Origin of the sequence: Lysinibacillus sphaericus OT4b.31 (assembly GCF_000392615.1) — a bacterium.
Lineage (GTDB): Bacteria > Bacillota > Bacilli > Bacillales_A > Planococcaceae > Lysinibacillus > Lysinibacillus sphaericus_B.
On record NZ_KB933398.1, the window covers coordinates 3,881,851 to 3,939,521 of the forward strand.

Annotated in this window: 63 protein-coding genes, 3 tRNA genes, 1 rRNA gene and 2 pseudogenes (1 of these 69 running past the window's edge); 9 read left to right on the plus strand and 60 right to left on the minus strand. The window is 36.3% G+C overall.

The window, feature by feature from the left end; all coding sequences use genetic code 11:
- Positions 1-155: 155 nt before the first annotated feature.
- The gene (locus H131_RS23195; protein ID WP_329600456.1) at positions 156-671 is read right to left on the minus strand and encodes a hypothetical protein; all 516 of its coding nucleotides are present in this window, start codon (positions 669-671) and stop codon (positions 156-158) included.
- Positions 672-2,457: 1,786 nt separating this feature from the next.
- On the opposite strand from H131_RS23195, the gene H131_RS17930 reads away from it, so the two are divergent.
- The 3 genes and pseudogenes from H131_RS17930 to H131_RS23915 form a co-directional block, all read left to right on the plus strand.
- On the plus strand, positions 2,458-3,276 hold the full coding sequence (locus H131_RS17930) for a C39 family peptidase (RefSeq protein WP_010860552.1): 819 nt from the start codon (positions 2,458-2,460) through the stop codon (positions 3,274-3,276).
- Between the two features lie 44 nt (positions 3,277-3,320).
- Entirely contained in the window at positions 3,321-4,433 is a 1,113-nt protein-coding gene (locus H131_RS17935; RefSeq protein ID WP_010860553.1) for a hypothetical protein, read from the plus strand.
- A gap of 162 nt (positions 4,434-4,595) precedes the next feature.
- Positions 4,596-4,730: pseudogene (locus tag H131_RS23915) on the plus strand (ATP-binding protein); the annotation flags it as partial.
- A 321-nt stretch (positions 4,731-5,051) separates the two neighbouring features.
- On the opposite strand, the gene H131_RS17940 reads toward H131_RS23915, so the two are convergent.
- A complete protein-coding gene (locus H131_RS17940) occupies positions 5,052-5,285 on the minus strand; it encodes a TIR domain-containing protein (RefSeq protein ID WP_010860555.1) in 234 nt (77 codons plus the stop codon).
- A gap of 343 nt (positions 5,286-5,628) precedes the next feature.
- Positions 5,629-6,099 carry a hypothetical protein gene (locus tag H131_RS17945; RefSeq protein WP_010860556.1) on the minus strand — a complete coding sequence of 157 codons (471 nt, stop codon included), beginning with the start codon at positions 6,097-6,099 and terminating at the stop codon, positions 5,629-5,631.
- 141 nt (positions 6,100-6,240) lie between these two features.
- Between H131_RS17945 and H131_RS17950 the strand changes: the two genes are divergently transcribed.
- Positions 6,241-6,876, plus strand: a complete 636-nt coding sequence (locus tag H131_RS17950; protein ID WP_010860557.1) for a hypothetical protein — start codon at positions 6,241-6,243, stop codon at positions 6,874-6,876.
- A gap of 899 nt (positions 6,877-7,775) precedes the next feature.
- Positions 7,776-8,444 carry a hypothetical protein gene (locus H131_RS17955; protein ID WP_010860558.1) on the plus strand — a complete coding sequence of 223 codons (669 nt, stop codon included), beginning with the start codon at positions 7,776-7,778 and terminating at the stop codon, positions 8,442-8,444.
- 72 nt (positions 8,445-8,516) lie between these two features.
- On the opposite strand, the gene H131_RS17960 is transcribed toward H131_RS17955, so the two are convergent.
- Both H131_RS17960 and H131_RS17965 read right to left on the minus strand, forming a co-directional pair.
- Positions 8,517-8,696 carry a hypothetical protein gene (locus H131_RS17960; RefSeq protein ID WP_036130786.1) on the minus strand — a complete coding sequence of 60 codons (180 nt, stop codon included), beginning with the start codon at positions 8,694-8,696 and terminating at the stop codon, positions 8,517-8,519.
- A gap of 5 nt (positions 8,697-8,701) precedes the next feature.
- Positions 8,702-9,796: a GAF domain-containing protein gene (locus H131_RS17965; protein ID WP_010860559.1), complete on the minus strand. Its 1,095-nt coding sequence runs from the start codon at positions 9,794-9,796 to the stop codon at positions 8,702-8,704.
- 630 nt (positions 9,797-10,426) lie between these two features.
- On the opposite strand from H131_RS17965, the gene H131_RS17970 reads away from it, so the two are divergent.
- Positions 10,427-10,711 (plus strand): hypothetical protein, encoded by a 285-nt coding sequence (locus H131_RS17970; protein ID WP_010860560.1) that lies wholly within the window; start codon positions 10,427-10,429, stop codon positions 10,709-10,711.
- A 54-nt stretch (positions 10,712-10,765) separates the two neighbouring features.
- Here H131_RS17970 and H131_RS17975 read toward each other — a convergent pair whose 3' ends face one another.
- The 19 genes from H131_RS17975 to H131_RS18065 all read right to left on the minus strand — a co-directional run bounded on the left by H131_RS17975 (position 10,766) and on the right by H131_RS18065 (position 33,616).
- Positions 10,766-13,063 (minus strand): S8 family peptidase, encoded by a 2,298-nt coding sequence (locus H131_RS17975; RefSeq protein ID WP_010860561.1) that lies wholly within the window; start codon positions 13,061-13,063, stop codon positions 10,766-10,768.
- 13 nt (positions 13,064-13,076) lie between these two features.
- The gene (locus H131_RS17980; RefSeq protein WP_010860562.1) at positions 13,077-14,258 is read right to left on the minus strand and encodes an AAA family ATPase; all 1,182 of its coding nucleotides are present in this window, start codon (positions 14,256-14,258) and stop codon (positions 13,077-13,079) included.
- A 430-nt stretch (positions 14,259-14,688) separates the two neighbouring features.
- Complete coding sequence (locus H131_RS17985) at positions 14,689-16,215, minus strand: Tn7-like element transposition protein TnsE (protein ID WP_010860563.1); 1,527 nt, start codon at positions 16,213-16,215, stop codon at positions 14,689-14,691.
- Positions 16,196-18,043 (minus strand): TnsD family Tn7-like transposition protein, encoded by a 1,848-nt coding sequence (locus tag H131_RS17990; protein WP_010860564.1) that lies wholly within the window; start codon positions 18,041-18,043, stop codon positions 16,196-16,198. Before H131_RS17990 ends, H131_RS17985 begins: the two co-directional genes overlap by 20 nt.
- A 102-nt stretch (positions 18,044-18,145) precedes the next feature.
- Positions 18,146-19,837, minus strand: coding sequence for an ATP-binding protein (locus H131_RS17995; protein ID WP_010860565.1), 1,692 nt, complete (start codon positions 19,835-19,837; stop codon positions 18,146-18,148).
- Complete coding sequence (locus H131_RS18000; RefSeq protein ID WP_010860566.1) at positions 19,812-21,956, minus strand: Mu transposase C-terminal domain-containing protein; 2,145 nt, start codon at positions 21,954-21,956, stop codon at positions 19,812-19,814. The genes H131_RS17995 and H131_RS18000 overlap by 26 nt, the downstream gene beginning before the upstream one ends.
- Positions 21,953-22,792 (minus strand): heteromeric transposase endonuclease subunit TnsA, encoded by an 840-nt coding sequence (locus H131_RS18005; RefSeq protein ID WP_010860567.1) that lies wholly within the window; start codon positions 22,790-22,792, stop codon positions 21,953-21,955. Before H131_RS18005 ends, H131_RS18000 begins: the two co-directional genes overlap by 4 nt.
- Before the next feature lie 13 nt (positions 22,793-22,805).
- Positions 22,806-23,576 (minus strand): hypothetical protein, encoded by a 771-nt coding sequence (locus tag H131_RS18010; RefSeq protein ID WP_010860568.1) that lies wholly within the window; start codon positions 23,574-23,576, stop codon positions 22,806-22,808.
- 182 nt (positions 23,577-23,758) lie between these two features.
- Positions 23,759-25,561 carry a glutamine--fructose-6-phosphate transaminase (isomerizing) gene (gene glmS, locus H131_RS18015; RefSeq protein ID WP_010860569.1) on the minus strand — a complete coding sequence of 601 codons (1,803 nt, stop codon included), beginning with the start codon at positions 25,559-25,561 and terminating at the stop codon, positions 23,759-23,761.
- Positions 25,562-26,317: 756 nt separating this feature from the next.
- Complete coding sequence (locus tag H131_RS18020; protein WP_036131667.1) at positions 26,318-26,839, minus strand: type 1 glutamine amidotransferase domain-containing protein; 522 nt, start codon at positions 26,837-26,839, stop codon at positions 26,318-26,320.
- A gap of 166 nt (positions 26,840-27,005) precedes the next feature.
- Entirely contained in the window at positions 27,006-28,358 is a 1,353-nt protein-coding gene (gene glmM / locus H131_RS18025) for a phosphoglucosamine mutase (protein ID WP_010860571.1), read from the minus strand.
- Between the two features lie 338 nt (positions 28,359-28,696).
- Positions 28,697-29,773, minus strand: coding sequence for a CdaR family protein (locus tag H131_RS18030; RefSeq protein WP_010860572.1), 1,077 nt, complete (start codon positions 29,771-29,773; stop codon positions 28,697-28,699).
- Positions 29,766-30,602 (minus strand): diadenylate cyclase CdaA, encoded by an 837-nt coding sequence (gene cdaA / locus H131_RS18035; RefSeq protein ID WP_010860573.1) that lies wholly within the window; start codon positions 30,600-30,602, stop codon positions 29,766-29,768. The genes H131_RS18030 and cdaA overlap by 8 nt, the downstream gene beginning before the upstream one ends.
- A 150-nt stretch (positions 30,603-30,752) precedes the next feature.
- Positions 30,753-31,376, minus strand: a complete 624-nt coding sequence (locus tag H131_RS18040) for an anti-sigma factor family protein (RefSeq protein WP_010860574.1) — start codon at positions 31,374-31,376, stop codon at positions 30,753-30,755.
- Between the two features lie 13 nt (positions 31,377-31,389).
- Positions 31,390-31,953, minus strand: a complete 564-nt coding sequence (gene sigW / locus H131_RS18045) for an RNA polymerase sigma factor SigW (RefSeq protein WP_010860575.1) — start codon at positions 31,951-31,953, stop codon at positions 31,390-31,392.
- Positions 31,954-32,085: 132 nt separating this feature from the next.
- Positions 32,086-32,991: an arginase gene (rocF, locus tag H131_RS18050; protein ID WP_010860576.1), complete on the minus strand. Its 906-nt coding sequence runs from the start codon at positions 32,989-32,991 to the stop codon at positions 32,086-32,088.
- Between the two features lie 180 nt (positions 32,992-33,171).
- A tRNA-Lys gene (locus tag H131_RS18055) sits at positions 33,172-33,244 on the minus strand.
- Positions 33,245-33,255: 11 nt separating this feature from the next.
- Positions 33,256-33,330, minus strand: a tRNA-Gln gene (locus H131_RS18060).
- A gap of 209 nt (positions 33,331-33,539) precedes the next feature.
- Positions 33,540-33,616 (minus strand) — tRNA-Asn (locus H131_RS18065).
- A gap of 268 nt (positions 33,617-33,884) precedes the next feature.
- On the opposite strand from H131_RS18065, the gene mbcS reads away from it, so the two are divergent.
- Positions 33,885-35,462, plus strand: a complete 1,578-nt coding sequence (gene mbcS, locus H131_RS18070) for an acyl-CoA synthetase MbcS (RefSeq protein ID WP_010860577.1) — start codon at positions 33,885-33,887, stop codon at positions 35,460-35,462.
- A gap of 198 nt (positions 35,463-35,660) precedes the next feature.
- Here mbcS and rrf read toward each other — a convergent pair.
- A 5S ribosomal RNA gene (gene rrf / locus H131_RS18075) occupies positions 35,661-35,777 on the minus strand.
- 635 nt (positions 35,778-36,412) lie between these two features.
- On the opposite strand from rrf, the gene H131_RS18080 reads away from it, so the two are divergent.
- A complete protein-coding gene (locus H131_RS18080) occupies positions 36,413-37,069 on the plus strand; it encodes a hypothetical protein (protein WP_010860578.1) in 657 nt (218 codons plus the stop codon).
- 45 nt (positions 37,070-37,114) lie between these two features.
- Here the strand turns inward: H131_RS18080 and H131_RS18085 are convergent, their stop codons facing one another.
- Positions 37,115-37,789: a KinB-signaling pathway activation protein gene (locus H131_RS18085; protein WP_010860579.1), complete on the minus strand. Its 675-nt coding sequence runs from the start codon at positions 37,787-37,789 to the stop codon at positions 37,115-37,117.
- 150 nt (positions 37,790-37,939) lie between these two features.
- Here H131_RS18085 and gerD point away from each other — a divergent pair, with 150 nt between their 5' ends.
- Positions 37,940-38,551 carry a spore germination lipoprotein GerD gene (gerD, locus tag H131_RS18090; RefSeq protein WP_010860580.1) on the plus strand — a complete coding sequence of 204 codons (612 nt, stop codon included), beginning with the start codon at positions 37,940-37,942 and terminating at the stop codon, positions 38,549-38,551.
- A gap of 55 nt (positions 38,552-38,606) precedes the next feature.
- On the opposite strand, the gene H131_RS18095 is transcribed toward gerD, so the two are convergent.
- The 34 genes and pseudogenes from H131_RS18095 to rplB form a co-directional block, all read right to left on the minus strand.
- Positions 38,607-39,662, minus strand: coding sequence for a P-loop NTPase (locus tag H131_RS18095; protein ID WP_010860581.1), 1,056 nt, complete (start codon positions 39,660-39,662; stop codon positions 38,607-38,609).
- A gap of 72 nt (positions 39,663-39,734) precedes the next feature.
- Positions 39,735-40,448, minus strand: coding sequence for an N-acetylmuramoyl-L-alanine amidase (locus tag H131_RS18100; RefSeq protein WP_010860582.1), 714 nt, complete (start codon positions 40,446-40,448; stop codon positions 39,735-39,737).
- Positions 40,449-40,562: 114 nt separating this feature from the next.
- Entirely contained in the window at positions 40,563-40,955 is a 393-nt protein-coding gene (rpsI, locus tag H131_RS18105; RefSeq protein WP_004233744.1) for a 30S ribosomal protein S9, read from the minus strand.
- A gap of 25 nt (positions 40,956-40,980) precedes the next feature.
- Complete coding sequence (rplM, locus tag H131_RS18110) at positions 40,981-41,418, minus strand: 50S ribosomal protein L13 (RefSeq protein WP_010860583.1); 438 nt, start codon at positions 41,416-41,418, stop codon at positions 40,981-40,983.
- Between the two features lie 257 nt (positions 41,419-41,675).
- On the minus strand, positions 41,676-42,416 hold the full coding sequence (truA, locus tag H131_RS18115; RefSeq protein WP_010860584.1) for a tRNA pseudouridine(38-40) synthase TruA: 741 nt from the start codon (positions 42,414-42,416) through the stop codon (positions 41,676-41,678).
- A gap of 13 nt (positions 42,417-42,429) precedes the next feature.
- Positions 42,430-43,227 (minus strand): energy-coupling factor transporter transmembrane component T family protein, encoded by a 798-nt coding sequence (locus H131_RS18120; protein WP_036130792.1) that lies wholly within the window; start codon positions 43,225-43,227, stop codon positions 42,430-42,432.
- Positions 43,224-44,096 carry an energy-coupling factor ABC transporter ATP-binding protein gene (locus H131_RS18125; RefSeq protein WP_010860586.1) on the minus strand — a complete coding sequence of 291 codons (873 nt, stop codon included), beginning with the start codon at positions 44,094-44,096 and terminating at the stop codon, positions 43,224-43,226. The genes H131_RS18120 and H131_RS18125 overlap by 4 nt, the downstream gene beginning before the upstream one ends.
- Entirely contained in the window at positions 44,072-44,917 is an 846-nt protein-coding gene (locus H131_RS18130) for an energy-coupling factor ABC transporter ATP-binding protein (RefSeq protein ID WP_010860587.1), read from the minus strand. Before H131_RS18130 ends, H131_RS18125 begins: the two co-directional genes overlap by 25 nt.
- Positions 44,918-45,420: 503 nt before the next feature.
- Positions 45,421-45,801: a 50S ribosomal protein L17 gene (rplQ, locus tag H131_RS18135; RefSeq protein WP_010860588.1), complete on the minus strand. Its 381-nt coding sequence runs from the start codon at positions 45,799-45,801 to the stop codon at positions 45,421-45,423.
- Between the two features lie 55 nt (positions 45,802-45,856).
- Positions 45,857-46,801, minus strand: a complete 945-nt coding sequence (locus H131_RS18140) for a DNA-directed RNA polymerase subunit alpha (protein ID WP_004233733.1) — start codon at positions 46,799-46,801, stop codon at positions 45,857-45,859.
- Positions 46,802-46,940: 139 nt separating this feature from the next.
- Positions 46,941-47,330: a 30S ribosomal protein S11 gene (rpsK, locus tag H131_RS18145; protein WP_004233731.1), complete on the minus strand. Its 390-nt coding sequence runs from the start codon at positions 47,328-47,330 to the stop codon at positions 46,941-46,943.
- A 25-nt stretch (positions 47,331-47,355) separates the two neighbouring features.
- Complete coding sequence (gene rpsM, locus H131_RS18150; protein ID WP_010860589.1) at positions 47,356-47,721, minus strand: 30S ribosomal protein S13; 366 nt, start codon at positions 47,719-47,721, stop codon at positions 47,356-47,358.
- Positions 47,722-47,745: 24 nt separating this feature from the next.
- Positions 47,746-47,859: a 50S ribosomal protein L36 gene (gene rpmJ / locus H131_RS18155; protein WP_000868344.1), complete on the minus strand. Its 114-nt coding sequence runs from the start codon at positions 47,857-47,859 to the stop codon at positions 47,746-47,748.
- A 37-nt stretch (positions 47,860-47,896) separates the two neighbouring features.
- The gene (gene infA, locus H131_RS18160; protein WP_004233690.1) at positions 47,897-48,115 is read right to left on the minus strand and encodes a translation initiation factor IF-1; all 219 of its coding nucleotides are present in this window, start codon (positions 48,113-48,115) and stop codon (positions 47,897-47,899) included.
- An 88-nt stretch (positions 48,116-48,203) separates the two neighbouring features.
- A pseudogene (locus H131_RS24640) lies at positions 48,204-48,281 on the minus strand (type I methionyl aminopeptidase); the annotation flags it as partial.
- A gap of 249 nt (positions 48,282-48,530) precedes the next feature.
- Positions 48,531-49,184 (minus strand): adenylate kinase, encoded by a 654-nt coding sequence (locus H131_RS18165; RefSeq protein WP_010860590.1) that lies wholly within the window; start codon positions 49,182-49,184, stop codon positions 48,531-48,533.
- Between the two features lie 68 nt (positions 49,185-49,252).
- Entirely contained in the window at positions 49,253-50,548 is a 1,296-nt protein-coding gene (secY, locus tag H131_RS18170; protein ID WP_010860591.1) for a preprotein translocase subunit SecY, read from the minus strand.
- Positions 50,548-50,988, minus strand: coding sequence for a 50S ribosomal protein L15 (gene rplO / locus H131_RS18175; RefSeq protein WP_010860592.1), 441 nt, complete (start codon positions 50,986-50,988; stop codon positions 50,548-50,550). Before rplO ends, secY begins: the two co-directional genes overlap by 1 nt.
- A gap of 34 nt (positions 50,989-51,022) precedes the next feature.
- Positions 51,023-51,205: a 50S ribosomal protein L30 gene (gene rpmD / locus H131_RS18180; protein WP_010860593.1), complete on the minus strand. Its 183-nt coding sequence runs from the start codon at positions 51,203-51,205 to the stop codon at positions 51,023-51,025.
- A 13-nt stretch (positions 51,206-51,218) separates the two neighbouring features.
- A complete protein-coding gene (gene rpsE, locus H131_RS18185; RefSeq protein WP_008181711.1) occupies positions 51,219-51,722 on the minus strand; it encodes a 30S ribosomal protein S5 in 504 nt (167 codons plus the stop codon).
- Between the two features lie 21 nt (positions 51,723-51,743).
- The gene (gene rplR / locus H131_RS18190; protein WP_010860594.1) at positions 51,744-52,103 is read right to left on the minus strand and encodes a 50S ribosomal protein L18; all 360 of its coding nucleotides are present in this window, start codon (positions 52,101-52,103) and stop codon (positions 51,744-51,746) included.
- Positions 52,104-52,135: 32 nt separating this feature from the next.
- Entirely contained in the window at positions 52,136-52,675 is a 540-nt protein-coding gene (gene rplF, locus H131_RS18195; protein WP_010860595.1) for a 50S ribosomal protein L6, read from the minus strand.
- Between the two features lie 30 nt (positions 52,676-52,705).
- Positions 52,706-53,104, minus strand: coding sequence for a 30S ribosomal protein S8 (gene rpsH, locus H131_RS18200; protein WP_008181717.1), 399 nt, complete (start codon positions 53,102-53,104; stop codon positions 52,706-52,708).
- Between the two features lie 29 nt (positions 53,105-53,133).
- Positions 53,134-53,319 (minus strand): type Z 30S ribosomal protein S14, encoded by a 186-nt coding sequence (locus H131_RS18205; RefSeq protein WP_004233656.1) that lies wholly within the window; start codon positions 53,317-53,319, stop codon positions 53,134-53,136.
- 21 nt (positions 53,320-53,340) lie between these two features.
- On the minus strand, positions 53,341-53,880 hold the full coding sequence (rplE, locus tag H131_RS18210) for a 50S ribosomal protein L5 (RefSeq protein ID WP_010860596.1): 540 nt from the start codon (positions 53,878-53,880) through the stop codon (positions 53,341-53,343).
- 29 nt (positions 53,881-53,909) lie between these two features.
- Complete coding sequence (gene rplX, locus H131_RS18215) at positions 53,910-54,218, minus strand: 50S ribosomal protein L24 (RefSeq protein WP_010860597.1); 309 nt, start codon at positions 54,216-54,218, stop codon at positions 53,910-53,912.
- Positions 54,219-54,253: 35 nt separating this feature from the next.
- On the minus strand, positions 54,254-54,622 hold the full coding sequence (gene rplN / locus H131_RS18220; RefSeq protein WP_004233650.1) for a 50S ribosomal protein L14: 369 nt from the start codon (positions 54,620-54,622) through the stop codon (positions 54,254-54,256).
- A 43-nt stretch (positions 54,623-54,665) separates the two neighbouring features.
- Positions 54,666-54,929 (minus strand): 30S ribosomal protein S17, encoded by a 264-nt coding sequence (rpsQ, locus tag H131_RS18225; protein WP_008181723.1) that lies wholly within the window; start codon positions 54,927-54,929, stop codon positions 54,666-54,668.
- Positions 54,930-54,947: 18 nt separating this feature from the next.
- Positions 54,948-55,148, minus strand: coding sequence for a 50S ribosomal protein L29 (gene rpmC / locus H131_RS18230; protein ID WP_010860598.1), 201 nt, complete (start codon positions 55,146-55,148; stop codon positions 54,948-54,950).
- Positions 55,138-55,572, minus strand: coding sequence for a 50S ribosomal protein L16 (gene rplP / locus H131_RS18235; protein WP_010860599.1), 435 nt, complete (start codon positions 55,570-55,572; stop codon positions 55,138-55,140). Before rplP ends, rpmC begins: the two co-directional genes overlap by 11 nt.
- Before the next feature lies 1 nt (position 55,573).
- Positions 55,574-56,227, minus strand: a complete 654-nt coding sequence (gene rpsC / locus H131_RS18240; RefSeq protein WP_010860600.1) for a 30S ribosomal protein S3 — start codon at positions 56,225-56,227, stop codon at positions 55,574-55,576.
- A 3-nt stretch (positions 56,228-56,230) separates the two neighbouring features.
- Positions 56,231-56,575, minus strand: coding sequence for a 50S ribosomal protein L22 (rplV, locus tag H131_RS18245; RefSeq protein ID WP_004233639.1), 345 nt, complete (start codon positions 56,573-56,575; stop codon positions 56,231-56,233).
- Between the two features lie 22 nt (positions 56,576-56,597).
- Entirely contained in the window at positions 56,598-56,876 is a 279-nt protein-coding gene (gene rpsS, locus H131_RS18250; RefSeq protein ID WP_010860601.1) for a 30S ribosomal protein S19, read from the minus strand.
- Between the two features lie 60 nt (positions 56,877-56,936).
- Positions 56,937-57,671: the 3' portion of a 50S ribosomal protein L2 gene (gene rplB / locus H131_RS18255; RefSeq protein ID WP_010860602.1), read on the minus strand. The gene runs 96 nt beyond the window's last position; the window shows 735 of its 831 coding nt (coding positions 97-831); its start codon lies beyond the right edge, outside the window — the gene reads right to left on this strand; its stop codon occupies positions 56,937-56,939.

Consider the following 57,671-nt stretch of genomic DNA (forward strand, 5'->3'; position numbering starts at 1 on the left):
TCCAAATACAATATTTGGACGGTTATTTGGTAAGCACAAATTTAGTATAACATGATATTTTAATATTTTTATTAAAAAAAGTTGACAACTATTGGCTGGTTTTGTTGAACAACAATTGTATAAAATGCGATTAAGGTATTAAGCACTAAGATGCCTTACATAGAACCTTTTAGTTCACAGGTTGACTTAAATTTACCCTCAATAAACTTTAACGTTACATCGGCATCTGAAGTTGGGTTGTTGTTATAACTGTAAATTTCTAAAACCTCAGATTCAGCAACGAGTGCACCTTTACCACCAAGAATCTCAAATGCTCTTTCTTTTGACATACCTTTTTCAAGCTTATTTAATTGCTCAAGGTTTATTTCAATATCAGATGTTTTTAATCCGATTTGTGCTTTATAACTTAGTTTTTCACCCTCGAATGTCATTTCAGAACCCGACGAGTCGCCATCTGTTTCAAATTTATATATAACGGTATTATGCGAATCACCATCAGTGCCACTTTTAGAAACTACTGTTCCCTTTGACCCAATAATATTAAATACCTCTTCGGGTGTCATACCCAATTTAATTTGTTTATACTCTTCTTCAGTTACTTTACCATCTTCATTAACACCTAATGATAATGTTTCTTTGTTTGATGCATCCTCTATTGGTATTTCAGCAATCGGTTTTTCATCTTTTTGTGCTTCTTCATTGGTTGTTTTTTCACTACATCCTACTAATCCGAGACGTGTTTAATATGTGGTCCTAATTTATTTACTATTGTTGAAGACGAATTATTGTAGCTTTGTGAAAAAGATTTATTGTTTAATAAAGTCTGATAAAAATCACCTCTGTAATTATTTTTTGAGGTGATTTATTAATGATACTTGAAGTTTACCTTGTGAAAAACTTTACTTAAACTAACGTTGCAGGATAGTCGAAGAAGGAAAAAGGAATTAATGTAACTGAATAGGACACACTATAAGAATGGCCAATAATATTACTTTTTCTTTGCCAAAACGATCTGATATCTATTCGTCAAGGCCAATAAGTCATCTACGAGTAAGTCTCAAGGAGGGATTGCTTGATGAAAGATATGTTTATGAGATTTATCTCGGAACCACTTTTATGGTTCTGCGTAATTTGTCTGTACTCGGTGATTGAAATAATAGGATGGACTAATGAAAAAATATAATGCTAATTTAAGAGAAACCATTGATTACTGCACATTTTTTAAAAATTACGTAATAATCAATAATTGTGAAATAGGGTATTCCACCACTTGTTACGAATACCCATAATCATTTAGAAATGAGGAATTTAATGGATATAATTTACTGATAATAAACAAAAACAAATACTGGAAACAATATAAATATAATATCCACTTTCAGATAGTATCGTAATTTCATTATCTTTCATTTCAACAAGATTAGTTACCATCTTCATATAGCTTAGTCACCGTAATTGAAGAAGGGTTTTTATCAATTTCAAATTTAAATAAAGTACTTTTTCAACTTCTAGTGTATCGAACATTTCAGCTATTTCATTTATATCGGAAGAATGTTTTATACATCACTTAGAATTATTGTATATTGTTCCCCATTCACAATCACTTTGCCTTCTGGTTGACTAAGAGTATCGGTTAGGAATCTATTGCATCCAGTCAAAATAAAACGTTAGTTGAATAAGATTATCGTTTATAATTATCGACTATATTTAATTGCAGTTCCAAGAAGGTCGTGGTCTGCAACTGCCTCATGACTAGAAAGGAAAACCTCCATTAAACCAGATCCTGTTGTACCTTGTATCCCTTTATGGAAAAATTTACGGGAATTAAAAACTAGAATTTACTGCCTGGTAAATTTGATAAGCTTAAATTATGAATTATTAATAATGTTACCTACATTTATTACTGAACTGTCCCAATTTACCTTAAGATAACTTCCAATATGGACTTTTCCCATGGCGTCTACTTCCAGAATAATATTGAAAGGTTCTATCATCACCCCTTGTTACTTTAAAGTCCACTCACTTAGGTCCAATATACACACTTTAACAAAATGACTAAATAGTTCATATTTTACTAGTATATCATTTTTTACCAAAATAGGATTTATTGATGTATAAAAGTATTCTTTTGTAAAAAACTTATTGAAGATTTGGTAATAATTATGCTAATCTAGAATTAACTCGAGAGTAAGTAATTTTGCTATAGCATAAAAATTATTATTATTTTGGTAAGTACATAGTATTTTATAAATGAACGAGATTAAAAGGTGGTAGTTTATATTTATGTCAGTAAAATTCTGTTACAAAAATACAACACTAACCCTAAATAAATTTATTTTCGAATGCTATTACATACTCAAAAATAGAAGTTTTAAAGCTTTTATATTCATTGCATTACGAGATGTTTTTACCAAATTTTAGAATCGAAAACATAATAAAAAGAATAGAGGATAAAAAATGAAAAAAAAATATGTTTTAAGCGCTTTATTTTTACTGACGATGAGTATTGGTGCATTACCTGAAAATTCTAAGGCGGCTTCAGAAGAAGAAAATGTTAATGGTGTTTCGAATGTAGATATAGATTATATGGAAAACAAAGAATATTATGATGGATTGGCGAAACAAAGAGATTTAGAAATTGCCGAAAGAGAAAAACAAGAACAAAAACAAGGTTTAGCGCGTGCTTCCGCATATTATACAATACCAGTTACCTACAATAAGCAAGCGTATTCCAATTTTTGTGGCCCAGCGGCAGGAAGACAAGCCTTAAGTTTCCACAAAGAAAAAAGTAAGAGCAATGATAGTTTACCATCCCAGGATAACTTTGGTGTCACTATTGGTACTCTACCAAACAAAGGGGGGACACAATCTACAAATCTTAGAAACGGTTTAAATCAATATAAAAATGTATATGGTTTTAGTTCAAACCCCTATATAGTAGGTAATCTTACTGACTCTGCTAATCCTGCAAATACGTTTATTTCACGTATTACTGATAGCTTAAAGAATCAAAAAACAGCACCAATCTTATTAACAGAAACTGAATGGATTGAACAATATAAAGGTACAAATTACCGTCATTATGTAACAATAAGTGGATACAATGAATCCGGTCAGACTCTAAGAGTTGTAGATCCAAATCACCATACAGAATTCACAGGAACTGGGACATATTGGACATCTATCGGAAAAGCAACAGATAATACTACAACTGGCAAAGGTATTGCAAAAGCTACATATAAAGCTGATGGTGCTAACCCTGCAATGATTTGGTAAAATAGAACAAAATTAAATAACTAGGTTTATTTGGGGAGATTATTTTGAAAAAAAAAGCATTAGTAGCACTCGGATTAATTGTCAGCTTAGTTATCATTCTACTAGTTATTCCTAAAGCAGTTCAAAATAATGAAAACAATAACAATGCTGAAGAAAATGAGACTCTTGAAAACTATCAAATAGTTGATGAAGATTTTAATAAAACAGTAGATGTTCCTTTTTCTAGGATAACTTCTTTTAGAGGTAACGCTAACTCAATTTTTATGAGTGCAGATCATAAGAGTTCATCCGGTCTAGATAATAAAATCATTCAATATAATAGAAAAACTCAGAAATATAAAACTATATTTAACAGCAAATTTAAATTGCCGTCTGTCCAAGGTCTAGAACTGAATGATAATTGGTTAGTCTGGGTTGATTCTGATGAAACCGGGTCACAGAAAAATGCATATTCAATGAATTTAAATACGAATGAAATACAACCATTAACACAAGAAAATGATCCAAATATCAATAATGCTTTTCCTGTACTTGTAGAAGACTATGCTGCTTGGATATCAATAGATAGTAGGACAAGCAAGCCGAAAGTTATGTTAAAAAATCTAAAAACAAATGAAACTGAAAGTATATTTGATTTAAATACCTATACTTTTATGAATATGTTCTTATCTGCAAAGGATGGGAAAATATTATTTACTGATAAAAAAAATAATGTTGGTTATCTATATTTATACGATGTGAAAAGTAAAGAAATCAAAGAATTAAAAACTGATTATGAATTGATTGGTTGGGCAAGTATGCTAAATGGCCAACAACTTATTTATCTAACCTTTAATGACCCTAGTGAATCTAAAGTTGATAAACGAAAGCTTCTTTTTTATAATGTTTCTAATAAACATACGCAAGAAGTTGTTTCGGATGTATTAAATGTAAATGCTCTTTACACAGATTTTAATAATCAAGTGTTTTTTTCTTATAACGATGAATATTTGATAAAATTTAAGCTAGAGAACAATTTACTGGTTGAAAATAGCGAATTGGAGACACCTGACATTTACAGGTTTTCTGCGGAAAATGATATCTATATTATTAATCAAGACCTTTCAGATGAAAAACGTAAAAGCAAATTAATTATCCAAAGTGAACTCTCTAATTAAAAATTTGGCCATTCCCAATCGGGGATGGCCTTATTCTTTTAAAATTTTGTGAAAACTCAATTTCTCCCCTTAAAAGTCCAAAAAAGAAAGAAAATTACTTATAACTGGAAATGATATAGTAAAAATTAACCCTGCCTTTCCTTAAGATTATTTTATCAAAAATATCCTAAAAAAGAAGGTTTTGGTTTAGGACTAATCATTGCGAATAGTATTATGAAACTGTATAAAGGCGTAATTAAAATTACAAGTCAAGAGGGAACAGGGACGACTGTTGAATTGTTTTTACCAATAAACTAATATAGATGATTTTTTGGAATCTGAGAAATATTTATATCCCATATATCTAGAGTCCAATTACAAAAGTGTCCGGAGAAGTTCTTATTGATGTAAAATAGGTTTAACCCTCAAGTACAATTAAATTCTTATAAAGGAAAATTATATAGAAGTTTTTCTGTAAACTGTGATATTAAAAAAGAGGTTTATTTACTGTTGATAACAGTTAATAAACCTCTTTTTTCACAAATGTTTCTTGCATCAGGACTATGTTGTGTGCGTCATGATTGAGTTGTGTGCAGACACCAGTATTTTCAGCTTAACTTCAGATAATTCCATCCAACTCTAGGGTACGATTAAGTTGTGTTCAGACAATTGGTCTTCTTCACTTGTAAAAAACTCTTTCATATTTGAAGAAATTAAAACGATTGTAAGACTACTGTCAAAAATTTCATCTCTTAGTTTTGTCCAAATTGTTTCATCTTTGAAATCACTTAAATCTTCACCATCATTTTCTCCCTTTATATTTAAAACTGATAAAGTGACAACATTAATTATAATTTTTGCTGTTATATTCAACGGTATATGTTTTGTATCTAATAATTAAAAAACATTCTAAGAAAAACAAAAACCCTGATACAGCAACGACTACACTGTATCAAGGTTTATTTTGGATGTCACATCATCTTATATATTTATGACAAATATAATTATAAATTGTGACAGTATTAGTTATAACTCACAAATGTAGCTTTGGAATAAAGTTTGATAAAAAAACACGATTAAAGCTAAATTTCATCGCATACAAAAAGCTATCGTTTTGAATAAAGATTGATCAAAACGATAGCTTTCTTCTATTTTTAAGAACTGTTTTTTATAATAAAGATTGATTGTTTTAAAGCTCCTTCTTCAACATCCTTATTTATTTAGTATACACTCCCAAAAATCCATCCTCATTATCATTATTCAATAGTTTTATTTCCTCATACTGATTCTTTTGTTTACTTTCGATAAGGAATAGCCTTTTTTTATTTGTTGTACTTCCTTCTAAAGTTGTATAGGAAAGGGTAAGAATTTTCTTTTCATTATCTAATCTAAAAGAGAAATCGGAATAGTTCCTATTATCGGAATTTATTAGAATATATGTTTTATACTTATCTTGGTCATAAGCATAAACACCATCCTTTAGATCAACTCCAAATACGTCAAGTACCTTTTTATTGTCATCGTGCTTAGTGTCAAGCTCTAATACCTTTAAATTTTTAAATTTCATAGTTTCTGAAATAATACTATCGGGATTTATCACTTCGTTATCCACACTACTGTTGCTACAAGCTGTTATCATAATGAATAATCCAAGAAAAACCAAAATAGACAACCCTTTTTTCGCCATTCTTTTTCCACCTTTCTTCTTGCAATTTTTTTAACAGTATCCACTAACACAGTATACAATAAAAAAAACCAGTATATACAAATATTACTATTTATAATACACTAGTATTTGTAATACAAAAAAAGGGGAGGTTGTCAAAAAATGACATCTAAAGTAAGTAATAAAATTTTTAAGGTTTTACTATTTATTTCTGCATTATTTTTAGTTTTAAGTTACAGTAGCCTTGTAGCAAGTGCAGCCGACAGAGATGATTTACCTAATTCAGAATTACAACCACAAGAGGAGTTAGGTTCACCAACTGAAACTCAATATAGCACACCTACAGAAGATGGGGGCACGATTTTATTTGAATCAGAAGAAGATTATCAATCTTATCAGAATGACAACATAAGTGCTACGTGTAATCAGACAACCCAGACAACACTTGAAAAATATACAGTTTCAAGAGCTTTCATTGGTTACCATCCTGCAACACCTGGTTGGGATAAAGTTAAAAGCGTATCAATAGCTGGTGGTATAACTTGGAGTATAAACGGCTCCTATGCTAATGGCGCGTCAACGTTTGGTATCTCATTTTCGCATAGTCTTACTGCTACAAAAACTTATGAATCACAGTACCCTAATAAATATGTCCGTGTAGGTGTTAGAAAAGATGTTATATATCACAAAGTAAAAAATGTAGTGAAAAATCCTGTGGGAACAGTAATCAATACTTATATTACTGAAACTGCAACGCCAATTGGTGATACGTATACTGAATTAATGTATAAAGATTGATAGTACTTGAGTATATAGGTTTTCATTATTAATAGCATATTTGAAAAACAAGCAACATTAGTAGTACAAACTAGTAAAAAGTTTGTACTACTATTTTTTATTGTTGTTGCTTTAAAATAAAAGTTTGATGTATCTATTTTATAAACATCGCAACTTTATTTCAAAGCTACAACTTTCTCTATGCCTAAAGAAAGTTCACCCGTCGGTTATTTACTAAAGGATTTTACAGTAAAATTGGTTTGCCCCCATAATTTAATTATTTTTTGGTACTCTATGTTTAAACAAAAAAAGACTCTCTGCAGAGTCAATAAATTGTGCGATTGCCAAAACAAATAATGTAGTGCCGATAGTTCGGCCGTAATTCCCCGATTGTAAGCCACTCAATAAAGCCCTCATAAAATATGTTCTTCTGGAACTATATCATAATTAAACCCTTTAAATGAAACTGTTCTTAATGAACCTGAGCTCGTTTTTTCGAGATACTGAACCTTACAATTCAATCTTGGTTCCAACCAAATCATATTACGTTCTACCTTGGTTACGTGTAGCTTTATAATAAAGTTTGATTAAAAATGCTCTGAAAAGGTTGGTTTTTAATATAGAAGAAACCCACGTGTTTAGAACAAAGATTGAGCAAAATAAGTTGGTTTAGTTTTGTTTGAACAAATTTTTTATAAAAAAGATTGATTAAAACTCTTCGTTTTTATAAAACTGACTTTTCTGTAGTTATAAAACACCCCTTTAGACAACTAAAATCTAGAGGAGTTTTTCATCGCGATTTTTTAATCGCAATTTTATTTCAAATCTACAGTTGACAGAAAAATCTTATCGGAGTACAATCGGAGGTAATCAGAGAGAACGTCTGATTGGAGTCTAATGCGATTAGGAGATGATTAAGGTTGACAGTGGACGAAATAATGGAGCTTACTGGTCAAAAAAGAGGAACAATTGAGCAATTTAGGAGTGTGCTGCAAAAGTATCGATTAATAGAAAAACATCAATCTTTGGACAAAAGAGCAGTTACAACGTTCATGAAAGCAGTTGAATATAAAGAAGCAAAAGAAAATAATTGGATAGAATCTATAGAACGTGCTATACAACATGAGTATGGTGAAGAGATGGTATTACCACATATTTGGACTAGGAAAATTGTTTTAAAAGATTTAATTTGGAAAATAATAAATCGACGAGTTACTATAGAACGAGTTGGTAGTTCATTCCCGCCTAATGATGTTGATTCTGAGGAGTACCACATAGTGTTTAAAATCATAATAGATAATTTCGTAGAAATGGGTAAAACTATTGATACTTACAAAAATAGTTATGGCACAGATGGTAATCCTGTAACAACATTCATTTGTAAAGGTAAAGATTTTGTATATTACATAGTAGGAAAATATAATAGTATTACCAAAAGTGAAGATATTCATGTGTTTTATAATGATGGGCTCGAGTTTAATCTAATGAAATGTGAGCATATCTGTGGCGGAAACGGCGACAAAGGGCAACTAGATGAACTATGGAGAACCTGCTCCTCTTTTGCTAAAGACCAATCGGTAGTGGAATAGCAGTTCTGCTCTTACTTTTTTTGACTATAAAAAACGAGCACCTTATAAAAAGCTGCTCGTTTCACATTTATCTTATCTAGAAAATAAAGAAAAAAATCTTTTCTTTCCTGTCATTTTGTTCTTTTTAGTTACTGCTCTATCAATTTTTCCAAGTACTGCTTGACTGTCTTCAATTCTTTTGTAAGCCTGCATTAAAATTTGATCAATTTCTTTAGAACCAGTGGGTTTAATTTTTCTATTCATTGCTCCCATAATTTTCACCCCGCTGCTTTTGTTGACTTAATTTTATCATGTATCATTAAAAGTGTACAACATCTAACATAAAATTCAACTGTTAATAGGTCTGATTCTATAAAGCCTTCTTCACTTTCTGATTGTAAACATAGAACCCCAACAACTTGATTATCAATAGCGAGTGGATATCCCAAGATTGAACCGATTTTTGTAGCAGGTAGTCCACCATCTTCAAACCTTGAATCCTTTTCTTCTATATTGTTAATAATTTCTGCTTTGTTTTTTTCCCAAATATAACCTGCAAAACCAACTCCTTTGTTAAATACCCTTTTATCAACTGATTCAAAGTTAATCCTAACGCTGGAAGCAATTTTCAATTGGTCTCCTTCTACTTTAAATAAAGAGATGGATTTATCACTTTGGTCTTTTTCTAAAATTGTTATACATTCTTCCAAAATCAATTTTAGCCCCGTATCGAGGGGAAGCTCTGAGTCTTTATAATACGAATAATTTAGTGATCTAACTACCCTAGTAGCATTTTTATTATGACGCATTAATATTCGTAATCGTACCTCTAATTGATCTAAACTATCTATTAGTCCCGTTTGGTGTTCACCTGCTTCTTTTAGTAATGCCAAATTTTTATTATAGTCTACAATGAGTTCTCTATAACTAGTATCTAAATCTGAGGCCTTCTTTTTAAAAGCTGGATCATAAAAGGGATTGGGGAAGCTTGTTACTGCTGTTCCGATTTCTATTTTTTCATTAATTCTCCACGTGTTACCAATAAATCGTACAATACGATAACCTAAATATACAAATCCTATAGCACTAAATAATTCCCACTTATTAAAATTATCCACATTTTCAATTAGATTTAACTTAAATAAAGCGATTGATATCCATTCACTCATTGTTGGTAAGAATGTGTTAAAAAGAATCATAAATAAAACTAATGCAACTCCATAACAAAGAAATAACTTTTTCTTAGATAGTGGCTCTTCTTTTGCTAATTGTTGTTCCTGTGGATTAACTTCTGGATTCTTTTTGTCGTCATTTGTAGTTGTACTACTTTCTTCTAACATTGTATTTTTAGAATCTGCGTATTGATTACTCAAAATACATCACTCCTTGACGTTTTTTATAAAACATTACAGAAATGCCATTTATCATAGTAAATTATACCGAATAATAGTATTTTAATTAAGTACTTTTGGTACAATCGTAAAATAATAGAAAACGTGATAACGCTATACAATATTCACCAGAAAAAATGCCCCTTTAGATAGAATTTTAAAGGGGCAAAATGAGACTGTAATCTAATTTCTATATCCTCATTCAACTAGCAAATAGAGAATAAAAGGCATCTAATGTTGGTTTGGAATAAAATTTGATTAAAAGAATGCTGCAGACGTTGATTTTATTATAGAAGAAACCCTTACATTTTAAAAAAAGATTGTTCAAAAGGTGTGCAAACAATAAACATCTTCCTTTCCTATCCCTTGGGTAATCCTGATTCATCAACAATCTATTGAAGGCCAAATTCATCAACAGTACAAGTACATCCAGTACAATTTAATTTAAGCTCATACCCAAAATATTGTAGCTTTATAATAAAGATTGAAGTTTGATCAAAATCGCTAAAGTAATCTCCAAATTGTACATTCATTGTTGTCTATAACATTAGGAAAAATAATAAATTTAACATTATTATAATAATGTTAAATTTATTTAAGGAGTATATTTCTATGAGCAATGATGAAAAAATTATTCTAATGATGCCAAAAATACAAACACATGAAGAAACAGTCGAAGAAGCATATGGTCCATCAACTGGTACAGTATTAGAAGAACAAGTTCCAATTAGCCCTAGTGCTATCTCGGAATTTGCTAACCAATACACAGGCTATGAACTAGATACTATTGAAGTCCATGTAAAAGGTGCTGCTCAAACTAATGGGATTACAAGATTATTTGTTGGTCTCTCAGGAGAAGCAGGCGTAAAACTACAATTAAAAAAGAAAAAATCCTAAAACTCTTAACTAAAAACATACAAAGAGCCTGTAATAGCTCTTTGTATGTTTTTATTATCCTTCAACCTCAACTTCTTCGCTAACTTCATTAAGTACATGGAATCTTCCAAAAGCCTCTGTTTCAATTCCTCCATAGATATCAGCATTATTGCCTGATAAATCTTCAATAGTTACTATCAACACATATTCAATTTCTGCGTCATTTGCAATCTCTGGTTTTGAAAACAACTGCAACCAAATCTGCCAATCACCTGGATTAAATGTTGAAAATACTTGCGAAAAATGATGTATGTTATGCCATTTTTCTCTCCCCTGTTTATTCTGAGGATTTCTAGTTACTTCAGTGCCATTTGAGTTGATACAGTGAAAAGAGGTATCTATATAAGCTCTTAAATATTCATATCCTTTATTTGAATTCACAGGAGGCAAGCACAAACAAGTTACTTTAACATTTGCAATACTCGCTTTTCTCTTAGAATACATAGAAATTGTAGTAGGCATATAGAATTGAACTCTTTCCTTAACCAACCTCGACATTTTTCCGGCCCTTATAAATGTTGCCCTTCCAGATTGCGAATACTTGGAGTTGTAACTATTTCCCACACCTTTGCCATACAATTGTTCACATACATCTTCTTGTTGATTTATTTGTAAGTTAAACATTGACGTGGAGAGCTCTGCATGATGTAATAATAGCGCTTTAGCAACCATTGGATTTTTTTGAGGAATATCTTGTGATAATATAGCAAGATCCGCTGCCGCTATAGGAGCTGAAAAACTAGTTCCAAATTCAGCTTCTAAATATCCATCTTTATTAATTACGTATGCAGCAGAATTTCCAGCAATAAAATGTTTATTCTCATTTATGAAAATATTCCCACCTGGGTATGTCAAATCAGGTTTGGATGTACCACAAAAACCAAGCCCTACTCTGCTAAAAGGAGATAATTCTTCAGCTCCCGAAATACTCAATGGATGATTTTCACGTGTTATTGAGCCAACAGTCAAACCTAAAAAACTCTCTCCAGGTGCCGAAATTCTAGCTTCTTCATCATCTATTATATCAGTCAAATTATCATATGTTTGCCAAAGACTATGGTTACCTGTTGGTACTACAAAAACAACTCCATATTTCTCCATCAAGCAATCTAATTCATAAGCAAGATTACTAATTTTTTCATCCTTAATGGGGCGTCTGCTATTAAATGAAAGATTGAATATTTTTGTAGTATCTTTTATTGTCTCTACAGCTTTTCTAATTCTTTCGATTAATACGGGTTCAGGAATCATACTTAATCCATCACTTATTACCGCATCAATCACTCTAACTTTAGGACAAAGTACTCCATTTTCTAAAACACTTTTATCCAAATTATCTCCAAATATTGCCCTACTAGCAACTTTCGTTCCATGTTCGGCAGTAAAATCAGTTATACCATCTGCAACCCAATAACCCGCAACACATTCATCAAGGTTACTCGGCAGTCTAATTCCATCATCTAGTATGCAAATTATCGGTAAATCCTCATTGCCATTTTCATATCTTAACGGTATGTTACGAATATCCGTTTTCTCTGTTCTTTTACTACTTTCAGATGTATAAAATGGAGTTAACTCCATTCTATAAATTATTTCTTGATCAGAAAGTAAATCAATACCACTAGAAGGTAAAAAAGCTCTTAAAACAGGAGTCTCATCAGATAAAAAGAAAGGTTCATCAATTAATTCTCCATCCACTTTCTTCAATTCTTCCCTTAAATAATCTAACATTTTATTATAAATACCCTTTTGCAAATTAGGGACTAATGTTATCTGTACATCTTTTTTGAAGCCATCTTTTTCTATTTCATCTGTTAAATCAGATGACTGTTTATCTTCTTTATCGACTACTCCAATCTTATCTATATATTGAAAAAAATCCGAATCGCGTCCTTGACTCTCGACATATCGGCTTAATTTCACTTCAAACCGATCAAAATCTATCGGTGTAGATGAAACTATAGCAACATTAGATTTTTGGATTGCATTGACTTGTAAATTATTACTTAGAAAAAGCCTTTCATACCCCCCTCTTGCATCAACCTTGTCATTTTTATTTAATTCAACTTTAAAAATAATTACTTCATCTTTTATAGGGGTACTAATATTACTTCTTTTTCTCTTAATAGTTGAGAGCCCTTCACTTAATTCCTTACCATGCTCCAAATGATTTATGTCTCTTGGTGTTTGTCTAGAGGTTGGATCATAATCTATTTTTTTCACTTCACTATCTGGTATTAAGAAATGTGACTTTTTTCCTTCTTCATTATTATCTCTTGGTTTATCTAATGGAAAATCTTCATTATTACTCATTTCAATTCCCTCCTTACTTATTCAACCAATCAGATAAAGTTGAACGAGCAATTGATGTGATTTCTGATATCTCTCGTAGATTTAAACCGCGCTCTCTTAATTCTTTAATTTTTTCCAAGTCAATATTTCCCTTTTTATTATACAAGAAAATTTTATTATTTAAAGACTCTATTAGGTCTTTTGTAGTTATTTTTTCCTTTTTATTGTGTATTAAACATTTTTTTATAGCTTTATTTAATACTTCTTGAATGTCAGCAAAACTAAATCCCTTACATAATTTTGCGATTTTCGCCTCATCCACGTCTAACTTAAGATGATTTTTATACTTTAACAACAACTGTCTTATATATGCTTCTCTTAAATCATTATCAGGTAAATCTAGGTACATTACGGTATTAAAGCGTCTCCAAACTGCTCTATCTAACAAGTCTTCATGATTTGTTGCAGCTACAAGAAAAACATTATCTGGAAGTAAATCTATATTTTGCAAAAGAGTATTAACCACTCGCTTTAACTCACCCAGCTCATTATTATCTTCTCTTTTTTTAGCTATAGCATCAAATTCGTCTAAAAATAAAACAATTTCTTGATTATTAACGGAATCAAAAATTTTCCTCAGATTTGTCCCAGTCTGACCAAGTAAAGAAGTTATCAATGCATCTAATCTAACATAGGCTAACGGCAAGTTTAAAATATATGAGATAAAATACGCCGTAGTTGTTTTTCCACATCCTGGAGGTCCACATAACAATAATCTATTTTCAGACTTCAGATTCAGTGTCCTTAATATTTCCCTATTTTTATATTCCAATGTAATCTCTTCTAATTTCATTTGAATACCTTCTGACAGAATCAATTCTTCAGAAATAAATTTGCCAGGATCTATTATTTCAAATAGATCATTATTTGATGATTTATCTTTTGGAGAAATAAATTTATTACTAACTTTAGAATTATCTTTCATTACCAGCCCAGAAGATGGGCCATAACTATAACTTTCTCTATGTTCCAAGAATTTTTCATTTTCTATTTTTTTTGGGGGTAATTTTTTATACACATTTAAAATTTTTTCAGCCAATTTTATATTGCCTTTTTGTTGCTCGTCACTAATAATTTGTTCAGTTATTTCTTCAAACTTTTGATCATTATTTTCATAATGATATTTGATTAAATCAACAATATTATCTCCACGCATAAAAACCCCTCCTTTCGGACAAATTCATTATAATACCTTAGATTATACCATATATAAATAGTTTTTATTCAAATATCTCGGACAATGCCGGACAACGTTTATTTAGATACTAATTATAAACAGAGCTATATTTAAACATAATAATAAATAATAAGAACTTATGTTCTTATTATTTATTTTATTTTATATCTCCTTCAAAATCAAATAAAAACTCAACAAACTTCCAACAGTTAAAAGTTTATTGATCCTCATAATTTATGAATTTGGGCTTATTAGTCAGTCCTTAGCACTTGGAGCACAGTTTAATAAAAAATATTATTCTACCTACTACCTACTGAAAGTGATGATTTAACCAAAATTCTTATAATTAGGTATGGAGTTCAGTTTTATTTTAAAAATTACATTTCAAAAATATTGATAGTGTAAAAATTTATTTAAACTTATTTATAATTAAATTTGCTCTATGTCTAACATCTCTATTCCCATGCCTCAATGTAAAAAATTCTAAATTATTATATTCCATCCATTGTTTATCCCAAGCCCCACTTACATTGATTAATTTTTCAAGTATGCTTTTATATAAAACAAATTTAGTAAGTGTATTCTCTAAAAAAATTATCAATGTCGAAATCGACTTATGTTCTCTCTCAACTTCAATTACACTAACATCTTTACCAAATATTTTTATCTCAGCAATTACATACTTCCTTTCCGTCACACCATCACTTAAATAAACAAATCGCCTAGTACTTGAAAACTCCTTTAAACTACCTTGAATTAAATTTATAGATTGGACTTCAGGAAAATCCTGCAACACTACCATTACTTTTATAAACTCACCCAATTCACCATCAATTTGAATATTTAGTAATGATTGCTGCTCTAATCCTTTTATAACTTGATTTCCCCCTATATCTGCTGTAGATCGCTTACTTTCGTCATTTATTAATCGCTTCTTGGTACTTTCATCTTCAAATTCACGCTTTTTATTAGAGTTTTTACGGACTTTTGAAATTTTAGGCAACTTAATATATTCATGCATTTGATTGTCCATTTCAATGACATCAAAATTATCTGTAGTTCCTTCTATTTCTTCATCTAACAATAGTTCATCTTGCTGATCATTTAGATTTTTCTTATTATGTAATGTATATTTTTTAACTTCCCTAGACTTCTCCATTCTAACTACTTCAGGGTGACTAAATGAAATTTCTCTATAAAAGATTTGCTTGTTTTTCACACTCACAACTCGTAAAATAGTACCCCCCTTTATATTCGGTTTCACTATCGCTTTAATAGTAATTGGTTGTTTAAATGACCAATCAAAGTTTAAAACGCCCACGTTGTTAAAAGTATATGCCACATTCTCAAATACACTTCTTAAATGTTGATTTGTAACCAGCCATACAAGTTGATACAAATAATTCGATTGTGTGTATTTTCGATGATACTGCGATGAAAAATCCAAATGAATTTTATTATTCTCATAGTTTTCTATAAAATATTGAGGTAATGAGTTGGCTTCGAAAAGTCTATACAGTAAAAATCTGTTTGGAGCTAAAATGCTACGAACGACTTCAATTAACGGAAGAATATAGCTACTTTTTCCTTGCTTTACAATAAAGCTTCTTGAAACATCTTTATCATTAGTCCCTTGTACTACCCATTCCTTCTCATACTTATTAACATTATTTGGGTTAATAGTGAGTTCTATCTCTTCCATACCTTTTGGTAGAATACTTTTACTTATATCTCCGTCAATATAATAATGTTGGATAGATAACGCAGGAAGCGTACCCCAATCGACTATTAATTTTTCTGTTTTCTCCCTGACTCTAAAGTATGCATAAATCATTATTTTCTTTTCATATTGAAAAGGAGAGCTAATCCAAATTAATTGTACTTTCTCTCCCTTTTTAAAAGGCCAGTTATTTAATTTAACTTGTCGTTCGCGCATCGTTTCTCACTTCCTGCTTCATTTCTATATAATGTTCTAATTGAGGCTTAATCTTATGAAAATGATGTGATTTAATCGCTGCAATTCGTTGTATACGCCATAAAACAATTACGATGTTCTGATTAATTAATTCGTCAATAATCTTATAACAACGACGTAATTGAAATTCTTGAACAGACTCAGTAATGTCATTTAATAATTTATTTGTATTTGGCAGCTTATCTAAATGACGTTCTAAGTTCGCTAATATACCCAATCTCCTCCCTAAAATAGATTTTGTTATCCTAATTGGTTTTAGTTCTTGTAGTAGTTGCTGATGCAGTCTTTTTATTTGCTGCTCATATTGCTGATCTCGCTTTGGCCAATTTACAGATGTTGTCGGTTTATTTCTTAGCTGTACTTGAGGTAGCACACTTTCTAAATAACTACTATCATAATAATATAAATATATATATTGTTTCCCCAATTTTTTTCTCAATGATGTACGAGACAGATTTTGATTCTGGTGAACTTTTCTTAGCAATTCTTGTTTGTATTGGTCTAATTTATCAAAGTCGTATTCATTACTTTCTATTATTTGTTTTAATTCGACATTTCCATTTAAATTCTGTTTAATCGTTTTAGAATCTACACCTAATATTTTCGCCATCGCACGAATGCTCCATTTTTCTTTTGCTAAAATATTTAATTTTTTTATCCATACCTTACCAAACGCTTTTACTCGACCTATTTCAAACATATCTGTTGTATGTTTTCTTGCATAAATAAAACCACATGAACATGCAAATGTACCAATCAAATTTTTGGATTTATAGTCTCTAGTCACTTCCACATTTTGAATTATTAGTTGCTGGTAATGCGATGCTGCCTTATTTAAACAGGGAAATGGCCCTTTTCCAAAAGCACCTATGTCTTTTGTAAGCACAACGAGTTCCTCTATATCGTGCTTTAAAAAATAAAGAAAGAGCAAATGACGAAATGGATGTACGTGACGCTTCATATTACGGGTTAATACCTTTAACCAATTATATTCATCTTCCTCACTTAACTCACTTTGATAGCATTTTAAAAAGTTACTTGAAAATGTAGTTTTAAAAGCTTGATACAACTCATGCTGACGAACCCGATCCGAAGCTGTTATTAAGTTATGTTCTCGTAACAATGTTTTATATTTAGAATTAATGTCTTCCCTTGAAAGTGAGTGCAACGGTATATGGAGCAATTTGTAGGCCTGCTTTGCTAAATATATTGACATTTCTTTATGTGGATCAATTTCATATAAATCTGATAAATTCATATGGTTTAATTCGAAACGAATATACTCAATGCGACTATCATTGATTACGGGGTATTCTCTTAATAGAACTTCATGGTGGGGACAATAATCTATTCCTTGTAGTTGATGCTCCCGATGAATATAGGGCTCTCCAAATTGTTCTGTATCTGATTTTGCACAAATAGCACAATAATAGATACCGCTTTTATTACAAATGCCTCCAGCGACCATTCCTAGCCTTGTATAAAGTGCCTTACCATCATCTTTTACATCATTTAATATTTCTTGTTGACGCTGCTTCGACAAAAATGAAGCATAATAAGGATAAATTGTGTGGTTAGCCAATAGCGATTCTACAGAATATTGAGCACCTAGTTTTTCTGCTAAAACAGAAAAATAGCTACCAATCCCTGCACTCGGTATCACAGAACGATTGTCAAACAATTCTTCCAACGTATCTTTACAATCAATATTGCCACTATAAAAATGATACCGGGCAATGGCTGAATAGATTAATTCATTTGGATAAGGATTTGTAAAAAACGGTAACATCTAATGTCCTCCTAGGAATACTCGACTTATTGCTATTCTGTCGATATAACTAGTTTTTTAAACATGAGATATTACCATTAGTTTTGAATTAAATATTATAAATCAATTATTAAACTCTTTTAAAAATGGTTTTATATTTCCATTTACTTTTAATAATTCATAAGGATGTTTTTTTCTTTCTAACGCTTTTGCTCTTAGCATTAATAAAGGTAATAAATCACTTTTAGGTGTAGGGTTTAATTTCTGTTCTTTTTTCTTATGATTTAAAGTCATTGCATTCTGTATAGCTTCTAACTTTAAATTGTTATATTCACTTTCAATTGGTTGGTTATCTACAACTTTGGAGACCAACTCTCTTATATCATTTGGGTTCAAAACATCGAAAATCCCTAATGAAGCAATCTCATAGCTAAGATTTTCCGTTATCTCTAGTCGCTTGTATTGAAGAGTATTTTGACGCTCTTTCATAGCTTCCTTGACTTTACCCTCATATTCAGTATTCTTCTTATGATTGATCATAAGGTCATCTAGGTTAATCATAATATCCTCATACTTATACATTGCTTTCAAGTCATTTTTACGTAATGCATTCATCATTGGTTGGATAATTTTCATATCTTCTCTTGCTGTTTTCTTTATTACTTTAGCTGTAATTCTTTCTTCTCCATTTTCTTCATCAAATAAAGCTCTTTCTTGAGCTAAAATGAACAAGTTAACTGCTACCGAAGTAATTCCTTGGCATTCCTCATAAAATGTTTTTTTCAACTCTTCTGTTAGTTCCGAATGAATCTTTAAACATTGAAATGCCCATAGAGTTTCTAAGAAGAATTCCCACTCTTCACTATCTTCTACCATACGATCCCATATAATTGAACCATCACTTGCTGCACGACGAGCTTGTCGGAAGTTCCCTTTAAAAAGTTGTTGTGCTTTCGAGGTACCAATTAATACTGTTGGTATGCCTACTGTGTTTGATAAAGTCACAAAGAAATTTAGCATTTCTTCCTGGTCATTTTTTGAATGAAGTAAATGCTGAATTTCATCAATGACAAGAACGCCAATCCCGTACATACTCGCTAGTGATGTCATGTGTAATAACATTGTTGAAGTAACACGATTTAAATAACCGAATTTCTCTAAATAACGTGTACCTAATAAATCATCAATTGCTTTGAAAAAACTTTTACATAAGGTCGATAAACTACCGTCATACGGACAATCTATTTTAAGCCAAACGATTTGTGTGCGATTAAATGGCTGTCCTTCATACAATTCATGCTTAATGGCTTGAGGATACATTAACAACAAACGTTCAATTGCGGTTGTTTTACCGATACCTGAGATGCCAATAATCGATAGACTATCTGCTGTTGAACGAATATGGTTTAAGCGTTCATCAATATATTGATGTGCTTGCTCTTCATCCTCACGTAAGTGATGCAATATTCGAATCCGTTCAAGGAATGATTTATCTAACGGATTACGGGCTAAATAACCACGACGAATCAAAGTTGATAAGCGACGCTCTACTTCAAAATGGATTGGCAACGGCTGAATGAAGTTTTTCACACGTTTTAAAACATGATAACGAATATTCGCTGCACTCTTCTTATCTTGTTCACTAATACGTGGCGTCACCATAAAACGATCCAACACATCATCTTCATCAAAGATTGGCGGTAGGGCTTCAATAAAAGGATTATGAGCATATTCAGTAAGCATTTGAGTCTTATAACTTGCTTCTTCCATATCTCCTTTTAAGACGACATTATTCATCTTTTCCAAATTCCTCATCTCGCTTCCTCTTTAATTTTTCCATAAGACGAGAGCTAGATTTTTTAGGTGGCTCGTCAGTTTTCATAGGAAACTTTACGACTTGCGTTGCCGGCATTTCAGGTTTATCAACTAAATCAAATTTCTCATCTTCTCGATTTAATTGTTTCTCAGCTGCACGAGTTACTTTAATATCTCGAATCCTTTCAGACTTCGATTTATTTGTAGAAACTGTTTTCTTTTCACTTATAGCCTTCTTAACAATTGCTTCAATTTCTGCATCTGTATTGATAATATTTTCTTGTTGCTTATTACGTTCCTCCGCTTTTACTTCTTGTAAAAGCTGTTGGTAAAACTCTATTTCCTCTAATGAATCACCCTTGTACTGTGCGCTCGTATCTAAAAGAAAACAGGAATCGAAATTTCGACCATCTGTATGGGATATATAAATTTGTTCCATTGCTCTAGGATCATAAACAATATCAATACTCTTATTTTTCAACTTCACGTACCATTGCTCATTAATTGCCTTTTCAGAACCATAAAATAAACCTTTAAATTTAAGGCCTGCTCTCGTAACACGTGCTTTTCCTTTCGGTAATAGATTAAGCCTAAAGATATTTTTATCAGTAATTATTTGCAAGCGTCCCTTCTTATTCTCAATACCCCAATTCCAAATATTAATCGGCGTAGCAATTAGACCGCTTGTAATCATGCCTTTCTCCAGAGGATACTTCTCAACAATTTTTTGATTGTGTTGCAAAATCAGATGGATTACAATTTTAATAAACTCATTTAAATTTAAGCTAGCATCTAATCGGTAATCCCGATCGCGATATTCCTTTTGAATAGCCCCTGGTGTTTTCCGTTTAATCTTCCCATTGATGGTGCCAAACTGCCGTTCAATAATACCCTTTAAATCTCCGCGATAAGCAGATGTGTTTTCGATTTTAACATTGAAATTATTAATCAAACTTCCTACTGCATAACCTTCAAATTCTCCCCTATCTGCAATAATAATTTCAGGTAAATGGTTGGCTGGCCATTGCGACTCATCTATTTCGATTCCATACTCCGCACAATATGATGCTTTATTAGTCGCCATATTATCTAATGCCATCATAGCTCCAGCCCATGAAGGTCCCTCTAAACCGACATACAAACCTGTAAACATTCGAGAATACACATCAATTACACCATAAACAATAGGGCGACCAATAATTAAAGACCGATCGAAAGAGCTCACTAAATAAATATCAGCAACCGTTGCATCGATTTGGAATCGAGTACCTGGTCCATCTGTTTCTAAAGTAGAGTTACTTAAAATCGGTCTGTGTTTTAAATCAAATTCTTTTGCGCTTTTACGCAATGAAATATCTAATTGTGGATTTTCATACTTCTTAAACCAATAGTAAAATTGATTGTACGAAGGTATACGGGATGCATCCCATACTTTGTATTTTAATACACCTTCCTCGGTATATTTATCAGAGTAAAATTCACGTAATAAATAGTCATATGTTTCCGTTAACATTATTTTCTCTTTCTTACGGTAATACTTTTTGATGACATGATTAAATTGTTTCTTCACATCATCCGTAATATTAATTCCCTGTTTTGTTTCATCAAACAAAGCATATACTCTGGGTCTACCTACCTTTGCATTCGATAAATCACGCTCTTTACCTCTACCACCTGAGTAAATATAATCTGGTAACACAGCATTTTTATTTAATCCACGTTGCCAAAAGCGAGTATAAATACGTTTTACTTTTAAATTGGTCAAATTAAAATCGGTTGCTATGGTACTTAACATCTGTTCTCGTGATTTTTTTTCGAGCAACTGCAATTTATAATTACCCCAAGTTTCAACGACAACACGCCAGTCTTCATCGCGCTTTTCGATTTGTTTAGGTGTTAAATTTTTATCATCATACCCAACCATATATGGATCTGATATAGCCAATAAAATTTCCGCTTCTATCTCTGCCTCCAATGTAGCTATATCCGTTTTTTTAGGCATAGCCGTATCTCCATGCAGCTCGACATAATAAACAATTGGATCATCAATTTCAATGATACGAATACGATTTTTATTCTCTTTATTCATGTATTGATATACTTGGTTGTAAAAAATCATATTACTCTCACTTTCTCTGAGTAATCTTTACGAATCGATTTGATTTCAATAATCTGATTCACATTTAGCTTAGTCATCAAATCTACTTCAATTGCTTTCGTAATGATTAGATGCTTATATAGTGATAATCCACTTCCTATTGGTAAATCAAAGACCTTTTCTAATTGAATTGCTGCCTCCCTTACTGTCATTTCATTTGAAAATAGCTGTGTAATTAAATACACACTGAATGTATCTAAATCAGCTTGCGAAATATCTTGAAAACCCTCAATATAACTTAAATCTGCATAGGCATGTACAAAAGAAATATTAAGTGCCATTTCTTTTGGTACTTCAAGCTCGGTTACAATTCCCCAATCAATACCTTTACGTTCCCAATATTCACGTTCGATTTCAAACTTTTCAATTACACGCTCGTTCATCAAATCCTCTTTATATTTAAGCGTTCTTGCGACATTTACAAGCTGCCCACTCTTAAGCTTTGTCACAAGAAAATCCGTTGTCATCACAATTGGTTCTTGCGTTTGCGGATGCACTGGATGTTTAATACCTAATTCATCCGCAATAATAATTGTTTCTTCAATCGGGAGTAGTGGGTATTGTTCACGAATATCCACTACTAAATTGGAATATTCCAATAAATAAAAGTAGTTTCGTTCCAGATCTGATAAGAACTCATATTGTCGAGGGATTTTAATACCTTTTAAACGAGTTGAACGACCAAGTGACGAAACATCCTGAATAACTAACCAAGGCTTATAATTCACACCAATTCCTTGTCCATGACCTGCTTTTAGTTTCTTATCTATTGATGTTATTCGTTTGCGTTTGGACATAAAGTCTCACCTCTTAATATAAATTTAACCCTTCATATTCTTCTAATATAACCTGCCTTAATCTTAAAATTTCCGATTCATAGTTCTCTGGCTTTTTAACTCCATTATTTATTGAAATATACCAATGTAACTCCTCTAAATAGATGAGAAACCCATTACCATCAAAGAAAGGATCTGATTGTAACTCCACCAGAAGAAGATCTGTTGTGTCAAAAAATTCTTTATACAAGTTTCCATTTCTCAACATTTTAACAACTGGTAATAACTTCTTTTTAATATTATGTTTTTCATCGGTAATTATTATTTCTTTAATATATTCATTATCAAGTCTAACTGTTTTAAAATACTCTTCATACAAATCATGTTTCTTTAATAACTTCATTAACTTACTAGCATCATGAAGCTTAATAGTTATACTCTTATCCTTCTGATTTTCTTTCCACGATTTCCACCATTTAAGTTCATCATGTGAAAAATCCATTGGGACACATAGTATCCAATTATCCATTTCATTATTTTCTACCGCTGTTTTAAAAGATTCTCTAATTTGATTCTTTCTGCTATCATCTAAGCGATTCAAAAAAAACTTACATTGTACAATTGTCGAATCTCCATTTTCCTCAATGATATCAATATCTACTCCGCCATCTCCTAGAACTACCTCAACTTGATGAACATCTGCATCAGGAAATTCACTAACATAAATATCATAACAAATGTCTTCAAATTTTTTACGAGCACCTTCTTTTAAATTTTCCCATAGCCATTTAAAATCTCTTTCCATATAGCACCTCTTTACTTTCAGAAAAATAAAAAAACAACCTCTTTCGAATATCATACCCGTAGAGATTGTTTTTTATCAAACTTTATTATCTATTATCAATATTTATTTAAAATTATCGAACTTTATTATAAATTATCAATCTTTATTAAAAGACGACAACAAACTGCATTTTAAAAGTAAGCTTATTCCACAGTCACTGATTTAGCTAAGTTACGTGGTTTATCAACGTCACAGCGACGGTGTAAAGCTGCATAATAACTGATTAGTTGTAATGGTACTACCGATACAAGCGGTGTTAATAATTCATTTACATGTGGAATTACTAAACGGTCACCGTCTTCGTCTACCCCAGCCATTGCAATAATACATGGATAGGCTCCACGTGCAGCTACCTCTTTGACATTCCCACGAATGTTTAGCGATACCGCTTCCTGCGTCACAAGAGCAAACACAGGCGTACCTTCTTCAATCAAAGCAATCGTACCGTGTTTTAGCTCGCCGCCTGCGAAACCTTCCGCTTGGATGTAGGAGATTTCTTTAAGCTTCAAAGCACCTTCAAGGCTAACACAGAAATCAATGTTACGGCCTATGAAGAAGGCATTACGTGCAATTTTTAAGTAATCCTCTGCAATATCTTCTAGCACATCTTTCGAATCAATAATTGTTTGGATACCGTTTGCTGCAATCGCAAGTTCTTGTTTTAAATCGAATTCTAATCCTCTGCCATTTGCCTTGGCAGTGACATAGGCTGCTACAGCAAGTACAGCTACTTGTGCTACGTAAGCTTTTGTTGAAGCTACCGCAATTTCTGGGCCTGCGTGTAGTAACAAAGTATGGTCGGCTTCACGTGACAGTGTTGAGCCCGGTACGTTTGTAATTGTTAACGTCGGGTAGCCAAACTCTTTAATTTTCACAAGCACTTGACGGCTATCTGCTGTTTCACCTGATTGGGTAATGAAGATAAACAATGGTTTTTCAGAAAGTAATGGCATATTGTAGCCAAATTCACTTGAAATGTGAACTTCTACTGGGATACCTGCCATTTTTTCGAAATATTGTTTACCGATTAAACCAGCATGGTAGCTTGTGCCAGCTGCAATAATGTATAAGCGGTCGGCGTCTTGTAATGCTTGTAAAATCGTTGTATCAATTGCTAAATCCCCAGTTTCGCTTTCATAGGCTTGAATAATTTTACGGATGACAGTTGGTTGCTCATCCATTTCTTTTAACATGTAGTGAGGGTACGTACCTTTTTCAATATCGCTCATATCAAGCTCTGCTGTGTATGGTGCACGCTCTACTACAGTGCCATCTAGTTTTGTAATTTGAACGCTTCCTTTGTGTACAATCACGACTTCTTTATCGTGTAATTCTACAAATTGATCTGTTACTTGTAGCATGGCCATTGCATCTGATGCTACAACATTAAAGTCTTCGCCCACACCTACAAGAAGTGGTGATTTGTTTTTCGCTACAAAAATTGTGTCAGCCGTTTCTGCATCAAGTAGTGCTAGAGCGTAAGAGCCGTGTAATAAAGATAATGTTTTACGGAATGCTTCAGCCGTTTCCAGCCCATCTTTCACAAATAACTCTACTAATTGCACGATGACTTCTGTATCTGTATCCGATTTCATCGGAATACCTTTTAAATACGTTTTTTGTAATAAGTGATAGTTTTCAATTACACCGTTATGCACAAGTGTAAAACGCCCTGATGCACTTTGATGAGGGTGTGCATTTAAACGATTAGGTACACCATGAGTTGCCCAACGAGTATGACCAATACCGATTTTCGCTGCTACATCCTCGTCCACTGCTTCACGTAAGTCTGCAATACGGCCTTTTTCCTTGAAGATGGTAACGCCCTCTTCATTACGTACAGCAATACCCGCAGAGTCATAGCCACGGTATTCTAGTTTCTCTAAACCTTTTAATAATATTTCCTTTGCATCTACTTCACCAATATATCCTACAATTCCACACATAATTTATTATCCTCCGATATTGTCAATTTAACGCAATGACAAACTAGACCTCAACCTATCGAAATTTTCACGTGGACGTATATGTTGTGCTTTATTTTTTATAAAAAAAGCATACAAATACGCGCACATGATTGTACTACTCAGCCAGCTGAATAGTGCTCCGCTTCGATACGTGAAGTATTCCTATTTATCTATCGCTGTAACTATACCTTCTCCATTTTCTGTACATTCAATCACTCAAATGCTTTCAAAATGAAAAATGACAATCGGGTATGTCGATTGGGAGGCATCCGCCGAATTTTCGATAAACCTCCACCTCGTCTGCTGAAGATGTGTTCGTCCAATTTCTTCAGCTCAGGCGCTATAATTGTTTTCCGATTTTGCGCTTTCTTCCCTCCTTATACGCTCGTTAAAAGATAAGGTCTAACCTCATCTTCAACTTCTCCATAATACTCAATCATATGCTATCAGTCAAATTTTCGTTATAAAAAATTCCTACTCAAGCTCTTTTTTCGTGACAAAAATGTAGACAAACCATGTGCTATAAAGAAATTTTTATATACGCTCATTAAAAATATATTGCTGAAAATCTGTACTCGGGCAATGATTTTCTTTAGATACACTATGCCTACTATAGCGAAATCTAGGAAATAGCGTGTTAGCGTATTCCTAAAGCGATGCTAGAAATGAGCTCAATAGCTTTCGTTCTCAACCAAAAAAAGGCACAAGCAAGTTGTTGCTTGTGCCTAGTTAAACTTAGTTTTCTTTATCGGCAAGTAATTTTACTATTTCTCGATTAAATGCTGGTAAGTCATCTGGTGTGCGACTTGTTACTAATTGCTTTTGACAAACAAATACTTCTTCATCGTGGAAGATCGCGCCGGCATTTTCTAAGTCCACTCGAATGGACTTGTAGCCTGTTGCGTCACGACCATGCAATGTTTTTGCTGTAATGAGTAGCTGAGGCCCATGACAAATTGCAAAGGTTGGCTTCATGTCATCCATAAATTCCTTTACAAATGCCACCACACGATCATCTGCTCGTAATATATCCGGTGAAAAACCACCTGGGATGAACAATGCATCGAATTCAGAGGCTTTAACCTCAGCAATACCTTTATCAATTTTTACTTTTTCTCCATGCTTGCCTTTAACTTCCTTATTTGCTTCCGTATCAATTGTTATAAGCTCATGACCTGCCACTTCTAATGCTGCTTTAGGGCTCGTATATTCACTATCCTCGAACATATCCGTAATAACTGTAGCAATTATAGCCATATCAATACAACACTCCTTGTTATTGTGACTCTTTACTACTGTTCCCGTTGTCGTACATTTCAAACATGGATATTGTGTTAAAGTGGGAATTACCTCAACGAATTGTTTCCCGTCTAAAAGCAAAAAACTCGACCTCCTGCTAACGGAAATCGAGTTTCTATGTTTATTATTCTGTTAAACCCATTTCAGCACGTACAACATCTGCAATGCGCTCTACATAACGTTCGCAATCTGCTTCTGTAGCAGCTTCCACCATTACACGCACAAGTGGCTCTGTACCAGAAGGACGGACTAAAATTCGACCGTTGCCAGCCATTTCAGCCTCGACTTCAGCAATAACGGCAGCAACCTTAGCATTTTCTGTTACAGCATGCTTGTCTGTTACACGCACGTTTACTAAACGCTGTGGGAAAATTGTCATTTCTGATGCAAGCTCAGAAAGCTTTTTACCTGTAGCTTTCATAATATTAACGAGTTGAATCCCTGTTAACAAACCATCACCAGTTGTATTGAAGTCTAGGAAAACTATATGACCTGATTGTTCGCCACCTAAGTTGTAATCATTTGCACGCATTTCTTCAACGACATAGCGGTCACCTACAGCTGTTTGAACACTTTGCATACCGTGTTCACCAACCGCTTTATAGAAGCCCATGTTACTCATAACCGTTGAGACAATTGTTTGCTTTTTCAAGCGACCAACTGCATTCAAATGTTTACCGATGATGAACATAATTTGGTCACCATCAACGATTTTACCGCTTTCATCGACCGCGATTAAACGATCACCATCACCATCAAATGCTAATCCAACATCTGCACCCTTTTCTGTTACAAAGGCAGCTAAGCCCTCTGGATGTGTGGAACCAACGCCTTCATTAATATTTAAGCCTGTTGGTGAAGCACCCATTGTTGAAATGTCTGCTTCTAAATCAGCAAATAAATGTGTGGCAAGGGCAGATGTTGCCCCATGCGCACAGTCTAATGCCACATGTATGCCATCAAATTCTTCATCTACTGTTTGTTTTAAGTATTGAATATATTTTTGACCACCTTCGAAATAGTCACTTACAGAGCCTAAATTAGCTCCAATTGGACGTGGCAATGTATCTACTTCTGCATCAAGAATTGCTTCGATTTCTGCTTCTTGCGCATCTGTTAGCTTGAAACCATCAGGACCGAAGAATTTAATACCATTGTCGGCAACTGGGTTATGCGAAGCTGAAATCATGACGCCTGCATCTGCACTCATAATTCGAGATAGATAAGCGACACCTGGTGTTGAAATAACACCAAGGCGCATCGCCTCTACGCCAATCGATAATAGACCAGCTACAAGTGCACCTTCAAGCATTTCACCTGAAATACGTGTGTCACGACCAATTAATACCTTTGGACGTTCCGTTGCATCTTTTGTTAAAACATAGCCACCTACGCGACCTAGTTTAAATGCAAATTCCGGTGTTAATTCACTATTCGCGACGCCACGGACGCCATCTGTTCCAAAATATTTACCCATTCTAATTGTTCTCTCCTTCAATGCAGGACGATCTATATCATGCTTGTCTCTTGTAGACATTAGACGGCTCGTCTGCTTACTTTTGGAAAAGTCTATTTTCGTTCATTTGCTAGTAACTATTAATTACACCCCAACGTAACTGCACATGACACTCCCATGCATAGTCCCTCTGCTACTGTCGTTTCTTAATCATGTATAACACACTTTGTCGCATTCCGTATAAATAAACTATGTGTCTAGATATGAATCTACGACATCACCTAGCGGACTCAGCCAATAGGGTATTGATTGCTCAGGTGTTATCACTGAGTCAAATTAAAATTATAGTCAGTTATTGTTTAAGAATCAATATCTTCTGTATTCGTAGTTGGTTCAGTTTCTTCAGGATTAGGATTAGGATTAGGCTCTGGGTTCGGCTCTGGGTTTGAATTAGGCGTAGATTCCTTATCTTCCTTAGCCTCCTTACTTTCCTTTTCCACCTTCGTAACATCTGCTTTAACTTTTATCGTTTGTTGCGATACTTTTGTCGCACCCTCTGGTAATTTTACATCAAATTCATATGTTTTTGATTCGGTAATTTTTGATAGGTCCACATCTATCAACACTTCGGTTAGGACATCAATAATTGACTTTTTACCATATACTTTCATCGCTGTAGTATCCAGCGTCAAATTATTAATAGTTACGCCATCTGGTACTTTACCTATTTCATTCATCGTAACAGGTAGTTCTTTACTATATTCTGCAATATCAACTTGTACCTTAACGCTTTCTGGCTCTATAGTCACGTCCAATTTATTTAAATCTCGATCTAATACTTTCACTGCCGCTTCTTGAGTGAAAGATTGATTTAACCCCTGCTCACCAGTGACAGTCGCCTTAACATAGCTTATGCTCTCAACGGCGCTTTTTGCACCAGTGACATATACTGTTGCTGGGTTTGCAGTCATGCCCTTTAATATATAACCTTCGTCAATTAAACGGTTATTCATCTCCGGATCAACACGGAATTCCTGCGTGACTTTTTCTTCAATATTCACATTGATTGTTGCTGGGTCTAATGTAACTTGTAGCTTATCAGAGATATTTTCGTATTGCAGCTTTACGTTATGCTCACCCATTAATAAGTGATTTAAGTCTACAAATATCGAGAAATCCTTTACTGCTTTTGTTCTTAAAACAATTTGCATTGGTCCCTTAATTGTGACATTAACCGTTTTTGGTATACCCGTTACAATAAGACTATCATCATCATAAAAAACATCTACGGGTACATCACGAATCACTTCCATCTGTTCGTTTGTTGTCGTTTTGTTTGTTGAAGATAACTCAGTACGAACAGAGAAAAATAGTAAACAGGCTAGAAAAAGTGCGATGATTCGTAACACCCAAGGGCTATCCATCATTTTATCCATTCTTTTTCCCCCTCCAAGTCAACTTAGAGGCTGTATTCGATTCTTGTACTGATCCGAACCACATTCTACGTAACAGTGTTTCGAATTCCTCTAGAGAAAGGTTGCGATGTAGATTACCGTTTAATGTAATACTAATTGCTCCTGTTTCTTCCGATACGACAATCGTAATGGCATCTGTCACTTCACTTAAGCCAAGTGCCGCACGGTGGCGTGTACCAAGCTCTTTCGAAATAAATGGGCTTTCAGAAAGTGGTAAATAACAGGCCGCTGCCGTTACCTTATCCTTCTGCATAATAACCGCTCCATCGTGAAGTGGTGTATTTGGTATAAAAATGTTAATGAGTAGTTCAGACGAAATTTCAGCATTTAGGCCTATTCCAGTTTCAATATATTCATTCAGTCCCGTTTCTTTTTCAATAGAAATTAACGCACCAATACGACGTTTGGCCATATAACTAACGGATTTCTTCATAGCCTCGATAAGCCTTGTCTTCTCTTCTTCTTCTTGACTTATCGAACGTTGGAATAGCTTTCCTCGTCCAATTTGTTCAAGTCCACGTCGGATTTCAGGTTGGAAGATAATAATAATCGCCAAGAAACCGAATTCGATCACTTGTTTTAGCATCCACCCTAATGTTTCTAACCCTAAAAAGTCTGTTGCGATACGCGCAATAATAATTACGAAAATTCCTTTTAATAATTGGACAGCCTTCGTACCTTTAATGAGGGTTAAGACTTTATAAACAACGTACCAAACGAGCAGTACATCTATGAAATTAATAACAATGTTCACTGGTGTCAAATCCGTGAATTGTTCGATTATTTGCACGTGGCATCCCCCACTTTTCATTGCGAATCCATACACATTTAAGTATAGCACACTCTTATCAAATGTAACTTTTTTCAATTAAAAAGTCTACTCAAAAAGAGTAGACTTTTCAGCCTCTCACGTGCACTATCATGTAGGACGTATAGAGTGTTATTTAGTTTCTTTATCTTCAAATGCCAGAGCATCTTTAACTGAATTTTTAATGGTATACCATAGCCATTCAAATGCTTGGTCAATTTCTTCTATTTGGCCAGTAACCACTGCCGAGGATGCCATGTACTGACCATTAATAATAGTGACATTGCCATCTACTTGCCCCTCAACAATTAAATCGCCATTTTTTACAACGATATCTCCTTTGACGACTTCACCTTTCGGTACAATGACCGTTTGCCCATCGACAACTAGATTCGGCTGTTTCGTAACAGAGAAATGTTGGTCATCCATGAAGCTTCCAAGTAAAGTTGCGCTCATAAATAGACAGAAAACAGCTGCTGCCACAAAGAGCGGGTGACGACGAATCCATTTTTGCATGCCTACACGGCTTTTAGGTTTGGGTAAACGAGCCATCACTGCAGCTTCAAAATGCGGAGGTGCTGTAATATGGGAAGCACTCTTCACAAAGGCGATCGTTTCACTCAATTCCTGCATCAGTTGTTTGCAATCACCACATGAATGCAAATGCTGTTTCAACTCTTGCTCATGCTCACGACTAATGTCACCGTCTAAATAATCATGCATATAGTCTATAATATGCTCTGGACAAATATTCATGATGCTCCCCCTCCTACAGATTGTTTAATTGCTTTCGTAATGCTTCACGTCCGCGGTGAATTCTCGTTTTCACCGTTCCAAGAGGCATATCCAAAATCTCACTAATTTCCTGTAACGATAATTCTTCAATATATTTCAATACTATAACTGAACGATATTTATCCGGCAAACGTCCAATCTCATATTGAATGCGATCTTGTAGCTCCATCTGTTCTAGCTGTTCCTCTGGTAACTGGTCGTCTGCTGCAATTTGGGAATACATATCAAGCCCTTCAGTACCAGCTACTTCCGCATCTAAATAATAATCGGGTTTCTTCTTTCGGATACGGTCTATGCAGAGATTCGTCGCTATGCGATAAAGCCATGTCGAAAATTTTCTTTTTTGATCAAATGTATGCAGGTTCATGTAGGCACGTACAAACGCTTCTTGTGCAATATCCTCTGCTTCTTGTTTATTGCCTAACATTCGATAGCATACTTGGTACAGTTTGTGCTGATAGAGACTCACAATATCGGCAAATGCGTTTTGATCGCCTTTAAGCACTTGTTTTATTCTATTATTTACTAACGCATCCATTGTGTTAATTTCTCCACCTTTACAACTGTCTTATACTATACGACCCATCGATAAGAAAAGTTTCATTTTAAGTAATTATAACAAAAGATTTTTTATCCGATGCAAAATTAGGGATTTTTTTGACAATTTTCATTATACTAGGGTCTCACCAAATAATGAACCCATTAATGCTACTGCAACATTTGCAGTTTTATTCTTTTCATCTAATATCGGGTTAACCTCTACGAATTCTGCAGATGTAAGCATACCAGATTCCTGTAACATTTCCATCGCTAAATGACTTTCACGGTATGTCATACCACCTGGTACTGGTGTTCCTACTCCTGGTGTATAAAGTGGATCTAGGCCATCTAAATCAAGCGATAGATGTAAACCATCTACTTTTCGTTCTTTTAAATAGGAAAGAGCATCCTCCATTACACGAGTCATACCCAGTCGGTCTACCTCATGCATTGTATAGACCTTTATCCCTTGTTGACGAATCAGTTCACGTTCTCCAGGATCTACTGAACGAGCTCCAATAATAATGACATTTTCAGGTTTAATTTTCGGTGCATAGTTCCGAATTTGCACAAGCCGTTCATGTCCTAAACCAATACTAACAGCTAGCGGCATCCCATGGATATTACCCGATGGTGTTGTATCTGGCGTGTTTAAATCTGCATGTGCATCGTACCAGATAACACCTAAGTTTTTATAATGTTCCCCAAGTCCTGCTAGCGTGCCGATTGCAATGCTATGATCACCACCAAATACAAGTGGAAACTTCTTCTGTTCAACTGCTTCATGTACTCTGTCTGCTAAAGTAGTACTTATATCTACAACCTCTTCTAAATTTAACAGCTGCTTATCTATAAGCGGAATTTCTTGTTTTTGATTTACACGGATATCTCCCTGATCCTGTACCTCATGACCAATCGCCTCTAAACGATCAACAATGCCTGCATAGCGAATGGCACTTGGTCCCATATCTACTCCTCTACGTGTTTGTCCGTAATCTGTCGGCACCCCAATAATTGAAATACTAAGTTTATTCATTATTTTATACCCCCTATGTGTTATATAACTATTGTAAAGCCTATGATACCATTGGCTCAACCCAACACATTTTTGCATTTTTATACACATAAAGAAGGCAAAAAAAATCTCCTACTGTTTTCAGTAAGAGATTAGTATATGTAGTTAATGTTACACTTTTAAATATTTATTATAGAAAAGTGAGCCATGAAGGACTCGAACCTTCGACCCTCTGATTAAAAGTCAGATGCTCTACCAACTGAGCTAATGGCTCATAAAAGAAAATGGCTGGGGTACCTGGATTCGAACCAGGGCATGACGGAATCAAAATCCGTTGCCTTACCGCTTGGCTATACCCCAAACATTCAAAATAAAACTGGTGGAGGGGGACGGATTCGAACCCGTGTTACCGCCGTGAAAGGGCGGTGTCTTAACCGCTTGACCAAGGGGCCATTTATTAATGTCTCAAACAAGACAAGATTTATATTAACATCATTTCTTTTATGATGCAACCCTTTTTCGATATTTTTTTTAAAAAAATTATATTATCTTAAAAATGGGCAAAAAAATGGCTCCGAAGGCAGGACTCGAACCTGCGACAACCTGATTAACAGTCAGGTGCTACTACCAACTGAGCTACTTCGGAACAATACTATTTAGTTGTTTTCAACAACCTCTTAAGCACATTTATTATTATAGCAAGGATTGTAAATTATGCAATCCTTTTTAATAAAAATTTTTATATTAATTATAGAAGCCGTTATTCCCATTACTCAAACGCCTGATAGTTCTCTAATAAATCTAATATTTCTATTTTATGTATCAAATATTCTTGCTGTATATTATTGCAATTGTTAAAATATAAATAGTTTCAAGAATTTTCAATTAAATTTGTTTTGGGGAGGAATGTTCATATGGTAACAAATGATTTAATCGCACCAGAACTTTATAACATCACAGAGGAATTAGAAAAATTTTCCCAAGATAGTGACCGCCAGGCAATACGTTGGCTAGATGCTCAACAACAACGTCGTGACATTTCTTATGCTGATCTTATTCAAAAAATGAATCAATACGCAAATGCTTTCACGAAGAAGGGGCTTCAAAAAGGTGACCGCATATTGGTCATTATTCCACGCCTACCAGAAGCATATTTCGTGTTTCTTGGCTGTTTAAAGGCGGGAATCGTTCCTATTTCGTGTTCGGAGATGTTACGTGCAAGTGATTTAGAATATCGTATGGAACATTCTTCTGCAAGGGCAGTTATTGCATATGAAACTTTTACTAGTGAGGTAGACCGCATAACTTCAACAGTATACGCTTTAAATAACAAGTTAGTCATTGGCAACGCTACTGGAAATTGGACTTCTTTAGATGAATTAGCAAGCACTCAACCTGCAACATTTACAGCAGTAGTAACAAAACGAGACGATATGGCATTTCTTTCTTACACTTCAGGTACAACAGGTAAGCCTAAGGGTGTAGTTCATTCACATGGCTGGGGATATGCACATATTCGAACAGCGGCTTCTCAATGGCTATGCGTACGTGAAGGCGACTTAGTATGGGCAACAGCGGCTCCAGGATGGCAAAAGTGGATTTGGAGCCCATTCTTATCAACAATTATGCTAGGAGCAACAGCATTCGTATATCATGGCGGTTTTGATCCAAAAACGTATCTTCAGCTCATTCAAGATGAGAAGGTAAATGTCCTTTGTTGTACACCAACTGAATACCGCATAATGTCGAAGATTGATAGTCTGAAAGAGTATGATCTATCTGCTTTACGAAGTGCCGTTTCCGCTGGGGAACCATTAAATCGTCCTGTAATTGAAACATTTATGCAAAACTTTGGGCTTAAAGTACGTGATGGCTATGGACAAACAGAAAACACGCTACTGATTGGCACTCTCGAAAATACCGAATTACGACCTGGCTCTATGGGTATTCCAACACCTGGTAATATTGTGCGAATTATTGACCATGAAGGTATTGAAGCATCTGTTGGAGAAGTTGGAGATATTGCTGTGCACAAATCGTCTCCAGCATTATTTAAAGAGTATTATCGTGAACCTGAGCGCACACATGCTGCCTTCCGCGGTGATTGGTACATTACAGGTGACCAAGCAAAATGCGACGAGGATGGCTACTTCTGGTTTGAAGGTCGCGGTGATGATATTATTATTTCTTCAGGTTATACAATTGGGCCATTTGAAGTTGAAGATGCTTTAAACAAACATGAGGCTGTACAGGAATGTGCTGTAGTAGCAGCTCCAGATGAAATAAGGGGCCATATTGTTAAAGCGTTTGTAATCTTACGTGAAGGGTTCAGAAACCGTGATGAGGATGAAATAACTAAAGAATTACAGGAGCATGTTAAAGCGTTAACAGCGCCTTATAAATACCCTCGTAGTATTGTCTTTTTAGATGAGCTTCCAAAAACAACATCAGGTAAAATTCGTCGTGTTGAGCTTCGAGCAATAACTGTTTAAAATATCTAAAGAGACATATCAACAAGGTTCTTACGTTGATATGTCTCCTTTTTATGTTGATGGCTAAAATCTCACAAAATTGTGTAGAAAAGCCTTTATATAAAAATTTTAAAAACAAAAGTAAACAAGCAATATAGTGGCAAATTATATGTATATTAAAAAAAGCCACTACTGAGTGTATCAGCAGCGACTTTTTGCGCCTAGCGATGTCCTACTCTCACAGGGGGGAAGCCCCCAACTACCATCGGCGCTAAAGAGCTTAACTTCCGTGTTCGGTATGGGAACGGGTGTGACCTCTTTGCCATCATCACTAGACTATTGTCGACTTTCAATATACATCGTATTTCTTTGTCAGCTTCATTCGTTCAGTCAGTCACGTACTAGGGTACGCTTCTTCCTTCTCTCAATTGCTTCCTCGAACTACTCGTATCTTGAAACCCTTGTAGACCTTCAATATACATCGTATTTCTTTGTCAGCTTCATTCGTTCAGTCAGTCACGTACTAGGGTACGCTTCTTCCTTCTCTCAATTGCTTCCTCGAACTACTCGTATCTTGAAACCCTTGTAGACCTTCAATATACATCGTATTTCTTTGTCAGCTTCATTCGTTCAGTCAGTCACGTACTAGGGTACGCTTCTTCCTTCTCTTAATTGCTTTTTCGAATTGCTTGTATCTTGAAACTCTATTTAAGAAAGATGTTGTTTTGCTGGCATCAATTTTGATGTCCAAAATTTTGTTTCGTTCACGTACCGAAGTTCGCTACTAAAAACTTTATTGATTACGTTTTGCTTGTTCAGTTTTCAAGGTTCATGTTGTTGCGTTTATCGCGTCATCTCTTGGCGACTTATACATAATAACATCGATTATTCATGAAAGTCAACACTAAATCATAAGTTTTTTTAAAGAGTAAATTTTTTTGCTTAAAATCAATAGAGATGAGGGTGTTAGTATGCTTCGTAAAACGTTGATATCATTGTGTTTAATCGTAATATTATTTGTCTTCATAAAGCCTTTAAATTCTACTATGATTTCCGTATTTAATATTGCAAATGCTCCAGCTGTTGTAACTAAAGGACATTATGGCACATCACTTATTGTCGAGATTTCTTTTTCTGATGAATCACTTTTAGAATGGCTAAAGACTGTAAAAGAACCGTACCCGCTTCTTCTTTTAGATGCAGCTTGGATTGAACGTTCACCTGAACATATGAAAGTCATCCAAGAAAGAAAACTACCAACAGGATTGTTAGGCCCTGAAGATTCTGTAGACGAGCCTATTGATTTTGCTTTAGTACAAAAAGATCTAACGATTTACGAAAAGCATTTGAAAACAACGCCACTGTGGTTTGCCACACGCAATCATCAATATTCACAGGCTTTACAAAAAACTTTGTTTCAGCAACAGGTAAATATCCTTTCGCCATCGCTAATTTGGCAAGGTGATAAAACACCCAATTTACAAAAAGGAGATTTTTTGTTTATCTCTTTACACCAGAACAGTAACATTTCGTTTAACGAATTTAATGCCTTAATACAACAAAATAAATTTATGTCGATAGAAGAAAATATATTCGGTTATTCTGTTCAGTCAAAAAAATCGCCATAAAAAAAGTTGTCTCAAGAGATCTTGAGGCAACTTCTTTCTTAATGCTTATGCATTTTTTGCTTGTTCACGCCGAGCTTTGCGACGTGCTTCTAATTTTTGACGATCCTCATCGGATTTTGCATTGTATTTCGGTAATACTAATAATTGATATGCATTCACAGCTAATAGTGGGAATAGCAACAATGCGACATACTCATTAATATTTTCATCACGCCCCATTAAGGCGATAGTCCATTCTAATGTTGTGATGACAATCATAAAGAACAAAGCAGAAACTAATACATGTTTCTTTCCTGTCATCTTTACTTTTGTGATAGCTGTTGCTATCGATCCAAAAATTAATACCACTAATAGACCCAGATAAAATAACCAACTTTGTCCATCTTTTACACCCGGTATAAAACGGAAAAACACAATATCAAAAATGGTTACGGCAATTAGCAATAGCTGTACCCAATTCCATAATGTAAGTGTTCTGAATATATTAACCCCGACTTGATGTAATGTTAAATAAGCGAAAAAACCCGCTTGAGCAATAACACTCATTGTGAATCCTAAAAATACCATCCATAAAAGTCCGGCAAAAAATTCACCCCACTGACCATTTGTTACATAAGGCTGGAAAAAATCCCAACGAATAAATAAACTAAAAACTCCGTTGACTACACCACCAACAATCACTGCAAAGAAGAAAAACTTTACCCAATTTCGTATCGTCACAACAAAAAATCCCCCAATATCTCATTATATCTGTACTCATTTTAACAATGCATTGTTAAAAAAGCTATTTCTCGTCCTATCCAATACATAAAGTCATCATAAATGTGAACAATAAATGAAAGAGTCTATCTATAGAAAGGACTGATGTTGATGCGAAAATTTACCTTATTATTAATTCTAATGCTTTTCCTTACTGCCTGTGCACAAGATAAAACCTCTACCATGTCCTATGATGAAATAAAAAAAATTATGATTGACTCTCTTCAAACAGAGGATGGTAAAAAAGCACTACGGCAGCTTTTAGAGGAGCCGAGTTTCCGTGAATTATTAATTTTGGAACATGAGGAAGTAAAGAAGGCAACAGAGGAAACTTTACTTTCAAAAGAAGCAGAGGATTTTTGGAAAAAAACTTTTGAAGATCCAAAGTTTAAAGAGACTGTTGCTAAGAGTATGCAAAAGCAACAGCAGGATATTATGAAGGAACTAATGAAAGACCCCACTTTCCAAAAAGATATGGAAGCATTCTTTGGTCAGCCCGATATGCAAAAGCAATTGGAGACGATATTAAAATCCGCTAATCTTCGCAAACAAATGGAAGAAGTAGTTAAGGAAACAATTGAAAGCCCACTTATGCAATCAAAATGGCAGGAGCTCATTAAAAAGAGCGGTGAAGGAAGTTCATCCGAAGGTAGTGGAGAGAAAAAGGAAACTAGTGGCGAAAGTGGCGGAAGTTCTGAAAATGACCAAAAAAGTAAGCAATAATCCTCTACAATATATAAAAATGGATTTCCTCAAATTGGAGGAAATCCATTTTTGTTTAGTTATTTAATTTACTTATTACTCTTGCTGCTATGTCCAAATAGATCTGTCCTGTTGTGTGCTTCTCTGCATATACTGAAGGTGCAAAGTCCTCATCTGTCCAATCTGGCTGGCCTAGTGGGATTTGTCCGAGTATCTCTGTACGTAACTCTTCTGCTAATTTTGGTCCTCCGCCTTGTCCGAATACAAATTCGCGATCGCCTGATTTCGACTCGAACCATGCCATATTTTCTATAACACCTAAAATTTCATGATCCGTTTGTAAAGCCATTGCCCCCGCACGAGCAGCTACGAAAGCAGCTGTCGGATGTGGTGTCGTCACCACAATTTCTTTTGATGAAGGTAACATTTGGTGAATATCTAACGCGACATCACCCGTACCTGGCGGTAGATCTAATAGTAAGAAATCTAGCTCTCCCCACTCTACATCACGGAAGAATTGATCTAATACTTTCCCTAACATTGGGCCACGCCATACAATCGGTGCGTTATTTTCAACAAAGAAGCCCATTGAAATTACTTTTACACCTAAACGATCAACAGGGAAAATTCGATTGTCGACTACTTTCGGCATGTCGGTTACACCCATCATATCTGGTACACTGAAGCCATAAATATCGGCATCAATTAAACCAACTTTTTTACCTAGGCGTGCCAAAGCTACAGCTAAGTTAACAGATACTGTAGATTTCCCTACACCACCCTTACCAGAGGCAATGGAAATAACCTGCACTGTGCTAAGTGGTGATAAAATATCTTGAGCTTCTGCCTCGGTTGCTACTCCACGGAAGCTTTGTAGTTTCTCTGCTGATAATTCTTCGAATCGAATACCAACTGTGTTAGCACCCGCTTCTTTTAAAACATCAACAATTTTCATTTGCAGTTGCATCTGCTCAGGTGTATTTGTTTTAGCAATAGCAATTTTTACACTGACATGATTTTTTTCTTCTTTAATTGCCACATTTGTAATTCCATCTGTTTCTGCTAATGATTTATGTAAAAATGGATCTTGTAGTTGTCCTAATATATCTCGCACTTGTTGTTCTGTTATCACGACGAACACTCCCCTTATATTATCTCAATGTTAGTATATCATAATGCTTTGATTTACGTGGTAGCAGGTGCTTCATTCAATTTTTGCTAATAAATAATCTTCTATACCTTCTACGATGGCATCTGCCATCTTGTCTTGATATTTCTTATCTACTAATAATGCACGTTCCTCGTCGTTACTGATAAATCCAGTTTCAACTAATGCTGCCGGAACCTGCACTTTCTTCAATAAATAGATTTGTTTTATAGACAGTGCTTCACGATCTGTGTTCTGTAAGTTCGTACGAATTGATTGTTGAATGCTCTTTGCTAGCAATTCTCCGTCAGCATGTCCGTCTTTATGATAAAACACCTGTGCTCCACGCCATTTTGTTTCCGGAATTGCATTGGCGTGAATTGTAATAAAGACATTGGGTTGTTCTTTTTCAACAATATCCTTGCGTAAAAAGATATCCTGCTTTTTTCGCTCTCTTAACGTGCTGTATTTTTCTGATGATGCGTGCTCATCAATGACATCTCCATTTTTCGTCCGTGTCATCACGACTGTTGCGCCCTTTTTCTTTAATTGCTTCTCTACTTGCTGCGCAATAGCAAGTGTAATTTCCTTTTCAATTACCTCGCCCTTTGAAGCACCTCCATCCTCACCACCATGCCCAGCATCAATGACAATTTTCATGCCACCAAGTGGGTCTGGTAAGAAGAAGTTACGGTCCGAAGCATTCGTCTCATAAGCCACAACCACTATACTCATTAGCATAATTACTCCTAGTGCAAGCCAGCGCTTCACCCATATCCACCACCCTTTTACATATAGTGTACGAAGATAATGTGGGAACTATGCTAGAAACTAAAAAAAACTCCCAAGCATATGCTTGAGAGTTTGAGACGAATAATCCGCAGATTAACGTTTTGAGAACTGAGGTGCACGACGAGCGCCGCGTAGACCTGGTTTTTTACGTTCTTTCATGCGTGAATCACGAGTAAGTAATCCAGCAGATTTTAGTGCAGCACGGAAATCTGGGTCTACTTGAAGTAGAGCACGAGCGATACCGTGACGTACAGCACCAGCTTGACCAGTGTATCCACCACCGTTAACGTTTACGTGGATATCATAGCTTCCTGTAGTTTCAGTAGCTACTAATGGTTGTTTAATTACTTCACGTAATGCAGCGAATGGTACATACTCTTCGATTTCACGTTTGTTGATAACAATTTTACCTGTACCTGGTACTAAACGTACGCGAGCTACAGAGCTTTTACGGCGACCAGTGCCGATGTATTGAACTTGTGCCAAAGTAATATCCTCCTCTTAATTTATATTATCCACGAAGCTCGTATGCTTCTGGTTTTTGTGCAGCATGTGGGTGCTCTGTTCCTGTGTAAACGTTTAGTTTACCGAACATTTTGCGACCTAAAGAGTTTTTAGGAAGCATCCCTTTAATTGCTAATTCGATCATTTTTGTTGGGTACTTTTCTAACATTTCACCCGCAGTACGAGTTTTTAAACCACCCGCAAATTGAGTATGATGACGGTAAAGTTTACCCTCTAATTTGTTACCAGTTAAATGGATTTTGTCAGCGTTGATGATGATTACGTGATCACCTGTGTCAACGTTTGGTGTGAATGTTGGTTTATGTTTACCACGTAAGATTGCAGCTACTTCAGAAGCTAAACGTCCAAGAGTTTGGCCTTCTGCATCAACTACTAACCATTTACGGTCTACTTCGTGACCTTTAGCCATGAATGTTGTACGCATGTATATATCCTCCTAATCAATTCGATTACCGTTATTTTTCATTAGACTACACTATAAGTTTCGGGGCTTATTTGTGGTGGTAATGAAAATACCATCTGTTATCATATAATGAATGACTTTTAAAGTCAAGTAAATTCATTAAACACCTGGTGATGTTGTACAGGGCAAATCATCCGAGTTACTTCGACGTAAATGCACCACATTTTGTCTTATCATTCATCGCTATACATCTAAATACTAGCCATTTAGATGCTCAGCTAATAAAATACTTTTTCAAGGTATAAACCTTGTGGTGGTGCAGTTTTACCAGCTTTATCGCGATTCATTGATGCGACGACCTTTTTCACATTACCGATGTCGCGACGGCTGGTCCCTACTTCCCATAAAGTACCTGCGATGATGCGCACCATATTGTACAGGAAGCCACTACCTTCAATGATCATATGTAGCTCTTTGCCATACCATTCAAATTGAAGTGTAGTTACTGTTCGCACCTTATCTTGCACACTTGTATTGGCCGCACAGAAGCATGAAAAATCATGCGTGCCAATTATCGCCTTAGCTGCTTCCTGCATGGCTGCTACATCTGGCTTCTGGCCATTTGTCTCTACGGTGTAATGTCTGCGGAATGGGCTTTGTATAGACTCACATGACCAGATATATCGATAGCGTTTTCCGGTCACACTGTAACGTGCATGAAAATCAGCAGGCACTTCTTCCATTGCTACTACCCGAATATCCCTCGGTAACTGAACATTGAGTGCTTTCATATATTTTTCTACTGGGATAGTGAGCGGCGTATCAAAATGCAGTGTTTGCCCAGTTGCATGCACTCTTGCATCCGTGCGTCCACTTGCAATTACCTTCACCTGTTCCCCTTTATGCATGATGGCTAGTACACCTTCAAGCTCTGCCTGTACCGTACGCTCTCCAGGCTGCACTTGGTAGCCCGAGAATTGCGTTCCATCATAACTAATTATTGCTTTTAATCGTCGCATAAAGTTACTCCTTTTAGCTTCTATAGAAGAATAGTAAAACAGCCATTGCTACTAGTAATACCAGAGCAAATGTATCGCCCATATCCCACTTCAGCTTGCGATAGCGGGTGCGACCTTCGCCTCCACGATAGCCACGTACTTCCATTGCAGTCGCCAAATCCTCCGCACGTTTAAACGCACTTACAAAGAGTGGCACCAGTAATGGCACAACGGCCTTAATACGATCTTTTATAGGTCCAGACGATAAATCCGAGCCACGGGCCATTTGCGCCTTCATAATTTTATCGGTCTCATCCATTAACGTTGGAATAAAGCGTAAGGAGATCGACATCATAAGGGCTAGCTCATGTACAGGTACTTTCACTTTTTTTAATGGATTTAGTAGCACTTCAATGCCGTCCGTAATTGAAATCGGTGACGTTGTTAACGTTAAAATCGATGTCATAAATACTAAAACAAGGAAACGTACTGATATATATACCCCTTGTCGAACCCCTTCTTCATAAACATTGATAAACTTCCAATGAAATAACAAATCGCCTTCCCTCGTCATAAAGATATGAAGTAAGAACGTAAAAGCCATTAAAAAAAGTACGGGCTTTAAGCCGTTTATTAAAAAATACAAGCGAATACGTGACACTAAAACAATAAGTAAAGTAAACGCAAGTAACATTGCATACGTTATCGTATTATTTGCTAAAAATACAATAATGATAAATGCGAATACGAATATAAGCTTTGATCGTGGATCTAGCTTATGTACAGGGGAATTTCCTGGCAGGAAGCGCCCGAAAATCATTTTTTCCATCATGACTCCGCACGCTCCTTTTCTAGCACGCGAGCAATTTCATGCGCAAGCTCTTCTTCTGTTAAACATACCTTTGATAGTGATGAATCCATTAACTTTTCAATTTTATGTTGGAAGCGCACAATACGGGGTGGTTCTAGACGGAACTCTTTCAATGTTTGCACATCTTTAAAAATTTCACGAGGTGTGCCACTCAACACATTTTTCCCCTCATGCATAATGACAATATCGTCTGCATAACGGGCTGCATCTTCCATACTGTGCGTAACTAATATTGTCGTTAAGCTCCGTTCCTGATGCAATGCATAGAACATATCCATAATCTCTTTTTGCCCACGTGGATCTAGTCCAGCCGTTGGTTCGTCTAAAACAATGACATCCGGTTCCATTGCCAGTACACCAGCAATTGCTACACGACGCATTTGTCCACCTGATAAATCAAAAGGTGACTTTTCAAGGACGTTTTCCGGCAGACCCACTAAACGTACAAGCTCTCTTGCACGAATTTCAGCCTCTTTCTCCGAAACACCGAAATTCATTGGGCCAAACATAATATCCTTTAACACAGTTTCTTCAAAAAGCTGATGCTCCGGAAATTGAAAAACAATGCCAACCTTTTGTCGCACAGCTTTTAAAGCTTTCGCTTTTTTTCCAGCTACAACAACCCGGTCCCCAATATGTACTTCACCGGAAGTTGGCTTTAAAAGCGCATTAAAATGCTGAAGAATTGTTGATTTACCAGAACCAGTATGTCCGATAATCGCTTGATACGTATGTGATGGAATGTCAAAATTCACATCAAACAAAGCCCGTTTTTCAAAAGGTGTACCTTGTGCATAGGCATAGCTTACTTGTTGAAGTTTGATGTCCATAAGTCATTCACCAACTCTTCTTCTGTCATATGTTGTCCCATTAAAGGAACACCTTCCTTTTGCAATAACTTTGATAACTTCATGGCAAACGGTAAGTCGAGTCCTAACTCAACTAGCTTGTCCCCAAGCGTAAAAATTTCCACGGGTGTCCCCTCTGCAAATTTCTTACCATCATTCATAAAAAGGACCCGGTCTGCAAGCATAGCTTCTTCTAAATCATGTGTAATTGATAACACCGTTAAACCTGTTTCAGCGCGCAGTGTTTGAACGGTTTGTAATACCTCAGCACGTCCTTGAGGATCTAACATGGATGTAGCTTCGTCTAAGATAAGTAATTTTGGTTTTAAAGCTAATGCTCCCGCAATAGCCACACGTTGTTTTTGCCCACCCGATAAATGATGTGGTTCATGATCTAAAAAACTACCCATCTTTACTTGCTCAAGGGCTGCATGCACACGTTTTACCATCTCTTCAAACGGCACACCGTTATTTTCAAGCGCAAAGGCAACGTCATCCTGTACCGTAGCACCTACAAACTGATTATCAGGATTTTGAAACACCATACCCATTTGAGAACGGCTTTCCCATAAATTTTCTTCACTTAGTATTTGACGTAATATACGAACATCCCCTTGTTGCGGGAATAATAAGCCATTCATTAATTTTGCAATTGTTGATTTACCAGAGCCATTATGACCGACAATGGCAATCCATTCCCCTTCCTGCACAGCAAAGCTCACATTTTCTACAGCATTGCGACTTTCTGTATCATCCGGTGTATATGAAAACGTTACATTATTTAACGATAAGATTTCAGGCATCTCTAGTACTCCTCTCTACATGCTCAGCTCTACTAACTAACTTACACTGTTTTATGTATTAATTCCACCACAATCACTATGTCGATATCAAATTCGGCAAGCGTATTCGCCTCCAAATTTTATATTGCACTTGCACAATCAACACCCATCAATATCTGTGACATCCGCTGGAGGCCTTTTCTTCGTACAGTCGGCATTTATACACCTACTGAAAAAAGATGAATGAAGATAAAAAAAAGCACCATCAATTGGCGCTGTCTGATACTTCCCTAAAATAATAAAAAAGCGCGCACCTCATTCATAGAAATGCGCTAGTCGTTACATTTACAAGAAACACGGGTGCTCAAGCCCTTGATCTTTTTGAATGAGGTGCGGAGAGCTAAACGAGACGCCACACAAAAGTGCCCGCTCATCATAACGCTCAGCTTAATTATTTGTCGTATAAATCTTATAAAGAAAGAGGGTGGTGGTCCACCCTCTTCACCACTTGTTTTCTCTTATGATTAAACTAATTCAATCACAACAACAGGTGCACCGTCACCACGACGAGGACCTACTTTAAGAATACGAGTGTAACCACCTTGACGTTCTGCATAACGTGGTGCAACATCATCAAATAGCTTTTGTAGCGCAAATGAAGTTGTTTCGTTGCCTTCTTCGTCAGTAGTTGTTACTAGTTCACGACGGATGAATGCAGCAGCTTGACGGCGTGCATGTAAATCTCCGCGTTTACCTAAAGTAATCATTTTTTCAACAGCTTTACGTACTTCTTTAGCGCGAGCTTCAGTAGTTTCGATACGCTCGTTGATGATTAAATCAGTAGCTAAGTCACGTAACATCGCTTTACGTTGAGAACTTGTACGACCAAGTTTTCTGTAACCCATGGATGTTTCCCTCCTTTATAGAAAATATCTGATCTTGTTAGTTTGTTTAAATCGCTTAGTCTTCTTTGCGTAACCCTAAACCAAGCTCTTCTAACTTCGCTTTTACTTCTTCTAGTGACTTACGTCCAAGGTTACGGACTTTCATCATATCGTCTTCTGACTTATTCGCTAGTTCTAGTACTGTATTAATACCAGCGCGTTTTAAGCAGTTATAAGAACGAACAGAAAGATCAAGTTCTTCGATAGTCATCTCTAAAACTTTTTCTTTTTGATCTTCTTCTTTTTCGACCATGATTTCAGCAGTTTGTGCCTCATCTGTCATGCCAACGAAGATGTTTAGATGCTCGGTTAAAATTTTTGCTCCGAGCGAAATCGCCTCTTTCGGACCGATGCTACCATCTGTCCACACATCAAGAGAAAGTTTATCGTAGTCAGAAGACTGACCTACACGAGTATTTTCCACTTGGAAATTGACGCGTGATACTGGAGTGTAAATAGAGTCGATCGGGATCACGCCGATAGGAAGATCCTCACGTTTGTTTTGATCAGCAGGAGTGTAACCACGGCCGCGTTGAGCGTACATACGCATACGTAAATGACCGTTTTTAGCGATTGTTGCAATATATAGATCTGGGTTTAAAATTTCTACGTCACTGTCATGTGTAATGTCAGCAGCCGTAACTGTACCATCGCCCTTTACATCAATCTCAATAACTTTTTCTTCGTCAGAGTAGATTTTAAGAGCAAGTTTTTTTACGTTCAAAATAATTGAAGCCACATCTTCTACTACGCCTTCCACAGTTGAGAACTCGTGAAGAACGCCATCAATTTGAATTGAAGTGACAGCAGCCCCTGGTAATGAAGACAGAAGGATACGACGTAAAGAATTACCCAAAGTGTTTCCATATCCGCGTTCAAGCGGTTCTACAACAAACTTTCCATATTTGGAATCTTCGCTGATCTCCACCGTTTCAATCTTTGGTTTTTCAATTTCGATCATTTCATTTACCCTCCCTCAAAACATCGAATGTATAGGTTCTTTCCATCATAGATTCGATCGTCATTGACGTATCGTTATTTATCTGCACAAGACAGTCTGTACAAAAAATGATGTTCTCATACAATATGAGACGCACCCATTACACGCGACGACGTTTTGGCGGACGGCAACCATTGTGAGGAACTGGAGTAACGTCTTTAATAGCAGTTACTTCTAAACCAGCAGCTTGAAGTGCACGGATTGCAGCTTCACGACCAGCACCAGGACCTTTAACAGTTACTTCCAACGTTTTCAGACCATGTTCAAGGGATGTTTTAGCAGCAGTTTCTGCAGCCATTTGAGCAGCGAATGGTGTAGATTTACGTGAACCACGGAAACCAAGAGCACCAGCACTTGACCAAGATACAGCGTTACCTTGCATATCTGTAATCGTTACAATTGTATTGTTAAATGTAGAACGAATGTGTGCAATACCAGATTCGATATTCTTTTTCACACGACGTTTACGAGTTTGTTGTTTACGAGCCATGTTAAGAAGGAACCTCCTTTACCGATTATTTTTTCTTGTTCGCAACTGTTTTACGAGGACCTTTACGCGTACGCGCATTGTTCTTCGTATTTTGACCACGAACAGGTAAACCACGACGGTGACGGATACCACGGTTACAACCGATTTCCATCAAGCGTTTGATATTTAATGAAGTTTCGCGACGTAAGTCACCTTCAAGTTTGTAAGAGTCTAATTGTTCACGGATTTTGTTTAACTCATCTTCAGTTAAGTCGCGTACGCGTGTATCTTGAGAGATACCAGCATCAGCTAATACTTTCTGAGCTGAAGTTTTACCAATACCGTAAATGTAAGTTAATGAAATTACCACGCGTTTGTCGCGAGGAATGTCAACACCAGAAATACGTGCCATGTACGTTGTGCACCTCCTTTATAATCAACCTTGTTTTTGTTTGTGTTTAGGATTTTCACAGATTACCATTACTTTACCGCGTCGGCGAATTACTTTACATTTTTCGCAGATCGGTTTCACAGATGGTCTCACTTTCATCTAACCTAACCTCCTTAGTAGTCCGGAGCGCAAAAGATTATTTAAAACGGTATGTGATACGACCGCGAGTTAAATCATAAGGAGATAACTCAATAGTAACCTTATCTCCAGGTAGAATGCGGATAAAGTGCATACGAATCTTACCAGATACGTGTGCTAAAATCACATGTCCATTTTCTAATTCTACCTTAAACATCGCGTTTGGCAAAGTCTCAACAACTGTCCCTTCGACTTCAATTACATCATCTTTCGCCATCTACTCTGTCTCCTCTCTATATGCAAATTAAAGTTCTCATCGTTACATCAAACGGATATATCTGCTGCAACTATAGAAGCAACCTCGTTTCAACATATGTTTGGATTGTATGAGAGATGTTTGAAAGACGCTCGTCTGGTTTCGCTTCACACAATCCACGGAATAGACAGAACCAGTAAGGGCACTGAATCTTCCATGTTTACACGAATACCGGAATGTCTTGGATGAGATATTCATACCCGTTACACAGATGCTTCCACGAAACCCATTATACTCTCTCAAAAGTAATGTTGCACTTTTTACAAGAAATATATACCGGGCACAATATGCTTTTGCAACTCTCAAAAAAATTATGTTTCGTTGTTGCTTCCGCATGCCTCCCGCGGAAGCAGTACTCTGCGCCCGGAGCCGGGTATCAGCTGCGGCTGCTCTGTAATAGAGCATCAAGATCAGCAAACACTTTATTAATATCTTGCTGTCCATCTATATTTGTTAACACACCTTTTGCTTCATAGAAGTCAAGTAAAGGTTGTGCTTGATTCATATTTACTTCCAGACGGTTTGTAACCGTTTCAGGATTATCATCCGCACGTGTATAAAGCTCGCCACCATCTTTATCACATTTTCCTTCCTCAGCTGGAGGATTGAAAATTAGGTGATAAGAAGTTCCGCAAGTTTTACAAATACGACGACCTGTTAAACGAGCAATTAGCTCATCTTTTTCAACTTGAATGTTTAACGTATGCTCGATCGCTTTGCCAAGATCAGCAAGAATGCCATCTAAAGCTTCAGCTTGAGGAACAGTACGCGGGAAACCGTCTAATAAGAATCCCTCTTCACAATCAGGTTTTGCAAGTCGCTCACGAACAATACCAATCGTCACTTCATCAGGTACTAAAGCACCTTGATCCATAAACGATTTGGCCTGTAAGCCTAGTTCTGTACCGTCTTTAATAGCAGCACGGAACATATCGCCTGTAGAAATATGAGGAATCGCGTACTTCTCAACAATTTTATCTGCCTGTGTACCTTTACCAGCACCTGGCAGACCCATTAAAATGATATTCATACGGAAATATTCCTCCCACAAAGTTTGCTGATTTCAGGAAACGATCAAGCGTTCCCTAAAAACCAACATTATTTCATAAAGCCTTTGTAGTGACGTTTAACAAGTTGTGACTCTAGCTGTTTCATCGTTTCTAGCGCTACGCCGACTACGATAATTATACTAGTACCACCGATTTGCACTGAAGCAGGTAGATTCATTAAGTTAATGAATATAATCGGCATTACAGCAATAACAGTTAAGAAAATCGCTCCGACAAATGTCAGTCGATATAACACGCTTGTTAAATACGTTTGAGTGTTTTCACCCGGACGAATACCTGGAATGTAAGCACCCTGTTTTTTCAAGTTGTCTGCCACATTTTCTGGGTTCACTTGTACGAACGCATAGAAATATGTGAACGCGACGATCAGCGCAATGTAAATAAGCATCCCAACAGGTTTTTCATAATTGAACGTGTTTTCAATGAATGTCGTTACATTATTCTGACCAAAGAACGTAGCTAACGTTCGAGGTGTCACAAGGAACGCTACTGAGAAGATTACCGGAATAACCCCTGCAGCATTTACTTTTAACGGTAAGTGCGTTTGTTGTCCACCTGTTTGTTGATTACGTCCAGTAACTCGTTTAGCATATTGAATTGGAATTTTACGTAGTGCTTGTTGCACATAGATAACACCAACTACAATAGCAAGTAAGATTAAAGCAAGTAATGCAAGGACAATGATGTTAATAAACAGTTCATCACCTGCATCCTCGATTTGTTGTGCGTAAATTTGGTTTGCTGCTGTAGGTAATGCTGCAACGATACCTGCGAAGATAACTACGGAAATACCATTACCAACACCATGAGCAGTAATTTGTTCAGCAAGCCATACAAGGAATGCTGTACCCGCTGTTAATACAATTGAAATTGTAACATATGTTAAAATTCCTTCTTCTTTAATCAAAGACCCACCATACATTTTATTGAAACCAAATGACATCGCGAATGATTGGATAAAAGCTAGAATAATAGTAAAGTAACGAGTAAATTGTGCAAGTTTACGTCTTCCGACTTCACCTTGCTTTGCCCACTCAGCAAATTTCGGTACTACGTCCATTTGCAATAACTGAACAATGATTGAGGCTGTGATGTATGGCATAATCCCCATCGCAAAGATAGAGAAGTTACTCAGTGCACCACCGCCAAAAGTATTGAGGAAACCAACGAGGTTAAACTCATCAGTTGCCTTTAATACATTAGCGTCAACGTTCGGTACTGGAACAAATGTCCCAATACGAAAAACGATTAACATTAAAAGTGTGAAAATGATTTTATTTCTTATATCTCGAACACGCATAAAGTTAGAGATTGTCTGAAACATTAAATCACCTCAGTAGTTCCGCCGGCATTTTCAATTGCTTCTTTAGCCGAAGCTGAGAATTTATGAGCTTTTACTGTAAGCTTTTTGTTAAGAGTTCCGTTTCCAAGAACTTTAATTCCAGCTTTTTCATTGCTCACTAAACCTGTTTCAAGTAATAATGCAGTTGTTACTTCTGCACCATCTTCGAAACGGTTTAATGTGTCAAGATTAACGATCGCGTACTCTTTACGGTTAATGTTAGTAAAGCCGCGTTTCGGTAAACGACGGAATAAAGGGTTTTGACCACCTTCGAATCCTGGGCGTACACCGCCGCCAGAACGAGAGTTTTGACCTTTATGACCTCTACCTGCAGTTTTACCGTTACCAGAACCGATACCGCGACCTACGCGGTTACGTACTTTACGGGAACCTTCTGCTGGTTTTAACTCATGAAGTTTCATATTGGATGGCACCTCCTTGTTCGTTAATTAAAAATTAGTTTTCTTTTACAGTAACTAAGTGAGCTACTACATCAAGCATACCGCGAGTTGCTGCATTATCAGCTTTCTCTACAGTTTGGTTTAATTTACGTAAACCTAAAGCTTCAATAGTTTTGCGTTGTGCTGGTTTAGAACCAATCACAGATTTTGTAAGGGTAATTTCTAATTTGTTAGCCATTATTATTCCCCCCTTATCCTAATATTTCTTCCACTGATTTACCACGTAATTTTGCTACGTCCTCTACGCGTTTTAATTCAGTTAAACCTTGAACAGTTGCACGAACCATATTGATTGGTGTATTTGATCCAAGTGATTTTGAAAGAATATCAGTAATACCAGCTAGTTCTAGTACAGCACGTACTGGACCACCAGCGATAACCCCTGTACCAGGAGCAGCAGGTTTGATTAGGATTTCTCCCGCACCGAAGCGACCAAGCACTAAGTGTGGAGTTGTTCCACCAACACGTGGCACTTCTACTAAGTTTTTCTTCGCATCTTCAACAGCTTTACGGATAGCATCTGGAACCTCTTGAGCTTTACCAGTACCAAAACCTACATGACCGTTTCTATCGCCAACAACAACTAGTGCTGTGAAGCGGAAGCGACGTCCACCTTTAACAACTTTTGCAACACGGTTAATAGTAACTACGCGTTCTTCAAGTTCTCCAAGTTTGTTTGCGTCAATTCGACTCATGAAATGTGTCCCTCCTTCTTATTAAAATTCTAAACCGTTCTCACGTGCAGCTTCAGCTAAAGCTTTCACACGTCCATGATATAAGTAACCACCACGGTCAAAAACTATAGCAGTAATATTTTTTTCCGCAGCGCGTTTCGCGATTGTTTCACCGATTTTTGATGCAGCTTCTACGTTGCTACCAACACCTTCAAAACCATTCTCTTGAGAAGATGCGCTAACAATAGTTACGCCTGCTACGTCATCGATAAGTTGAGCGTAGATGTTCTTGTTAGAACGGAATACGTTTAAGCGTGGACGCTCAGCAGTACCCGAAATTTTAGAACGAACTCGCGCATGACGTTTTTTACGAACTTGATTTTTATCCTGTTTCGTAATCACAAGGGTCACTCCTTTCTAATGCTTACGCAGCATTATTTACCTGTTTTACCTTCTTTACGACGAACGTATTCGCCTTCGTAACGGATACCTTTACCTTTGTAAGGCTCTGGTGGACGAACGTCACGGATGTTAGATGCAAGAGCGCCAACGCGTTCTTTGCTAATACCTTTAACGATGATTTTAGTATTAGTAGGAACTTCTACTTCTAAACCATCTTCAGGTGTGAACTCAACTGGGTGAGAGTAACCTACGTTAAGAACAAGTTTTTTTCCTTGTAATTGCGCACGGTAACCTACACCGATTAGTTCTAATGATTTTTCGAAACCTGCAGAAACACCAGTAACCATGTTCGCTAAAAGCGCACGAGTTGTACCGTGGTTTGTGCGGTGTTCTTTTGAGTCAGAAGGACGAGATACAGAGATCGCATTACCTTCTTGCTCAATTTTCATATCTTGGTGGAAAGAACGAACAAGTTCGCCTTTAGGACCTTTAACAGTAACAGTGTTGTCAGCTGCAACAGTAACAGTTACGTTAGCTGGTACCTCGATAATTTTTTTACCTACACGAGACATTTAGTTGCACCTCCATTCATTTATAGCTAATTACCAAACGTATGCTAGAACTTCGCCGCCAACTTGTTTAGCGCGAGCTTCTTTATCTGTTAATAAACCTTGTGAAGTTGACACTAAAGCGATACCAAGACCGTTCAGTACTTTAGGAACTTCATTTGTTTTAGCATATACACGTAGACCTGGTTTAGAAATACGTTTTAAGCCAGTGATAACGCGTTCGTTATCTTTACCGTATTTTAAGAAGATACGGATAATTCCTTGCTTGTTGTCTTCCACGTATTCTACGTCACGTACGAAACCTTCACGCTTTAAAATTTCAGCGATTTCTTTTTTCACGTTGGAAGCCGGTACTTCTAACTTCTCGTGACGAACCATGTTCGCATTACGAATGCGAGTCAGCATGTCTGCAATCGGATCAGTCATTGTCATTACATTTACCTCCTTCCCAAATTAGGGGATTACCAGCTGGCTTTTTTCACGCCAGGAATTTGTCCCTTATATGCAAGTTCTCGGAAACAAATACGGCAAAGTTTGAATTTGCGATATACAGAGTGTGGACGGCCACAGCGTTCACAACGTGTATACTCTTGCACTTTAAACTTTTGCTTACGTTGTTGTTTAACGATCATAGATTTTTTAGCCACGTTTTCGCCCTCCTTGTTTAATTACTTTTGGAACGGCATACCGAATTGTGTCAATAACTCGCGAGCTTCTTCGTCAGAGTTCGCTGTCGTTACGATCACGATGTCCATACCGCGTACTTTTGAAACTTTATCGTAATCGATTTCTGGGAAAATTAGTTGCTCTTTAACACCTAAAGTGTAGTTACCGCGACCATCGAATGCTTTTTTAGAAACACCACGGAAGTCACGTACACGAGGAAGTGAAATTGCGATTAATTTATCCAAGAATTCATACATACGCTCACCGCGTAATGTAACTTTAGCACCGATTGGCATACCTTCACGTAAACGGAAACCTGCGATCGATTTTTTCGCTTTAGTTACTACTGGTTTTTGACCAGTGATAATTGTTAATTCTTCTACAGCTGCATCTAATGCTTTTGAGTTTTGAACAGCGTCACCAACACCCATGTTGATAACGATTTTGTCAACTTTCGGCAATTGCATAACTGATTTATATCCAAACTTGCTCATAAGAGCAGGTGAAACTTCATTTAAATATTTTTCTTTTAGGCGGCTCATGTGTGTACCTCCCTTCTTTTATTTACTAATTAGTCAAGTACTGCACCTGATTTTTTTGCAACACGAACTTTTTTACCGTTTTCGATTTTATAACCTACACGAGTCGGCTCGCCAGATTTAGGATCGATTAGCATTACGTTCGAAACGTGAATTGCAGCCTCTTGGCTTACAATCCCACCTTGTGGATTCAATTGGTTAGGTTTAACATGTTTTTTCACGATATTTACACCTTCAACAAGAACGCGATCTTGTTTAGGGAAAGCAGTTAGGATTACTCCTTCTTTGCCTTTGTCTTTACCAGTGATAACCTTAACCTTGTCACCTTTTTTTACATGCATGCTGTCGCACCTCCTTGATTGGCACTATCATGAAATTAAAGAACTTCTGGAGCTAGAGAAACGATTTTCATGAAGTTGCTGTCACGTAATTCACGTGCAACAGGTCCGAAAATACGAGTTCCGCGTGGTGATTTATCATCACGAATAATTACACAAGCATTTTCATCAAATTTGATGTACGTACCGTCTTTACGACGAACGCCTGATTTAGTACGAACGATAACAGCTTTAACAACGTCACCCTTCTTGACAACGCCACCTGGTGTTGCTTTCTTAACTGTACAAACAACGATATCACCGATGTTAGCAGTTTTACGGCCAGAGCCACCAAGCACTTTAATTGTAAGAACTTCACGTGCACCTGAGTTGTCAGCAACTTTCATACGACTTTCTTGTTGGATCACTTAGGTTACCTCCCTTCGGAAATTGGTTGTTCCGAAATAGTTATTAAATAATAACCGCTTTTTCTACAACTTCAACTAGACGGAATCGTTTAGTAGCTGATAGCGGGCGAGTTTCCATGATACGTACGATATCACCGATTTTCGCTTGGTTTTGCTCATCATGAGCCTTAAACTTTTTAGAGTATTTTACACGTTTACCGTAAAGCTTGTGCTTTTTGTGTGTTTCAACTAAAACAGTAACAGTTTTGTCCATTTTATCTGAAACGACGCGGCCCGTGTAAACTTTGCGTTGATTACGCTCAGTCATACTTGAAAACCTCCTTTATCAGTTATTTTCACTGATTTCTCTTTCACGAATAACAGTTTTCATACGCGCGATTGCTTTACGCACTTCGCGAATACGAGCTGTGTTTTCTAATTGACCAGTCGCCAATTGGAAGCGAAGGTTGAAAAGCTCTTCTTTCAGTGATTTCACTTTTAATTCAATTTCAGAAGTGGCAAGGTCACGGATTTCATTAGCTTTCATTAGATTCACCACCAGTTTCTTGACGTTTTACGATCTTACATTTAACAGGAAGCTTATGTGATGCTAAACGAAGTGCTTCACGTGCGATCTCTTCAGATACACCAGCAATTTCGAACATTACTTTTCCTGGTTTTACTACTGCTACCCAACCTTCAGGAGAACCTTTACCAGAACCCATGCGGACTTCTAGAGGTTTTTTAGTGTAAGGTTTGTGCGGGAAGATTTTAATCCAAACTTTACCGCCACGTTTCATGTAACGAGTCATCGCGATACGTGCAGATTCGATTTGACGGTTCGTAATCCAGCTAGCTGTTTGAGCTTGTAGGCCCCACTCGCCGAATGATACTTCTTTACCGCCTTTCGCTTCGCCACGCATGTTTCCGCGGTGTTCACGACGGTATTTTACGCGTTTAGGCAATAACATATTATTTGCCTCCTTCCACAGATTTCTTCGTAGGAAGAACTTCACCACGGTAGATCCATACTTTAACGCCTAATTTACCGTAAGTAGTGTCAGCTTCTGCGTGTGCATAGTCGATGTCAGCACGTAGAGTATGAAGTGGAACAGTTCCTTCACTATAGTGTTCAGCACGCGCGATATCAGCGCCACCTAAACGACCAGATACTTGTGTTTTAATTCCTTTTGCACCAGCACGAATTGTGCGTTGGATCGCTTGCTTTTGCGCACGACGGAATGATACACGGTTTTCTAATTGACGAGCGATGTTTTCAGCTACTAGACGAGCGTCAAGATCAGCACGTTTGATTTCGATGATGTTGATGTGTACACGTTTACCAGTTAAATCGCCAAGGTATTTACGAAGATTTTCAACTTCAGTACCACCTTTACCGATTACCATACCTGGTTTTGCAGTGTGAATTGTAATGTTTACACGGTTTGCAGCACGTTCGATTTCAACTTTAGAAACTGAAGCGTCTTTAAGAGCCGTTTCAATATATTTACGCACTTTGATGTCTTCGTGAAGTAGAGTTGCATAGTCTTTTTCAGCGTACCATTTTGACTCCCAGTCACGAATAATACCAACGCGCAGTCCTATTGGATGTACTTTTTGACCCACGGATTAACCCTCCTTCTTCTCAGATACCACTAGAGTAATGTGGCTTGTGCGTTTGTTAATTGCGCTTGCACGTCCTTGTGCACGTGGACGGAAACGTTTTAATGTTGGACCTTCATCAACGAATACTTCAGAAACTACTAAAGAGTTGATGTCAAGATCGTAGTTGTGCTCAGCATTTGCAACTGCAGATTTTAATACTTTCTCAACGACTGGAGACGCCGCTTTTGGAGTATGACGTAAAATCGCAACTGCTTCACCAACTTGCTTACCTCGGATTAAGTCTACAACTAGACGTACTTTACGAGGAGCAATGCGTACTGTGCGAGCGATAGCTTTAGCTTGTGTCATTAGGATTTACCTCCTCTCAAAATTAGCGTCTTGTTTTCTTGTCGTCTGCACCGTGACCTTTGTAAGTACGTGTCGGTGCGAATTCACCAAGTTTGTGGCCTACCATATCTTCTGTTACGTATACAGGAACATGTTTACGTCCATCATATACAGCAATCGTTAAACCGATGAAAGTCGGGAAAATTGTAGAACGGCGAGACCAAGTTTTGATAACTTGTTTTTTCTCAGAAGCCTCTTGTGCTTCCACTTTTTTCATTAAGTGGTCATCGACAAAAGGTCCTTTTTTCAAGCTGCGACCCATGTAGGAACCTCCCTCTGTGATTCCACCACGGCTCTCACATAGAACCGTAGTTTAACCACTTTATTTTTTACGACTACGGATGATGAATTTATCCGATTTGTTTTTCTTCTTGCGAGTTTTGTAACCAAGTGCTGGTTTACCCCAAGGAGTCATTGGTGATTTACGTCCGATTGGAGAACGTCCTTCACCACCACCGTGTGGGTGATCGTTAGGGTTCATTACAGAACCACGAACAGTTGGGCGTTTACCTAACCAACGGCTACGACCAGCTTTACCGATGTTTACAAGTTCGTGTTGTTCGTTACCAACTTGACCGATTGTAGCGCGGCAAGTAGCAAGAATTAAACGTACTTCACCTGATTGAAGACGTACGATAACGTATTTATCTTCACGACCAAGTACTTGAGCTGAAGTACCAGCTGAACGTACTAATTGGCCACCTTTACCAGGTTTTAACTCGATGTTATGGATTGTAGTACCCATTGGAATGTTTGCTAATGGTAATGCGTTACCTGCTTTAATATCAGCATCTGGACCAGATTCGATTGTTTGACCAACCTCTAGACCTTTTGGTGCTAAGATGTAAGCTTTTGCTCCATCAGCGTAGTTGATTAATGCGATATTCGCAGAACGGTTTGGATCATATTCGATAGTAGCAACTTTTGCCGGAATGCCATCTTTAATACGTTTGAAATCGATGACACGGTATTGCTTCTTATGACCACCACCATGATGACGAACAGTGATTTTACCTTGGTTGTTACGACCAGCTTTGCGTTTAGTTGGTTCAAGCAA

Excerpts from the sequence above, each read along its gene's own strand:
- rocF (WP_010860576.1), bottom strand. The coding sequence starts at position 32,991 with ATGAATAAACTTAGTATTTCAATTATTGGGGTGCCGACAGATTACGGA.
- H131_RS17980 (WP_010860562.1), bottom strand. The coding sequence starts at position 14,258 with ATGCGTGGAGATAATATTGTTGATTTAATCAAATATCATTATGAAAAT.
- rplE (WP_010860596.1), bottom strand. The coding sequence starts at position 53,880 with ATGAGCCGCCTAAAAGAAAAATATTTAAATGAAGTTTCACCTGCTCTT.
- H131_RS17950 (WP_010860557.1), top strand. The coding sequence starts at position 6,241 with ATGACATCTAAAGTAAGTAATAAAATTTTTAAGGTTTTACTATTTATT.
- rpsH (WP_008181717.1), bottom strand. The coding sequence starts at position 53,104 with ATGACAATGACTGATCCGATTGCAGACATGCTGACTCGCATTCGTAAT.
- rpsK (WP_004233731.1), bottom strand. The coding sequence starts at position 47,330 with ATGGCTCGTAAACAACAAACTCGTAAACGTCGTGTGAAAAAGAATATC.
- H131_RS18130 (WP_010860587.1), bottom strand. The coding sequence starts at position 44,917 with ATGCCTGAAATCTTATCGTTAAATAATGTAACGTTTTCATATACACCG.
- H131_RS17975 (WP_010860561.1), bottom strand. The coding sequence starts at position 13,063 with ATGAGTAATAATGAAGATTTTCCATTAGATAAACCAAGAGATAATAAT.
- rplX (WP_010860597.1), bottom strand. The coding sequence starts at position 54,218 with ATGCATGTAAAAAAAGGTGACAAGGTTAAGGTTATCACTGGTAAAGAC.
- H131_RS17960 (WP_036130786.1), bottom strand. The coding sequence starts at position 8,696 with ATGGGAGCAATGAATAGAAAAATTAAACCCACTGGTTCTAAAGAAATT.
- rpsM (WP_010860589.1), bottom strand. The coding sequence starts at position 47,721 with ATGGCACGTATTTCTGGTGTTGACATTCCTCGCGACAAACGCGTGGTA.
- H131_RS18030 (WP_010860572.1), bottom strand. The coding sequence starts at position 29,773 with ATGGATAAAATGATGGATAGCCCTTGGGTGTTACGAATCATCGCACTT.
- H131_RS17945 (WP_010860556.1), bottom strand. The coding sequence starts at position 6,099 with ATGGCGAAAAAAGGGTTGTCTATTTTGGTTTTTCTTGGATTATTCATT.
- rpmJ (WP_000868344.1), bottom strand. The coding sequence starts at position 47,859 with ATGAAAGTGAGACCATCTGTGAAACCGATCTGCGAAAAATGTAAAGTA.
- secY (WP_010860591.1), bottom strand. The coding sequence starts at position 50,548 with ATGTTTCAGACAATCTCTAACTTTATGCGTGTTCGAGATATAAGAAAT.
- H131_RS17930 (WP_010860552.1), top strand. The coding sequence starts at position 2,458 with ATGAAAAAAAAATATGTTTTAAGCGCTTTATTTTTACTGACGATGAGT.
- H131_RS18080 (WP_010860578.1), top strand. The coding sequence starts at position 36,413 with ATGCTTCGTAAAACGTTGATATCATTGTGTTTAATCGTAATATTATTT.
- mbcS (WP_010860577.1), top strand. The coding sequence starts at position 33,885 with ATGGTAACAAATGATTTAATCGCACCAGAACTTTATAACATCACAGAG.
- H131_RS18165 (WP_010860590.1), bottom strand. The coding sequence starts at position 49,184 with ATGAATATCATTTTAATGGGTCTGCCAGGTGCTGGTAAAGGTACACAG.
- H131_RS18005 (WP_010860567.1), bottom strand. The coding sequence starts at position 22,792 with ATGTCCAAACGCAAACGAATAACATCAATAGATAAGAAACTAAAAGCA.
- truA (WP_010860584.1), bottom strand. The coding sequence starts at position 42,416 with ATGCGACGATTAAAAGCAATAATTAGTTATGATGGAACGCAATTCTCG.
- H131_RS17970 (WP_010860560.1), top strand. The coding sequence starts at position 10,427 with ATGAGCAATGATGAAAAAATTATTCTAATGATGCCAAAAATACAAACA.
- glmS (WP_010860569.1), bottom strand. The coding sequence starts at position 25,561 with ATGTGTGGAATTGTAGGATATATTGGTGAAGTAGATGCAAAGGAAATA.
- rplV (WP_004233639.1), bottom strand. The coding sequence starts at position 56,575 with ATGACACAAGCTAAAGCTATCGCTCGCACAGTACGCATTGCTCCTCGT.
- H131_RS18020 (WP_036131667.1), bottom strand. The coding sequence starts at position 26,839 with ATGGCTATAATTGCTACAGTTATTACGGATATGTTCGAGGATAGTGAA.
- rpmC (WP_010860598.1), bottom strand. The coding sequence starts at position 55,148 with ATGAAAGCTAATGAAATCCGTGACCTTGCCACTTCTGAAATTGAATTA.
- rplF (WP_010860595.1), bottom strand. The coding sequence starts at position 52,675 with ATGTCTCGTGTAGGTAAAAAAATTATCGAGGTACCAGCTAACGTAACT.
- H131_RS18125 (WP_010860586.1), bottom strand. The coding sequence starts at position 44,096 with ATGGACATCAAACTTCAACAAGTAAGCTATGCCTATGCACAAGGTACA.
- glmM (WP_010860571.1), bottom strand. The coding sequence starts at position 28,358 with ATGGGTAAATATTTTGGAACAGATGGCGTCCGTGGCGTCGCGAATAGT.
- H131_RS17990 (WP_010860564.1), bottom strand. The coding sequence starts at position 18,043 with ATGTTACCGTTTTTTACAAATCCTTATCCAAATGAATTAATCTATTCA.
- H131_RS18040 (WP_010860574.1), bottom strand. The coding sequence starts at position 31,376 with ATGAATATTTGTCCAGAGCATATTATAGACTATATGCATGATTATTTA.
- rpsE (WP_008181711.1), bottom strand. The coding sequence starts at position 51,722 with ATGAGTCGAATTGACGCAAACAAACTTGGAGAACTTGAAGAACGCGTA.
- rplO (WP_010860592.1), bottom strand. The coding sequence starts at position 50,988 with ATGAAACTTCATGAGTTAAAACCAGCAGAAGGTTCCCGTAAAGTACGT.
- rpsQ (WP_008181723.1), bottom strand. The coding sequence starts at position 54,929 with ATGACTGAGCGTAATCAACGCAAAGTTTACACGGGCCGCGTCGTTTCA.
- H131_RS17995 (WP_010860565.1), bottom strand. The coding sequence starts at position 19,837 with ATGAGGAATTTGGAAAAGATGAATAATGTCGTCTTAAAAGGAGATATG.
- rplM (WP_010860583.1), bottom strand. The coding sequence starts at position 41,418 with ATGCGTACAACATTCATGGCTAAAGGTCACGAAGTAGACCGTAAATGG.
- H131_RS18140 (WP_004233733.1), bottom strand. The coding sequence starts at position 46,801 with ATGATCGAAATTGAAAAACCAAAGATTGAAACGGTGGAGATCAGCGAA.
- H131_RS17985 (WP_010860563.1), bottom strand. The coding sequence starts at position 16,215 with ATGCGCGAACGACAAGTTAAATTAAATAACTGGCCTTTTAAAAAGGGA.
- H131_RS18000 (WP_010860566.1), bottom strand. The coding sequence starts at position 21,956 with ATGATTTTTTACAACCAAGTATATCAATACATGAATAAAGAGAATAAA.
- rpsS (WP_010860601.1), bottom strand. The coding sequence starts at position 56,876 with ATGGGTCGCAGCTTGAAAAAAGGACCTTTTGTCGATGACCACTTAATG.
- sigW (WP_010860575.1), bottom strand. The coding sequence starts at position 31,953 with ATGGATGCGTTAGTAAATAATAGAATAAAACAAGTGCTTAAAGGCGAT.
- rplQ (WP_010860588.1), bottom strand. The coding sequence starts at position 45,801 with ATGGGTTACAGAAAACTTGGTCGTACAAGTTCTCAACGTAAAGCGATG.
- rpmD (WP_010860593.1), bottom strand. The coding sequence starts at position 51,205 with ATGGCTAACAAATTAGAAATTACCCTTACAAAATCTGTGATTGGTTCT.
- H131_RS18120 (WP_036130792.1), bottom strand. The coding sequence starts at position 43,227 with ATGATGGAAAAAATGATTTTCGGGCGCTTCCTGCCAGGAAATTCCCCT.
- rplP (WP_010860599.1), bottom strand. The coding sequence starts at position 55,572 with ATGTTATTGCCTAAACGCGTAAAATACCGTCGTGAACACCGCGGAAAC.
- H131_RS18010 (WP_010860568.1), bottom strand. The coding sequence starts at position 23,576 with ATGGAAAGAGATTTTAAATGGCTATGGGAAAATTTAAAAGAAGGTGCT.
- infA (WP_004233690.1), bottom strand. The coding sequence starts at position 48,115 with ATGGCGAAAGATGATGTAATTGAAGTCGAAGGGACAGTTGTTGAGACT.
- gerD (WP_010860580.1), top strand. The coding sequence starts at position 37,940 with ATGCGAAAATTTACCTTATTATTAATTCTAATGCTTTTCCTTACTGCC.